This window comes from Pseudoalteromonas sp. NZS100, assembly GCF_015864815.1.
Classification (GTDB): domain Bacteria; phylum Pseudomonadota; class Gammaproteobacteria; order Enterobacterales; family Alteromonadaceae; genus Pseudoalteromonas; species Pseudoalteromonas distincta.
On the sequence record NZ_JADYWM010000002.1, the window covers coordinates 286,010 to 343,680 of the forward strand.

The 57,671-nt window shown below is 38.6% G+C and carries 50 protein-coding genes (2 of these 50 running past the window's edge); 28 read left to right on the top strand and 22 right to left on the bottom strand.

Annotation, left to right across the window (positions count from 1 at the left end; genetic code table 11):
• The 3 genes from I6E69_RS03075 to I6E69_RS03085 form a co-directional block, all read left to right on the top strand.
• Nucleotides 1–140, top strand: the 3' portion of a protein-coding gene (locus I6E69_RS03075; RefSeq protein WP_002959029.1) for an efflux RND transporter permease subunit. It extends 2,995 nt beyond the left edge of the window; 140 of the gene's 3,135 nt are visible here — the last part of the coding sequence; the start codon falls outside the window, past its left edge; its stop codon occupies nucleotides 138–140.
• Nucleotides 137–1,555, top strand: a complete 1,419-nt coding sequence (locus I6E69_RS03080) for an efflux transporter outer membrane subunit (protein WP_154902907.1) — start codon at nucleotides 137–139, stop codon at nucleotides 1,553–1,555. Before I6E69_RS03075 ends, I6E69_RS03080 begins: the two co-directional genes overlap by 4 nt.
• Before the next feature lie 96 nt (nucleotides 1,556–1,651).
• Nucleotides 1,652–2,278 carry a TetR/AcrR family transcriptional regulator gene (locus I6E69_RS03085; RefSeq protein ID WP_002959031.1) on the top strand — a complete coding sequence of 209 codons (627 nt, stop codon included), beginning with the start codon at nucleotides 1,652–1,654 and terminating at the stop codon, nucleotides 2,276–2,278.
• Between the two features lie 66 nt (nucleotides 2,279–2,344).
• Here I6E69_RS03085 and I6E69_RS03090 read toward each other — a convergent pair whose 3' ends face one another.
• The 6 genes from I6E69_RS03090 to I6E69_RS03115 all read right to left on the bottom strand — a co-directional run bounded on the left by I6E69_RS03090 (nucleotide 2,345) and on the right by I6E69_RS03115 (nucleotide 8,013).
• Nucleotides 2,345–3,457 (bottom strand): HupE/UreJ family protein, encoded by a 1,113-nt coding sequence (locus tag I6E69_RS03090; protein WP_197120616.1) that lies wholly within the window; start codon nucleotides 3,455–3,457, stop codon nucleotides 2,345–2,347.
• Nucleotides 3,454–4,479: a hypothetical protein gene (locus tag I6E69_RS03095; RefSeq protein WP_197120617.1), complete on the bottom strand. Its 1,026-nt coding sequence runs from the start codon at nucleotides 4,477–4,479 to the stop codon at nucleotides 3,454–3,456. Before I6E69_RS03095 ends, I6E69_RS03090 begins: the two co-directional genes overlap by 4 nt.
• A gap of 53 nt (nucleotides 4,480–4,532) precedes the next feature.
• Nucleotides 4,533–5,042: an Ig-like domain-containing protein gene (locus I6E69_RS03100; RefSeq protein WP_197120618.1), complete on the bottom strand. Its 510-nt coding sequence runs from the start codon at nucleotides 5,040–5,042 to the stop codon at nucleotides 4,533–4,535.
• Nucleotides 5,043–5,053: 11 nt separating this feature from the next.
• The gene (locus I6E69_RS03105) at nucleotides 5,054–6,646 is read right to left on the bottom strand and encodes a DUF4331 domain-containing protein (RefSeq protein WP_197120619.1); all 1,593 of its coding nucleotides are present in this window, start codon (nucleotides 6,644–6,646) and stop codon (nucleotides 5,054–5,056) included.
• Between the two features lie 156 nt (nucleotides 6,647–6,802).
• Entirely contained in the window at nucleotides 6,803–7,486 is a 684-nt protein-coding gene (locus I6E69_RS03110; protein WP_197120620.1) for an anti-sigma factor, read from the bottom strand.
• The gene (locus tag I6E69_RS03115) at nucleotides 7,483–8,013 is read right to left on the bottom strand and encodes a sigma-70 family RNA polymerase sigma factor (RefSeq protein WP_193227144.1); all 531 of its coding nucleotides are present in this window, start codon (nucleotides 8,011–8,013) and stop codon (nucleotides 7,483–7,485) included. The genes I6E69_RS03110 and I6E69_RS03115 overlap by 4 nt, the downstream gene beginning before the upstream one ends.
• A gap of 348 nt (nucleotides 8,014–8,361) precedes the next feature.
• On the opposite strand from I6E69_RS03115, the gene I6E69_RS03120 reads away from it, so the two are divergent.
• On the top strand, nucleotides 8,362–9,981 hold the full coding sequence (locus tag I6E69_RS03120) for a diacylglycerol kinase family protein (RefSeq protein ID WP_197120621.1): 1,620 nt from the start codon (nucleotides 8,362–8,364) through the stop codon (nucleotides 9,979–9,981).
• 50 nt (nucleotides 9,982–10,031) lie between these two features.
• On the opposite strand, the gene I6E69_RS03125 is transcribed toward I6E69_RS03120, so the two are convergent.
• Both I6E69_RS03125 and I6E69_RS03130 read right to left on the bottom strand, forming a co-directional pair.
• Complete coding sequence (locus I6E69_RS03125) at nucleotides 10,032–10,340, bottom strand: VF530 family DNA-binding protein (protein ID WP_024591820.1); 309 nt, start codon at nucleotides 10,338–10,340, stop codon at nucleotides 10,032–10,034.
• A 54-nt stretch (nucleotides 10,341–10,394) separates the two neighbouring features.
• The gene (locus tag I6E69_RS03130) at nucleotides 10,395–10,697 is read right to left on the bottom strand and encodes a DUF1496 domain-containing protein (RefSeq protein ID WP_076925657.1); all 303 of its coding nucleotides are present in this window, start codon (nucleotides 10,695–10,697) and stop codon (nucleotides 10,395–10,397) included.
• 138 nt (nucleotides 10,698–10,835) lie between these two features.
• Here I6E69_RS03130 and I6E69_RS03135 point away from each other — a divergent pair, with 138 nt between their 5' ends.
• Nucleotides 10,836–11,069, top strand: a complete 234-nt coding sequence (locus I6E69_RS03135) for a TIGR02647 family protein (RefSeq protein WP_007582405.1) — start codon at nucleotides 10,836–10,838, stop codon at nucleotides 11,067–11,069.
• A 13-nt stretch (nucleotides 11,070–11,082) separates the two neighbouring features.
• Here I6E69_RS03135 and maiA read toward each other — a convergent pair whose 3' ends face one another.
• Together maiA and hmgA are read right to left on the bottom strand one after the other, a co-directional pair.
• A complete protein-coding gene (gene maiA, locus I6E69_RS03140; RefSeq protein WP_197120622.1) occupies nucleotides 11,083–11,712 on the bottom strand; it encodes a maleylacetoacetate isomerase in 630 nt (209 codons plus the stop codon).
• Between the two features lie 2 nt (nucleotides 11,713–11,714).
• On the bottom strand, nucleotides 11,715–13,016 hold the full coding sequence (gene hmgA / locus I6E69_RS03145; protein WP_197120623.1) for a homogentisate 1,2-dioxygenase: 1,302 nt from the start codon (nucleotides 13,014–13,016) through the stop codon (nucleotides 11,715–11,717).
• Nucleotides 13,017–13,166: 150 nt separating this feature from the next.
• Here hmgA and I6E69_RS03150 point away from each other — a divergent pair, with 150 nt between their 5' ends.
• Entirely contained in the window at nucleotides 13,167–13,598 is a 432-nt protein-coding gene (locus I6E69_RS03150) for a MarR family winged helix-turn-helix transcriptional regulator (protein ID WP_197120624.1), read from the top strand.
• A gap of 52 nt (nucleotides 13,599–13,650) precedes the next feature.
• Here I6E69_RS03150 and I6E69_RS03155 read toward each other — a convergent pair whose 3' ends face one another.
• The 3 genes from I6E69_RS03155 to I6E69_RS03165 all read right to left on the bottom strand — a co-directional run bounded on the left by I6E69_RS03155 (nucleotide 13,651) and on the right by I6E69_RS03165 (nucleotide 21,245).
• A complete protein-coding gene (locus I6E69_RS03155) occupies nucleotides 13,651–16,791 on the bottom strand; it encodes a TonB-dependent receptor (RefSeq protein ID WP_197120625.1) in 3,141 nt (1,046 codons plus the stop codon).
• A 349-nt stretch (nucleotides 16,792–17,140) separates the two neighbouring features.
• On the bottom strand, nucleotides 17,141–20,347 hold the full coding sequence (locus I6E69_RS03160; protein WP_197120626.1) for a TonB-dependent receptor: 3,207 nt from the start codon (nucleotides 20,345–20,347) through the stop codon (nucleotides 17,141–17,143).
• Nucleotides 20,348–20,390: 43 nt separating this feature from the next.
• A complete protein-coding gene (locus I6E69_RS03165) occupies nucleotides 20,391–21,245 on the bottom strand; it encodes a S1/P1 nuclease (protein ID WP_024594577.1) in 855 nt (284 codons plus the stop codon).
• A gap of 251 nt (nucleotides 21,246–21,496) precedes the next feature.
• Here I6E69_RS03165 and I6E69_RS03170 point away from each other — a divergent pair, with 251 nt between their 5' ends.
• Together I6E69_RS03170 and I6E69_RS03175 are read left to right on the top strand one after the other, a co-directional pair.
• Nucleotides 21,497–22,363 (top strand): hypothetical protein, encoded by an 867-nt coding sequence (locus tag I6E69_RS03170; RefSeq protein ID WP_182712369.1) that lies wholly within the window; start codon nucleotides 21,497–21,499, stop codon nucleotides 22,361–22,363.
• Nucleotides 22,356–23,300, top strand: a complete 945-nt coding sequence (locus I6E69_RS03175; protein ID WP_197120627.1) for a hypothetical protein — start codon at nucleotides 22,356–22,358, stop codon at nucleotides 23,298–23,300. The genes I6E69_RS03170 and I6E69_RS03175 overlap by 8 nt, the downstream gene beginning before the upstream one ends.
• A gap of 29 nt (nucleotides 23,301–23,329) precedes the next feature.
• On the opposite strand, the gene ushA is transcribed toward I6E69_RS03175, so the two are convergent.
• Nucleotides 23,330–24,961 (bottom strand): bifunctional UDP-sugar hydrolase/5'-nucleotidase UshA, encoded by a 1,632-nt coding sequence (ushA, locus tag I6E69_RS03180; protein WP_197120628.1) that lies wholly within the window; start codon nucleotides 24,959–24,961, stop codon nucleotides 23,330–23,332.
• An 87-nt stretch (nucleotides 24,962–25,048) separates the two neighbouring features.
• Nucleotides 25,049–25,234: a hypothetical protein gene (locus I6E69_RS03185; RefSeq protein WP_024594581.1), complete on the bottom strand. Its 186-nt coding sequence runs from the start codon at nucleotides 25,232–25,234 to the stop codon at nucleotides 25,049–25,051.
• A gap of 250 nt (nucleotides 25,235–25,484) precedes the next feature.
• Between I6E69_RS03185 and I6E69_RS03190 the strand changes: the two genes are divergently transcribed.
• Complete coding sequence (locus tag I6E69_RS03190; protein WP_197120629.1) at nucleotides 25,485–26,225, top strand: peptidylprolyl isomerase; 741 nt, start codon at nucleotides 25,485–25,487, stop codon at nucleotides 26,223–26,225.
• A 67-nt stretch (nucleotides 26,226–26,292) separates the two neighbouring features.
• Here the strand turns inward: I6E69_RS03190 and I6E69_RS03195 are convergent, their stop codons facing one another.
• Complete coding sequence (locus tag I6E69_RS03195) at nucleotides 26,293–26,709, bottom strand: MAPEG family protein (RefSeq protein ID WP_149603619.1); 417 nt, start codon at nucleotides 26,707–26,709, stop codon at nucleotides 26,293–26,295.
• Between the two features lie 239 nt (nucleotides 26,710–26,948).
• Here I6E69_RS03195 and I6E69_RS03200 point away from each other — a divergent pair, with 239 nt between their 5' ends.
• On the top strand, nucleotides 26,949–29,831 hold the full coding sequence (locus I6E69_RS03200; protein ID WP_197120630.1) for an insulinase family protein: 2,883 nt from the start codon (nucleotides 26,949–26,951) through the stop codon (nucleotides 29,829–29,831).
• A gap of 248 nt (nucleotides 29,832–30,079) precedes the next feature.
• Here I6E69_RS03200 and I6E69_RS03205 read toward each other — a convergent pair whose 3' ends face one another.
• The 4 genes from I6E69_RS03205 to I6E69_RS03220 all read right to left on the bottom strand — a co-directional run bounded on the left by I6E69_RS03205 (nucleotide 30,080) and on the right by I6E69_RS03220 (nucleotide 35,341).
• A complete protein-coding gene (locus tag I6E69_RS03205) occupies nucleotides 30,080–31,462 on the bottom strand; it encodes a Na+/H+ antiporter NhaC family protein (RefSeq protein ID WP_024604188.1) in 1,383 nt (460 codons plus the stop codon).
• 452 nt (nucleotides 31,463–31,914) lie between these two features.
• Nucleotides 31,915–32,523, bottom strand: a complete 609-nt coding sequence (locus I6E69_RS03210) for a PqiC family protein (RefSeq protein ID WP_024595769.1) — start codon at nucleotides 32,521–32,523, stop codon at nucleotides 31,915–31,917.
• Complete coding sequence (pqiB, locus tag I6E69_RS03215; RefSeq protein WP_002959056.1) at nucleotides 32,523–34,178, bottom strand: intermembrane transport protein PqiB; 1,656 nt, start codon at nucleotides 34,176–34,178, stop codon at nucleotides 32,523–32,525. The genes I6E69_RS03210 and pqiB overlap by 1 nt, the downstream gene beginning before the upstream one ends.
• Nucleotides 34,175–35,341 carry a paraquat-inducible protein A gene (locus I6E69_RS03220; protein ID WP_231619691.1) on the bottom strand — a complete coding sequence of 389 codons (1,167 nt, stop codon included), beginning with the start codon at nucleotides 35,339–35,341 and terminating at the stop codon, nucleotides 34,175–34,177. Before I6E69_RS03220 ends, pqiB begins: the two co-directional genes overlap by 4 nt.
• Before the next feature lie 164 nt (nucleotides 35,342–35,505).
• On the opposite strand from I6E69_RS03220, the gene I6E69_RS03225 reads away from it, so the two are divergent.
• Nucleotides 35,506–36,252, top strand: coding sequence for a transporter substrate-binding domain-containing protein (locus I6E69_RS03225; protein ID WP_197120631.1), 747 nt, complete (start codon nucleotides 35,506–35,508; stop codon nucleotides 36,250–36,252).
• Here the strand turns inward: I6E69_RS03225 and I6E69_RS03230 are convergent.
• Nucleotides 36,241–37,056 (bottom strand): thioesterase family protein, encoded by an 816-nt coding sequence (locus I6E69_RS03230; RefSeq protein WP_197120632.1) that lies wholly within the window; start codon nucleotides 37,054–37,056, stop codon nucleotides 36,241–36,243. The two genes, I6E69_RS03225 and I6E69_RS03230, sit on opposite strands and share 12 nt — an antisense overlap.
• A gap of 241 nt (nucleotides 37,057–37,297) precedes the next feature.
• On the opposite strand from I6E69_RS03230, the gene dnaK reads away from it, so the two are divergent.
• The 12 genes from dnaK to I6E69_RS03285 all read left to right on the top strand — a co-directional run bounded on the left by dnaK (nucleotide 37,298) and on the right by I6E69_RS03285 (nucleotide 50,621).
• Nucleotides 37,298–39,214: a molecular chaperone DnaK gene (gene dnaK / locus I6E69_RS03235; protein WP_002959064.1), complete on the top strand. Its 1,917-nt coding sequence runs from the start codon at nucleotides 37,298–37,300 to the stop codon at nucleotides 39,212–39,214.
• 202 nt (nucleotides 39,215–39,416) lie between these two features.
• Nucleotides 39,417–40,556, top strand: a complete 1,140-nt coding sequence (gene dnaJ, locus I6E69_RS03240; RefSeq protein WP_002959065.1) for a molecular chaperone DnaJ — start codon at nucleotides 39,417–39,419, stop codon at nucleotides 40,554–40,556.
• A gap of 100 nt (nucleotides 40,557–40,656) precedes the next feature.
• Nucleotides 40,657–41,118 carry a Cys-tRNA(Pro) deacylase gene (gene ybaK, locus I6E69_RS03245; RefSeq protein WP_182716874.1) on the top strand — a complete coding sequence of 154 codons (462 nt, stop codon included), beginning with the start codon at nucleotides 40,657–40,659 and terminating at the stop codon, nucleotides 41,116–41,118.
• A 150-nt stretch (nucleotides 41,119–41,268) separates the two neighbouring features.
• Entirely contained in the window at nucleotides 41,269–41,673 is a 405-nt protein-coding gene (locus I6E69_RS03250; protein WP_002959069.1) for a DUF1761 domain-containing protein, read from the top strand.
• 92 nt (nucleotides 41,674–41,765) lie between these two features.
• Nucleotides 41,766–42,134, top strand: a complete 369-nt coding sequence (locus I6E69_RS03255; protein ID WP_024595560.1) for a response regulator — start codon at nucleotides 41,766–41,768, stop codon at nucleotides 42,132–42,134.
• A gap of 305 nt (nucleotides 42,135–42,439) precedes the next feature.
• Nucleotides 42,440–42,691: a hypothetical protein gene (locus I6E69_RS03260; protein ID WP_024595559.1), complete on the top strand. Its 252-nt coding sequence runs from the start codon at nucleotides 42,440–42,442 to the stop codon at nucleotides 42,689–42,691.
• 161 nt (nucleotides 42,692–42,852) lie between these two features.
• The gene (locus I6E69_RS20590; RefSeq protein WP_024595558.1) at nucleotides 42,853–43,116 is read left to right on the top strand and encodes a hypothetical protein; all 264 of its coding nucleotides are present in this window, start codon (nucleotides 42,853–42,855) and stop codon (nucleotides 43,114–43,116) included.
• Nucleotides 43,117–43,306: 190 nt separating this feature from the next.
• The gene (locus I6E69_RS03265) at nucleotides 43,307–45,037 is read left to right on the top strand and encodes an ATP-binding protein (RefSeq protein ID WP_039488491.1); all 1,731 of its coding nucleotides are present in this window, start codon (nucleotides 43,307–43,309) and stop codon (nucleotides 45,035–45,037) included.
• Nucleotides 45,030–46,394 carry a sigma-54 dependent transcriptional regulator gene (locus tag I6E69_RS03270; protein ID WP_039488492.1) on the top strand — a complete coding sequence of 455 codons (1,365 nt, stop codon included), beginning with the start codon at nucleotides 45,030–45,032 and terminating at the stop codon, nucleotides 46,392–46,394. Before I6E69_RS03265 ends, I6E69_RS03270 begins: the two co-directional genes overlap by 8 nt.
• A 176-nt stretch (nucleotides 46,395–46,570) precedes the next feature.
• On the top strand, nucleotides 46,571–47,527 hold the full coding sequence (locus tag I6E69_RS03275; RefSeq protein ID WP_197120633.1) for a porin: 957 nt from the start codon (nucleotides 46,571–46,573) through the stop codon (nucleotides 47,525–47,527).
• A gap of 9 nt (nucleotides 47,528–47,536) precedes the next feature.
• Nucleotides 47,537–49,012: an SLC13 family permease gene (locus tag I6E69_RS03280; RefSeq protein ID WP_197120634.1), complete on the top strand. Its 1,476-nt coding sequence runs from the start codon at nucleotides 47,537–47,539 to the stop codon at nucleotides 49,010–49,012.
• Between the two features lie 190 nt (nucleotides 49,013–49,202).
• Complete coding sequence (locus tag I6E69_RS03285) at nucleotides 49,203–50,621, top strand: coniferyl aldehyde dehydrogenase (protein WP_188085214.1); 1,419 nt, start codon at nucleotides 49,203–49,205, stop codon at nucleotides 50,619–50,621.
• A gap of 136 nt (nucleotides 50,622–50,757) precedes the next feature.
• On the opposite strand, the gene I6E69_RS03290 is transcribed toward I6E69_RS03285, so the two are convergent.
• A complete protein-coding gene (locus I6E69_RS03290) occupies nucleotides 50,758–51,483 on the bottom strand; it encodes a tetratricopeptide repeat protein (RefSeq protein WP_039488497.1) in 726 nt (241 codons plus the stop codon).
• A 782-nt stretch (nucleotides 51,484–52,265) separates the two neighbouring features.
• Between I6E69_RS03290 and I6E69_RS03295 the strand changes: the two genes are divergently transcribed.
• The 5 genes from I6E69_RS03295 to I6E69_RS03315 form a co-directional block, all read left to right on the top strand.
• Entirely contained in the window at nucleotides 52,266–53,129 is an 864-nt protein-coding gene (locus I6E69_RS03295; RefSeq protein ID WP_197120635.1) for a DUF6279 family lipoprotein, read from the top strand.
• Nucleotides 53,130–53,213: 84 nt separating this feature from the next.
• Nucleotides 53,214–54,242, top strand: a complete 1,029-nt coding sequence (locus I6E69_RS03300) for an XdhC family protein (RefSeq protein WP_197120636.1) — start codon at nucleotides 53,214–53,216, stop codon at nucleotides 54,240–54,242.
• Entirely contained in the window at nucleotides 54,236–54,829 is a 594-nt protein-coding gene (locus tag I6E69_RS03305; RefSeq protein ID WP_197120637.1) for a nucleotidyltransferase family protein, read from the top strand. The genes I6E69_RS03300 and I6E69_RS03305 overlap by 7 nt, the downstream gene beginning before the upstream one ends.
• 199 nt (nucleotides 54,830–55,028) lie before the next feature.
• Entirely contained in the window at nucleotides 55,029–55,517 is a 489-nt protein-coding gene (locus I6E69_RS03310; protein ID WP_007582016.1) for a (2Fe-2S)-binding protein, read from the top strand.
• Nucleotides 55,518–55,529: 12 nt separating this feature from the next.
• Nucleotides 55,530–57,671 carry the 5' portion of a xanthine dehydrogenase family protein molybdopterin-binding subunit gene (locus I6E69_RS03315; protein WP_197120638.1) on the top strand. It continues 150 nt past the right edge of the window, so 2,142 of the gene's 2,292 nt are visible here — the first part of the coding sequence; the start codon lies at nucleotides 55,530–55,532; its stop codon lies off the right edge, out of view.

The window sequence follows — 57,671 nt, forward strand, 5'->3', positions numbered from 1 at the left end:
ATGCGTTAGGTATTTCGATTATTGGCGGCACACTTGCATCATCAATATTAGTTGTTGTTTTTGTACCGTTATTCTTTGTGTTAGTGCGCCGTGTATTTCCTGGCAAAGCTAAAGAGACAACGAAGGAGAGCGCAGAATGAGCATTAAAACATTCAGCCTAAGTGCAATTGCTTTATTGGTGCTAAGTGGTTGCCAACTAGCGCCAGAGCAAAAAGATCTTGCTCTACCAGTATCTGATGCTTATGCATCAGATACTGGGCAAAGCGCTGCGCAGCAATTAAATTGGCAGCAGTTTTTTAATGACGAAAAACTACAAACGTTAATTAGTCAAAGCCTTGAGCATAACAAAGACATGCAAATTGCAGTGCTTAATGTGCAGCGTGTGCGTGGTTTATATCAAATTGAAGACTCTGCTTTGTATCCATCCCTTGATTTAAATGCCTCAGGTACGCGCCAACGTTTACCGGCTGACTTATCAGGTACTGGCGATGCAGCTATTAGCTCGCAATACAGTGCAACAGTGGGTATTACCTCTTACGAGTTAGATATTTGGGGCAAAGTACGCAATCAATCAGCGCAAGCACTGCAAAACTTATACTCTACAGAGCTTAGCCAATACAGCACGCAGGTGTCTTTAATTTCAGAGTTGGCAAATGCGTGGCTAAATTATGCAACTGATTTGCAACTGCTAGAGCTTGCAAAAGAAACGCTTACCTCTCAGCAAGAGTCATTATCGCTTACGCAAAAAAGCTTTGATTTAGGTGCGACGTCTTCAATTACCCTTGAGCAGCTTAAAAGCACAGTTGCTACGGCAAAAGTAGACATAGCAACGTACAAACGTTTGCTAAAGCGTGATAAAAGTGCCTTAGATTTATTAGTAGGTAAATCTGTTTCAGCTGATTTACTGCCTAATAAAGACCTGACTAACTTGATCAGTATGCCAGAAGTACCCGTTGGTTTACCGTCTGATCTGCTATCGCAGCGCCCTGATATTAAAGCCGCTGAGCATTTAATGCTTGCTGCAAATGCCAATATTGGTATTGCTCGTGCGGCGTTTTATCCAAGCATTAGCTTAACAGCCAATGCGGGGTCTGCTTCAAGTGACTTAAGTGGCTTGTTTGATTCAGGCTCCGGTACATGGAGTTTTGTGCCGACAATTAGCTTACCTATTTTTAATATGGGACGTAACCAAGCAAATCTTGATGTAGCAAAAGCAGATCAAGAAATTGCAGTGGCAACGTATCAGCAAAAAATTCAAAATGCGTTTCGCGAAGTTGCCGATGCACTTGCTGATAGAGAAGGTTACCAAGAGCAATTAAGTGCCCTTGATATGCTTATAAGTAGTCGACAAATCACGTTTGATTTATCAAAAATGCGTTACGAAAAAGGCGCAGATAGCTACTTGCAAGTACTTGATGCTCAGCGTACATGGTACGGCGCACAACAGCAGTTAATTGCGGGTCAGCAAGCGTATCTTGCGAGTCAAATTAACTTGTACAAAGCGCTTGGTGGCGGATGGAATGTAGCCAGTGAAACAACTCAGGAAGAGAAATAATATTTGCGGCTTTTAAAGCCGCATTACATATTTATATGGCGAGACTATTTATAGCTCTTGCTTTACTGAGTTTATGACTTGGTAGTGGAGTTGAACATGAAGCCTAAAGCAAAAAGGCAAACAGATCCCGCGATAGCACTTGCTAGGCGTGAGCAAATTTTAACAGCTGCTGCAGAGTGTTTTCGCCGTAAAGGTTACCACGGTGCAGGTATGGCAGAAATATCTAAAACGGCAGGGATGAGTGCAGGCCATATTTATAATTACTTTGAAAGCAAAGAAGCGATTATAGAAAGCATTATTGAAAAAGACATGGAAGAAATGTTCTCTATCTTTCAAAAGTTTGAAGATCACCCTGGTGATGTTTTGGCGGCTCTTTTAGATGGTTTAAATATTGGCGTGCAAAGACATATGGATACAGGCTCGTGTGTTATCGATTTAGATATGATGGCAGAAGCGGGTCGTAATATTAAAGTCGCTACTCTTTTGCGTGAAACCGATATTCAAGCAAGAGGGCGCATGAGGCAGCTTTTAACAAGCGAGCGAAGTGCGCTCAAAGACATTGATGAGCGTGAACTTGAAAGCCGAATTAATGTTATTTTTTCGATGATGGCAGGGTTATTACTTAGAAAGTTACTCTACCCTGAGCTAACCGAAGAAACGGTACTCATAGCGCTTCGCCCTGCGATGAAAACATTACTGATGCCATTTGATAAAGCGCAGTAACGCTCAAAATAGATAACTAAAAAGTAAGCTAGCCAATATTTTGGCTAGCTTTTTTATTTATACTATTTAAAAACGCTCGATTGACCACTGAAGTGCAACAATTGCGATAGCAACGGAGCCCATTGGCATTACCCACTTTTTATACCAAGTGTAGTGTCGTACATAAATGAGTATTGGTAAGGCTATCAGTAATATACTAAGTTGACCGATTTCGACGCCTAAATTAAACGCCAATATACTGAGCAGTTGATAGTCGCTCGACAGGCCAAGCTCGCCAAGTACGCTCGCAAATCCCATCCCATGTAGTAAACCAAAAGCAAAAGTAAGCCAACCTAAACGAAGTATCAGCGGCCACACATTATTTAATGCTGCAAATAAAACCGATATAGCAATTCCAAGCTCTACCCAGCGACTATTTGGTGAGACTAAGTTCATAGCGGTGGCGGTAAGCGTAATAGAGTGCGCAAGCGTAAACGCGGTTACTATCCATGCTGTGTGTTTAATAATGTGTTTTTTAGAGCTAATACCTTGCCATGCTTTATCACTGCGTTTTAAAACACAGGTAAGTAACAAAGCGATTAAAAATAAAATATGATCAACACCAATCCAAATATGTAAAACACCCTGGTACACGTATTGATTAAAGGTACTTAAATAACTTGTTTGCTCAAAGCTGAACGTCTGTTGTGCCTCAATGATATTAAATACACGAGATACACCGTTAATATTTACGATGGATTTATGGTTAGCATCAGTTTTGAAAAAAGCGGAATAGGAAAGGGTGATTGCTTCATTATCATCACAGCTAAACTGCAGCGGAATTACCAAATAAGGTTGGTTAAAATGGTTATCTAGCTGATAGATACCTTCACTTTTTAAAGGGCATATTTGCGCGCTTTGCGTGATATTTAAGTTTTCTTTAATGAAGTTATTTATTGAGCTGCGTTTTGCTTTTATTTCTGTCCACGAAATTTGGCCGTTTTTATCTAAATCCAGAGGCACTGCGTGCTCTAAGTCGGCAATATTTATTTGCCAGGTACCCGTGTATAGATTTTTGCTGGTGTCGTTATTGTTCTCGCTATTTAAGGTTATATAACTTGTACTTAGTTGATGGGCAAAGCTGTAAGTTGAAAAAATGCACAGCATTAAAGTGAGTATAAATAGATAAGGCGTTTTCATAGTGTATCTCGTTGCATCGCTTTTGCTTGAATAAGTAATTGCTCATCGGTGCTCATTTTAGCCTGCTGCCAATTAATATGAGCCCAGTAAAGTGCTTTTTCGCGATTTGGTTGTACATCAAGGTAATATTTAGCTAAGTCACTTGCATGAAAAGAATCTTTACGAAGCTCTCGTAGCGTAACTCTTTGCGCCATTGTATTTTGCCATTTTTTATCGCGTTTATTCAGTTTTTTTTCTGCGATTGAAAGTCTTAGCAAAATAGCATCTTCTAAATTGCCTTTATCAGGAAGCAGTACGCTTAATGTATTTAATACTTGTTGTGGTTGGTTTAGAGCAATTTGAATATCGGCCCATAAAACAATTAGGCTCACAGGGGCTTGAACTAAATCTACACTTTGTAAGTGAGACAATGCTTGTTTGTAGTTATTTAAACGATAGCTCATTTCACTTAAAACATGGTTTGTAGCTAGGCTAGTTTGATTATTATTTATAATTTTTACTAATGCTTGGTAGCTGTCTAAAACGCTTTCATGTTGGCTTTGTACATCAAGTACACAGGTGCTAGCAGTAATAGTGCTTACGTGCCCAATTAAAGCGACGCAGTGCTTTTTTGCTTGTGCAAACTTACCTTGAGTCATAAATATATTGGCTAGCAATAAATGGCTATTACTATGCTGTGGCTCTTTAATCAAAACGTTGTTAGCAATATCAATAGCTTCGTTGAAAAGGTGCTCTTTTTGTAAAGCGCGAGCATATAAGTAACCAATTTGAGATGAGGGTGTGTGTTTATATAGCTGGGCTAAACGGGTTTTAAGTAGCCCCTGTAAACGCTCTGTTTGGCCTACATATTGGCTGTTAGTGACTAATGTATTTATTTCCTCAACAGACAGAGAAGCACTAAGCGTTGAATTACTGTTAGCAATAACTGCATCATCTTTTGGGGTAAAAGGCGCAGCGCTTAATGCAAAGGTCGTTAGGCATAAAGTAATAAATGCGACGGACTTAAAAATTGATAAATGCATTATAAATATCCTTTGAAAAAAGCCATCCATGGCCTGTCAGCTTAATTACTTGGTTAGTTACCGTTTGTTGAAATTAATCCATCAACATCGGTATCGGTGTTTGTAAACACCCGACCGTTAACAGTTAACGGCTCTGCATTTGGCGCTTGATTAAATGCATCGGTTGCAAATTGAGCAAAGTCGACTTGTAGTGCGTCAATTGTAATGTTTACTATTGCAGTTACTTGCGAATTAACGCCATCACTTACACCAAACATAAAACTATCTGAACCTGTCACTTCTTTATTTGGTGTATAGGTAAAGTTACCGTCGCTATTAACGGTAACAGTTCCAAGAGTTGGCTCATTTGTTAACGAATAAGTAAGCGAATCGCCATCATTGTCGGTTGCGCTAAGCATATCGGTAATGCTTACCTCAGTTTGTGTAGTTAGCATTGCATCACTTGCGGTAGGCGCTGTGTTTACAACCGGTGTAGGCTGTTTTTTATCGTCATCGCTACTACATGCTCCCAATGTTAATGCACTGAGGAGAACACAAATATGGGTAGTTTTTAAATTACGCATTATTTTACTCCTTATTTAGAGCCAGCAAGCGGTGTTGCAAGGTATGGGAATGATGAGTCCATCATTGTTGCATCAATAGGTGCGCCGTCTGTAAATGGCACTGTGCCTGTATTAGCATCCTCTGGTGCACAAAGTCCTAAATCAGTGTCTTCACCATTTACAGGAATCGGATGACATAAACGACCCATCACAACACGAAGTGCAATATCAACCACATCATCACCCGGGCGACGACCATTTGGGAAGCCGGCTAAATCATTACCCGCTACACCAAATGCAGATTGATCAGCTTGCGCTGTTGCTGCAATGCCTGTATTTAAACGTAGCATTTCTGAAGGTGTTACAGTTGCTTGTTGATTAACGCCTGCAAAACCTGTTAAAAATGCAGTGATTAAATCAGTACGCGGGAAGTTTGTGGGTGCCAGTGTTTCTAAGTTTGCGCCTAGGGTCGTATTAACAGCATCTTTAAATAAAATGTTTAATAACTCTGGTAGTGCTGGGTGAGATACATAATCTAAAAATTGTGCATCATCTTTAGGGTGAGCAGTGGAGAATGTGTCTTTGTCTTTAATGCCAATTACAAGCTCGTTTACAAGCGGGCTACCCAAGCGTGAAACTTGTGTTAAAGCACCACCATTAACGCCATTACTAGCAAATTTAGCATTAGGATTTAATACGCGAGCTTGAGGTAGGCTTGCTGTTGTCCATGAACCTATTACGCCGTTACCTTCACCAACAATACAGCTTTTAGGTATTTCGATAGCAATTGATGTTACGTTTTTATCTGCAAGGTCGTCGTTATCAGCTGATTGTGTTATGCCACCAGGAAAACCACCGCCGTCACCAGCACCTGGGGCGCTATCACCCTCTACAGGTACATAGTTTACTAAATCAAATGTTTTACCTAGGTTAACTACAAATGGGTCTTTACGTTGTCCTACAAAAACTTGTGCCATGCTTTCACAGTTAGGAATTGAAACCTGATACACAAATTGGTCAGCATAAGTTTGATAATCGCTCATTGAACCAAATGTTTTATTGCCCACATAATCAAGCGGTTTAGAAAATGTGCTGGAGTTTGATGCAGTGTTATTTAGTAGCGTTGTTTCGCCAGTACGCTGCGCGCCGCTTATCATGCTTACTGTGTATGATTCGCTAAAATTTACAGCGCTGTTATCTCCGGCAGATACACCGCCTACATTTTTAAGCGGTACAGACACGGTGCGTTGATTACCTTCTGGTCCAACAGTTAATTGCACACCTTGGTTATCATTAGGAAGCATGCTTTTAAAGTTAAACGCAAATGTAATATCTTCAACAGCATCGCCGTCGTTATCTATATGAATGCTGTAGGTTGCATCTGGGTCCATTGAAAAGTAATTAGGACCGCCGTAGGCATCTTGCAGCGGGATGTAATTAGCAATTAATGTTACGTAATCATCACGACCTTGCTCGTAACTATTAAATACATAAAAATCGGTTGAATCTAAAGTCGGGAAACGGCTTATATTTGGCGCTTCTCTGTGGCTAGATGCTTCACTTGGTGCACTTACAAACGTACTACATATTACTACTGCGAGTATTGATGGAGTTAAAGCTTTCATGACTTTGTCCTTTAGTTTTGATTGAAGTCATAGCTAATAACGGGGCGGGATTTAAATTGGATGCAAAAAAGTTAAATTATTTTATTTTTTGTTAAAAAGTTTAAAAGTAGGTTGGCTGCTTTGTGTAAGCAGCCAACTTTGGTCATAATAGTCGGGTTATAAAAGTACCAGCTCTGTGGTGTAAAGCACTTCAGTGGGAGAGCCATTTGGTGAGCCTCCAATAGGCTCTAAGCTTACTGCTAACAATGCGATATCACTTGCGTTAAAGCGGTTATCTTTAAATAATATTTTACTGCCTTGCTTGGGCAGTAAACCCAATGAAATAGGTGCATCTTGACCTTTTAAAATCATCCACAGCTCATAATCTTTATTAGTTTGAGCAACCAATTGGCTGCTAGCTTTAATTGAGAGCCCTTGCTCGCTTACATCAATAAACCACAATGATTGTTTATCTTGATTTTGAACCAAAGCAATTTGCTGAGTTTGCATAACATTGGTACTAGGCTGAATAACCAAAAAGGCTAAAACAATGCATGCGGCAGTTGCCACAAAAGACCATGTACGCCAAATTGAAGGCTTGGTATGTATGACTGTTTTACTTGTTTGTGGTCTGTGTTCAATACGCTGTAGTATATTTACCCATACATCGTCACGTGGCGTTTGCGGTGTAATAGCACTCGCTAAGTTGTTTAGGTTTTGCTCCCACATATTTTTTGCTTCACGTGCTTGATTTGAGCTAAGTAACAGACGCTGAAAACGCTTACGGGCAAGCCCTCTAAGTGTGCCAAGCACGTACTGCCCAGCAAGCGCGTCTAATAGTTCGGGTTTATTATAATTCATAATGTTAAACACCTTTGTAGCTGCATAAGCCCACGCCTGATCCAGCTTTTAACTGTACCTAAAGGCGTTTCTATATGATCCACTAACTCGCTATGACTCAGCCCCTTATAATAAGCTAAGTGAATAGCTTGTTTTTGTTGCGGCTCAAGCTGTTCGATACAATTGACCAGTTTCGTTTCTTCATCGTAATTAACGTCGATACTTTCATTTTCATTTTCATATTCGTCATCGCCTAACGACTGCTCTTTTCGTACTTTGTGATAGCGCAATGAGTCAAGACTTCTGTATCTGACTATACTTATCATCCAACTAAAAACGGTGCCTTTAGAGGCGTTATATTCAGATGCGTTATGCCAAATTTTTATAAAAGCGTCTTGTAGTGCCTCTTCCGCATAAGCTCTGTTAGTGAGCATATTTAAGCTAATAGCAAAAAGTTTGCCGCTAGTTTGTTGATATAAACTTGAGAAAGCATTTTTGTCTCCTTGTGCTGTTGCGCACAAAAGAGGGAGTAAATCATCGTTATCCATAGGGGTCCTGTTTTTCTTATTATCATTGAGTAAACGGTTGAGGGTGTGATTTGGATGCAAAAAATTTAATTGCCTTTTAGATTAGCTGCTTTATACGTTAGTACAAGTAATAACCGATCAGTGTTTAAGATTTAGACGTGTAAGTATAATTTATTCACATGTTTGTAAAAAATGCACAAAGAGCGGTCTGTAGTAGATTTTAGTTTATTAATTACTATAGATATCAATGGCCTATTGTTCGCGTTTGAATTTTAAATGGCATTTATATGGCGTGATATTTGCAAAAGACTACTTAAAGCCGTTTAAATTAAGATTATAAATCGGCATTATTTTCACAAAGGAGAGACTATGTGGGCTGCAATTAGTTATTTACTATTGGCACTACTGCTTATTTTTATTGGTTGGGAAGTGAACTCTGTCTATTTTGCTATTGTTTTTTATTGGACTGCGCTGTCACTTTTATTAGTGAGTACCGCGTATATTTTTAATACAGCAAAAATATTTAGAAAGCGTGAAAATGGGGTGATCCCATTTTATATACGGTGGGCGTTTGTGCCATTTTTATTCGGTGTGCAAATTTATAATGCCTGGTCACGTAAGCGCGATAAAGTGCCGCCCATTCAACAAATAAACGAAAACCTATTTTTAGCTTGCCGATTATTTCCCTCAGATATAGACACATTAAAAGATAACGGGATTACGGCGATTTTAGATGTTACGTGTGAATTCGACGGACTCGAGTGGAGTTCAACACAAGAGAATATTAATTATTTAAACATTCCGGTGCTCGATCATAGTATTCCTACCCATTCTCAGTTAAATCAGGCTATTAATTGGATACATCACCATGTTAAAGAAAACCATCGCGTAGTCGTTCATTGCGCTTTAGGGCGTGGGCGTTCAGTTTTTGTTATGGCGGCTTATTTATTGAGTCAAAATAAAAATGCAGATGTACATGAAGTGCTTGCACAAATAAAAGAAACCCGCGAAACCGCAAATTTAAATAAGCATCAACTTCGCCATTTAGCTAAGCGACATAAAAAAGGCGAATTACTGATTAAAAACAAAGCCGTTTTAATTGCAAACCCTGTATCTGGTACACGATTATGGGAAGAAAAAGAGCACTTAATTGTTGCGCGGCTATCGGACTATTACGATCTGAAAGTACTCACTACTACAAAAGAAGTTAACGGTATTGAGCTGGCTAAACAGGAAATTGCGCAAAAGCCGGATATTATTATCGCATGCGGGGGAGATGGTACGGTGGCCGAAGTTGCAAGCGTACTTGTAAATACACAATGTAAGCTAGGAATCATCCCAATGGGGACTGCAAACGCACTTGCGCATGTATTAATGGGTATAAGCTCTAAGTTTATTCCAGTAGAACAAGCCTGTGACCTAATTATAGATGGTCAAACAAGCACAATAGATACGGCTTATTGTAATAATGAATTAGTACTTTTATTAGCAGGTATTGGTTTTGAGCAATCAATGATTGAAAAAGCAGATAGAGAGTCAAAAAATAAATCGGGACAACTTGCCTATTTAAATGGTTTTTTTGAAGCTTTTGGCGAGCAAAAATCACAGCTACTTAATGTAAAACTCGACGATAATGAGCCCAAAGAAATATGCACAAATAGCTTTATTGTGGCTAACGCTGCGCCTTTTACAACGTTATTGGCTCAAGGTGGTGGGCAGCCAGATCATAGTGACGGGCTTCTTGATGTAAATTGGCTAACACCAAATGACGAAAACTCAACCACAGTATTGAGTATTGCAGAGCTAATGTTTAGCAGCTTAACGCAAACACATTTAGCTATAAACTCACACCATACAAATGCTAAAAGAGTCGAGGTTACAGGCGAAGGTGAGCTTAAATACGTACTTGATGGTGAAATTAAAACTGCTCACAAACTCGTTATTACTATTGAGCCGGCCTCATTAAAAGTGATTTGCAAAGAGCAATAAATCGCGCTAATTACAATCAAAAAAGGAGCTAAATTAGCTCCTTTTTTACATCATTTTTTAATTGATGGCCAAACAAACCCTGTTGTATCCGGCGCTTGAGAAGATGTTTCTCTCGGTGCACTTTTTGGTCTACGAATAGGTTTGTTATTAATAGTGTGAATGTAAAGTGCTTCCACTTTATCGCGAGCCCAAGGCGTTTTACGCAAAAACTTTAAACTCGATTTAATGCTAGGTTGATCAGTAAAACATTTAATTTTTACTTGTTCGCCAAGTGTTCTCCAGCCAAGTCGCTGTTCTAACTCAACAAGTATTTGTTCTAACGTGACCCCATGTAAAGGGTTTTTAGGTTGATTATTCATAGCCATACTACTTATTTAAACTGCGTGCATTGTAGCTCAAATCAGCTTTTAGCGCTAATTCACAGTGATTGTTTTAGGAGCTGTTGGGTAAATAGCGTTACCTTGTTTATCTATTTTAAGCCAAATGAGTTGGCTGTTACTGTGCTGGGGTGTTTTAGCACCGCACAAAAGTGTAAATGAGTGAATTTGTATTAATGCCCCTTCGCTATAGCGTTTGTTGTCGTACCAGCAACTAGACCCTTCGCTTACAAGCTGGTTTGCATCAATAATTGAATGGGTTTTAAGAGTTGTTGCTTCACTGAGTATTGAATACGATAAGCTGCTAAAACAAAAGCATATAACTAAAAAATTACGCATTAGAGGCCTTTAAATAGGGTGGGTTAAAAATAATACATTAAGCTAAAAAACGTGCTAGTGTAAAGTACACAAAGTGATTTTAATTATAAACTTAGTTACACACAGAACAACTTAGATTCAAATAAAAAGGTGCACACAATGCAATTTAATCAAACAATGATCGAAGAATTCACACTATTAGCAAAATTTCCTCGCGACAGTAAAATGCAGGGTATTAAATTACACTCAGACGCAGAACCAAGCTTACTTAGTGCAGCGCAACGTTTATTTGAAAAAGGGATTATAGATAGCCCAGATGGCGGATATTTAACTGATCTGGGCTTAGATTTAATTGAGCATATTACGGTTATTCATAGCGCGCTACAAAGTTAATTACTAAACTAGCTTAATTTGCATCGGGTTGATTTTGCGGTGCAGCATCATTAAATGCAGCTAATTTATTACAATGTTCGTAAGTGGCTGCAATTTTTGGATAAACGTTCATATTTACGTTAAAACGAAGTGCATTAAATACTTGCGGCACTAAACAAATGTCAGCAAGTGTTGGTTGGTTACCAAAACAGTAGTCATCATTTTTGTTTAGCATCAGTTCTATTTTTTCAAAACCAACTTCTATCCAATGTCGATACCACTTATTTTTAGCCTCGTCATTAACACCTAATTCGCTTGATAAATACTTCAGCACGCGTAAATTATTAACAGGATGAATATCACAGGCAATGGCAAAGCTTAAATTTCTTATTTGCGACTTTTGCCACGCAGTCCCTGTAATTAATGGCGATTGCGGATAAGTTTCATCAAGCCATTCCAGTATTGCAAGCGATTGCGCTAAAACACCATCATCGGTTTCAAGTGCAGGTAGTAACCCTTGGGGATTAGTTGCTAAGTATTCCTCCCCAAGCTGCTCCGATTTTAAAAGGTTAACAATAGCAAGTTCATGATCGATTACTTTTAAGTTAAGCGCTATACGCACTCTATAAGCCGCTGATGAGCGAAAGTAGCTGTATAATTTCATAACTAATCCTCTGCACCTGTAAATTGTTTTTTTATAGTACGCCAGCAATCGGTGTAATTTGGTTGGCGTTCTTTACCTTCTAGTGCATATTTTGTCGGTGAAATTATATAGCGCGACTCAAACATAAAGGCCAATGTGTTTTCGTATTTTTGTGGTGTAAGCTCAGCGTTTGAGGCTTTTTCAAATACGTCGGCTTCAGGTCCATGTGGCGACATACAATTGTGTAAACTTGCGCCACCAGGTACAAAACCATGCTCTTTTGCATCATATACACCCTCAATCAAGCCCATAAATTCGCTCATAATGTTACGGTGGTAGTACGGCGGGCGGAATGTATTTTCGGCTACCATCCAACGCGGTGGAAATATCACAAAATCGACATTTGCCATACCCTCAGTAGCCGAAGGAGAGGTTAGCACAGTGAATATAGATGGGTCGGGGTGATCAAAGCTCACTGTATTCATTACATTAAAACGCGATAAGTCGTATTTATAGGGGGAGCTATTACCCGTCCATGCAACAACATCAAAAGGTGAGTGTGTTATTTCACAACTAAATAAATTACCGTTAAATTTAGAAACAAGCTCTAAGTCGCCTTCTTTATCTTCAAAGGCAGCAACGGGATATTGAAAGTCTCTGTCGTTGGCATAACCATTGGCACCAACAGGTCCTCGCTCTGGAAGCTCTAACGCATGGCCGTAATTTTCACAAATATAACCACGGGCTGTATCGTCAATTAAATCAACAGAGAACTTAATTCCTCTGGGAATTACAGCAATTTCACCTGGTTTAATGCTTAACTTACCGCACTCGGTGTGAATTAATAGCTCACCTTGCTGAGGGACAAACAGCATTTCGCCATCGGCATTGCAAAAATAACGACCTTGCATTGACTGATTAGCGACATATACATGAATACCAATACCCGATTGCCCATTAGCACTGCCATTAGCTGCCATAGTTACTAACCCATCAATAAAATCAGTAGGTTGTAAAGGTATATCAATAGGGTTCCAACGTAGCATTGTTGGTGGTGTTATGGCTTCAGTAATTGGGGCTGTTCTTATTAAGCCGTTATCAATTGCTTGATAATCACCTTGCACTACCGATGGACGAAGGCGGTAAAACCAAGTGCGACGATTTGAAGCACGCGGAGCCGTAAATGCAGTCGAACTAAATTGTTCGGTGTATAAATCGTATTTAACCTTTTGCGGGCTAAATTGTCCTATTGGTAATGCACCAGGTAGCGCTTGTGTTTCAAATTCATTACAAAAACCGGTCATATAACTTAATTGTGTCGCCATTACTGACTCCTGTGAGAGGGGTTGGTTTAATATTATTTTTATTTCAGTTAAGATACTCTCAAGTGAGACTAATATCAAATGTGCAACTATGCACCTGCGTAAATATTAATGAACACCAAAGTAAACCTTACAAAACTGGGATAACCAAAAATGAAAATGGATTTAGCAACGTTTTTACCTTATCAATTAACGAATATAGCAACACATGTAAGTAAGGACTTTGCGGAGGTTTATCAAACTAAGTACGGTTTAAATATTCCCCAGTGGCGAATACTTGCTAATTTAGCGCAGTATGGGCAAAGCAACGCAAAGGATTTATGCACACAAGCAAATATGGATAAATCGACAGTGTCGCGCGCGGTAAAAGTACTAATAGATAGAGGCTTAGTGAGAAGTGAATTAAATAAGCAAGACAAACGCGCAGCATTACTTGTGCTGAGCCAAGCAGGTCAAAGCTTATATGAGCAAATAACACCCGATGCACTAAATTGGGAAAAACAATTACTGAGCACTTTAACCAACGAAGAATACGAGGTGCTAGTGAGTATACTTGAAAAGTTAAATAACAAATTAAAGGCATAAAAAAGCCCACCAAAGTGGGCTTTTAAAAGATGTTTTAGGTTACAGTTCTAAATTAGAAAGTGTAACGAAGACCTACACGCATTTGCCATACAGATGCATCTGATTGTACAGATGTATTTGCATTATTTCCGTTAAAGCCTGAGTAAACGTAACGACCTTGATCATCAATTGATGTTTCGATCATGCTAGCACCTACGAAAGGACCTTTCTTAAGTACGCCCCAATCATCGTTTAACAGGTTAGTAAGGTTATCAATTACGAAGAATGCTTCACCTTTGTGACCTTCCATAAAACCAGGAAGCTCTTGAGTTAACTTAAAGTTAAACTTAACAAACCAATCAGAGTTTTCTGCGTTACGACTAGTCGTTTGACCACGTTCTAAGCCATTTGATGCGATAAAATCATTGAATTCATTGATATCAGCAGCACTCATGTCGTAAACAACGTTAGGATCGTTTTCAAGTGGAACATACAGTAATTGGCGGCTGCCATTCCAGTTTTTGTCACCAAAAGCACCATCACTTCCATCAAACGTGTAGCTGTATGGTAAGCCTTTATATGCTTCACCAAATAAGTTAAAGCGAGTAGCAAAACCATCAACAAACTCATGAGTATAACCAAGAGTCATAGTAAAGCGATGTGGAATTTCGTAATCAGATGAAGCAACACCTGGGTTACCTGGATCAGTTAGGGCAATGTTACCGTAGTTTGAACCAGCTACAGAGCTAGTCATTGGGTTAACATCATCAGAATCTGTGTATGCATAACCAAAGTTAACGCTTACACCATTATCAAACATCTTGCTAACCGCTAATGAGATAACAGATGAATCACCGCTATCACCACTTACATTTGTTAGTAAGTATTCGCTTTCACGACCTTCAATTGATTCGTAAATAGGACGACCATCAAACGTAGTTGTACCTGTATCTTGAAGTGCGATGTCACGCATTAATGCAGCGTCTTTCTTCTTCGAATATAAGTAATCAAGAGAGATTACGTACTCGTTTTCAGTTGTGTACGTTGCACCAAGTGAGTATTTCCACTCTGATGGGATTTCAAAGTCTGGGTCAACAGCGTTTGTTTGTGAATCACCTGAGCCGATTACGGTGTTAGCAACTTCATCAAACATGTCTTGTGGTACTTCAAAACCAGGCGTACCGCCATTTACGTTTGGCGTATTGAATAAATCAACCGAGCTACGGTAAGTACCGATGTTTGTAATACCATCGTTAGAGTACGAGTTAGATAACCAAACATTTGGGTTACCACCAGAGAATAAACCAACACCTGCGCGTACTTCTAGCTCGTCTGTTGCATACCACTGGAAGCCAACACGTGGTTGAATTAAATCGATACCGTCAAACGTGCTTTGGTTACTGTAGCCATAACGGTCAGTAAAGTTTTGGTTGAAGTTAGGTACGTCATCACTTGTATATTTGTCATAACGTAGACCAAACGTGATGTTTGCATCTAAATCAGTGAATGAATACTCGTCTTGCACGTAAAATGTATGCTGAGCGTACGAAAAGCTTGCAGCTGCATCGTTAGGATCATTAGTACCGGCAGCATTATTGTAGTAAACAGCGTTTGCGATACCTTGTTCAAATAAATCTACACCAGTTATGCCTGCATCTCGATCGTTGTAAAAACGGTATTCGCCTTCAGTTTGTTGTACGAATAAGTTAAATACATCTAGTTCTTCAAACTCATAACCAGCAGTAATAGTATGTTGGTCAAGGTAATAAGTACCAGCTACTTTAAACGTAGTAGTATCGTAATCTAAATCATTTGATTGGCGTGAGTCATCTGGGCCAATGTAAACTGTACCACCGTTATCAGTACTAATTTGCATTTCACCAAAACTGCTTGCTGCATCTAGTGATTGTACTGTTGCATCTAGCTCAGACTTACCAATACGAACTTCAGTAGAGAAGTCATCTGACCAATCAGAGTAAACAGATGCAATGATTGAAGTGAATTCTGCACTTTGGTCATAAAAGTGGTTAGATAGTGATACACGGCTAGAGCCAGTATCAGACTGTGAAACAGTATTACCATCGTTGTAGTTATAGATTAAGTTTGCACGGTGATCTTCGTTGATGTTCCAATCTAGTTTAACTAAGATTTTTTCATCTTCAACAGGCATACTTGAAGGCATGCCGCCTACATCGTAACCATATACAGTTTGAGCAATGCTTGTGATACGCGAGATATCATCAGCAGTTACACTGCCACTGCTTAAACCATCGTAGTTAAACTGTTGAACGCCTTCAAGTTTTTCATACGAAGTGAATAAAAATAGTTTATCTTCAATTAGTGGAAGACCTACATTGAAGCCGTAACGTTTTTCAGTATAGTTACCGTTATCAACGTCATCACCTTCAATTTTATCACCCTTGAACGAGTCGCTTGTGTAATCGTAGAAAACAGCGCCATGAACATCGTTGCCACCAGATTTGGTTACAGCGTTGATGTTACACGATGTAAAACCACCGTATTGAACGTCAAAAGGTGCAAGTTCAGCTGAAACTTGTTCAATTGAATCAAAAGAGAAAGGGGCGCGAATAGTAGGGTAACCATTTGAGCTTAAGCCGAAGTTATCGTTCATGCGAACGCCGTCTAGCGTTAAGCTGTTATAACGAGGGTTACCACCACCACAGTTAATTGAACCACGGCTGTCATCAATTGTGATACGCGGGTCGATACGAATAATATCTTTTAAATCACGGTTAATAGCTGGAGTATTTTCAAGATCTGTTAGCGTAAATGTAGAAGCTGGACCAGTACCACCAGACATAGAGCTAATTGGTGCGCCAGAAACTACAATTTGTTCCATGCTTGATTGTGACTCAAGAGAAACGTTTACTGGGTAGTCGTTACCAATGTTAAGAATAATGTTATTAAATTCTTGGTCTGCGTATACATCTGAATCTACAACTACTTTATAAGGACCGCCAACACGAAGACCTTTAGCTGTAAAGTAACCAGCGTCATTTACTTCAGTTGTTTTTACTGATCCAGAAGGCACGTGTAAAATTGTTACTTTAGTGCCGGCTGCTGGGTTACCGTTAGGCCCCATTACTTGACCTTTAATTGCAGAGGTCGTTTCGTTAGCCATTGCAGCGCCACTTACACCAACACATGCTGCAATAGCAAGTGAAAGAGCTGTTTTGCGTAATTGAGTTTTCATTTAATTTTCCCGTGTAGTTATTAATTAAATTTTTATATTTTTATTTTAAAATTTTGTAAAATAAACAGTTGAAGTTCATTTATTCAAAATCCGTTACTAGTGTACCTTATTTATTCGTTACAAATAAAATACAACTGCAATATATTTTTAATAAATAGTAATATATTTGTCTATTTGAGTGTTTTTTTGAGCAATAACTCTATATCGGGGTATATATTACGTGGGCTTTATGACAAACATGTGAAATTGTAGGGGTAAAATAAAAAAACCCATTACAAATTTGCAATGGGTCTATTGTAACTTACAAATAACTTAACAAGTCATTTGTATTGTTTTTAAGACTTAAGACTTAAAACTTGTAACTAATACCAACTTTAGCTTGCCAAGCCGATGACGATGAACTGATTTGCGAGTAATTACGCACATCCGCACCGCCAAAGCTGTTGTCTATTTTATATCTGCCTTGATCATCAAGACCACCAAAGTCATAAATAGTTTGGTTAGAGTAACCTAAACGTTTTTCTACACCCCAATCGCTGTTTAGAAGGTTTGCGAAATTATCAATCATTAGATAAACCTCACCAGTGTGACCTTCCGCAAAGCCAGGTATTTCTTGCTTAATGCTAACGTCCATTGTAGTAACCCAAGGTTGAGTTCCTGAGTTACGGCCTAAAATTTCACCACGTTCTGAGATACCAGCACGATTTAGAAGCGTTTCTAATTCATTCCAAGATAAACCAGACTCATCCCAATTTACATTTGGATCATTAGCGCCAGTTGGAATGTAAGCTAGGTAAGCAGAGCTTGAGTAAAAGTCGCGTGTGTCACCTAAGTCACTATCTTGATACATGCCCATAGTGTAGCTAAATGGACGGCCAGAGCGGCGTTCAAAATACACGTTAAACTTAGTAGCATAGCCACTGAAAAATTCAGTGTTATACGCTAGGTTTATTTTAAAGCTGTGCTCTACTTCGTATGAACCACGATCTGCAAAGTCTTCATTGCGGTTACGTGTAATATTGTATTGGTAGTTACTTTGAGCACGAGAAGATGAACCCGATGAGGCCTCAGTTACGTCTTGGTGTGCATAACTTGCAGAAACATACAGGCCATTTTCAAATTCTTTTGCAATGCCGGTAGAGATAATGATTGAACGTCCATCGTCAGATGAATTAGTCATTGCAATGTCAAAGTTATCAGCAAGGTCGCCAGTATAAATACTTTCGTTAATTACACGCTCACCATCAGCAGCAACACCAATTGGGTTTAAAGCAGTGTTATGCCATACAGCTTCGTTTTCTTTTTTATGGTAAGCAATTTCAGCCTGCCATTTGAAGCCTTCTCCAAGTAGTTCTGAGTCAAACTCGTATTCAAAACCAACTTGAGCTCTAATGCTTGATGGAAGCTCAAAATCAGGGTCAACATAGTTTGTGCTACCGGCACCTTGGACTAACGTGTTTTTAATAGCGTCAGGTACTTGCGTAATATCGGCTTGGTTATTGGCGTAATAATCATTAATAGCGCTTTGAGGTGCTTCAACAAATGTAATACCGTCATTTTGGAAAGAGTTATTGTACCAAACGTTTGGAATACCACCTTGGAATCGACCTATACCACCATTAATGGTTAATGCTTCAGTTGCATAATATTTAAAGCCAATACGCGGTAAAATTATATCTAAACCATCAAGATTCTCTTGATTGCTAAAGCCGTAAGTGTTTAAAAAGTTTTCGTTTAAAGTTGGTTTATCGTCTGATGATAAACGCTCATAACGAACGCCAGCTGTTACTTCTAAATCATCACCAACATAAAAAGTGTCTTCGATATAAAGTGCTAATTGGTTACGTGTCGCATCGTATGCAGTGTCATTTGGGTTATTTGTGTACGCGTTACTGTAAGAAAAGTCGTATGTACCTCTAAAGTTACCCACTTCACGGTTTGCAAAACCTTCGAAGTCATCAAATTCCCAAGAACCTAATGAGTTAGATGCAAATAAGTTATATAAATTTAGCGATTCATACTGCATACCAAAGTTAATTTCGTGCTCATCCATTAAGTAAGTGGCATCGAAAGTAAGCGTTAAGTTTTCAGTCGATGAGCTATTTGCATGGCGGAATTCATCTGTACCAAACTCATAAGCTGGACCACGGAAGTACTCTTCAACTTTCACAAAGCCAATATCAGAGTTAGTTAAGCTTCTTGATGATACATCTTTGTAAGCGATACCAATTTCAGTTGAGAAGTTTTCATTCCAGTCTGAATATAATTTTGTCGCAAAATTATTGAATTTAGTAGCGTAAGTATAACGGCTTGACGCTAAGCTTACTGTACTACCGCCAGTGCCGACATTTGTTTCGTCTTTATCGTCTTGCCATTGGTAAGTGAAATCTAAACGATGATCATCATTAATATTCCAACTTAATTTAACAAGCAATGATTCGTTTGTATCTTTAGGGTCACCACCTAGAGAATCGGTTAAGCCGTATTCATTATTTAAAATATTAATAAATTGGTTGTAGCTTTCTTCTGTTACATCATATTCATTCGTTGCACCAGAGCCTTCAAAACCGTAATCTAAATCAAGTTCACTTGTCCATTTGTTGTAGTTAACAAAGTAAAACAAAGTATCGTCGATTAATGGGCCGCCAACATTAAAGCCATAACGTTTCTCAGTTTGAATTGGTTCTACCTGATCAATAACGTATGTACGGTGTCCATCTTCATCTAAAACCGGGCTACCATCAGCATATACTTGAGAAATACTATCTACATCACCTGCAATATCTGGCGTAGATATTTCATAAAAGCCAGAAAATTTAAACTCATTAGTACCTGATTTTGTTACTGCATTAATGGTACCTCCCCCAAAGTTACCTTTAGAAGCTGAGAACGGAGATACATCAACAGAAATTTGCTCAATTGCATCAAGTGCTACAGGTGGTTGCGAAGTAGGGTAGCCACCGTAACTTAAACCAAAGTCATCATTTTGACCAATACCGTCAACAGTTAAGCCGTTGGTACGCGGGTTACTACCTGCAAACGTTAGCTCACCACTACCATTAATGCTGGCGAGTGGATTTAAACGCGCAATATCTTTAATGTCGCGGTTAAAGCTTGGCATGTTCTCAATAGTATCAGAGCCAAATGTACTGCTAGAGCCACCTGATTGTTGAACGATTTTATAACCAGACACTTCAATCTTTTCGATGTTTAGCGGAGCAAGCTGCGAGCTTAAACGATAAGTTTCACCCAGATTTAGATAGATATTTTCAACAGTTGTATCATTAAACTTATCAGAATCGATGATAACCATGTAAGGACCACCTACACGTAAGCCATTAGCGATAAACGTACCACTTTCGTTTGTAGTTAGTTCGCTAATAGTTCCCGTTGGTTGGTGAACTACTTTGATTTTAACGTTTGCAGCACTGCCACCTGAAGGCGTCGTAATTTTACCACGCATTGCAGATGAAGTATCAGCAGCCATTGCGCTTGTAGAAACACCTAGAGCTAAAATTACCGCTCCAGTTAATTTCGAAAGGCGAAGCTTAGTCATAATGTTGATTTCCCGTGTGTAGGTTATATAAATTTAATACTGTTTATTTATCAGTCGTCATTTTTAGTGCCGTATCTAACTCTTTTGCAGAAGGGTCAAATAAGGCGTTTAATAGTCCAGCTAGTCGAATACCCGCTTGTTGTAGGCGTGTTTTTACAATTGGAGTGTTGTTATAAATGTAGCTGTACCCAACTTCGTCGTTGGTGTACTTATAAATTTTTGTTGCTAAATTGTGTGATTCTTCAACCCAAGTTTTAGGTGAGCTTTGTAAATACTCAGCAATTAATTCGCTGTTATTTGTATCAATAAATTGAGCGTATTCAGTAAACGACAAGTTCTCGTTCTCAACTAACTTTGTATCCCAAAGGCTGTGAAGATTTGTTTCTTCGTTAAAAAATGAAACCTTAATACGGTTACCACCTCTGTCTTCACCTCGACCGGCATGAAATGGCTGATGACTGTCGCCTACTAAATGCACTAAAAAACGCAAACTGAACTGTTTAGCATCTAAGGTGCTATTTTTATCAGTGAGTGTTTGCATTGAATAGTGAATGCCTTCTAGGATATTACTTACAGATTCTTTGTTTTTAGTATGATCGTGATTGAAGCTGAAAGATTTTCCTGGGGCTGCGTTAATGTAATGCCAACGAGATGATTTCTTTTGCCAAAAGTCGCCAGGAGCAGAGCGCATTTCATCAGGCCAGGTTGATATTTGCGCAAGTGACTCACCATCTAAATAAGGTTTAATTGCTGCTTTAGTTGTTTCGCTTATATGAGATTGTGCAATCTGCCCTACAATACGGTGGCCATTTTGACCCCAAGCGTGTGAGTTAGTGCTTGTGAATATCGCACTAATCAAAAGCGCAGAAGATATCGAGTACTTTATATTGTTATGCATTAAAACTTCCTAAATGAATATTTCATGGGGTTGCTATAAGCTAATGCGGTCAATTGTCCTCATTTTTAACGTTGATAGAAAGGACTTATTAAAATTCATAGTTTCTTATTCAATTGCGTTAAAAATCAGTATCTTATATTTAACAGGTAAAATTACTTGTTGTAATAGGTAAGCGAAATTGTTCAAATACACTATATCGTCTATTTTTGGGTGGCATTGCTTTGAATTATAAAAATATTGTGTTGCACAAAATGTTAATTGTTACATTTTTGTTTCTATTATTGGTTGTTACGTGGGTTTGCGGTCAAGTTAGTGTATACAATGATGATTTACATTTTCCGGTTATGATCGAAACCTCAACAGAGTGTCAAACAACTGCTACAAGTAATAAAGGCCAATTAATTGTTTTTACACAATCAAAAAAAATAGCCAAGTTATTAACACAAAAGTTATGCTCTGATAACGTAGTAGCTAAGCAATATGGCTCGGTAAAAGGGTATTGGGGATATAGAACGGCAGATAGCTTTGAGTTTGTTGGTAAAGGAATTGCTGACCTAATCTTGGCTAAAAGTAATATTATGGCTGCATTTAAAGCGGAGTCGACCTATAACTACCAACCCGTAGTTGGTTTTTCTGACTACACGGCTTTTTTTATATCTTCTAAAGAAAAACCTCGAATTACTAAACAATATTTTTTAGATAAACGCATAGGTTTGCTTGATTATCCTACCAGCCGATCAGGGCATATTTTACCAAAGCAAATGTTTAAAGAACTGGATATAAATTTAGCTAATTTGAAAATCACTTATGCTAGTTCTCATAACGAATTACGCGATTTACTCGCCGACGGAAAAGTAGATATTATTGCTTCGTTTTGGAAAGAGAGTGACGAAAAACGTTTTTCAAAAAACTATATTACGCCTTTGAGTAATAATATTACTGGAACAAGATGGTATTTAAAAATGCAGCAAAACAATACTGATTTATTATGTGCAGTACAGGCAAATTTGCTTGATATGTCTAAAGATCAAAGTTTGCATTATTATCAAAATGCACAATCGTTTTGGAGTTGTGGTACTAGCTCAGTAAACTTAAAAGAGGAAGTTAGTGATGAGTAAATATAAACAACTACTTGTTTTACTATGCTTATTTTTAACTTTATCTTCTGTGTTTTACATTTCTGTAATTCAAAAAAGCCAGCAAGTAACTAAACAAAAAATAACGCAGATAGAAAGGCAAATTGCACTCGACTTACCATTACTTGATTTATCAAATGAACTGCTAAAGCATTCGGGGAATAAAGATGCGGTTAATAGCTACATTAAAACCTTAAATAGCTACATTAATATGAGTGGGCTTAAAGTTGTTGCTATTGCACCAAAAGGCGAAATGCTAGCACCTGTAAACTTACACCAAATAACACGTAGTTTGAGCACTAATAACGGACCTGTATTAGTTGTATTTAACGTTCAGCAAACCCACTTTACATTAAGCCATTTTATTTACTATTTTATATTTTTAGTATTAAGTGTGTTGATTAGTTTTTGGGTAAAGTTTGCGTTTATTAAACAAAGTAATAAGCAGTTTAATAATGCACAGCATCAGTCAATTACAGAGTCTACGCCGCTGATGCTTATAGTTGATCTTAACGATAAAACACTATCAAGTAGTTGTAATGCAGAGCAAAAATTGGGTTTAGCCAATAAGCCATTATGCTTTTATTTAGCACTTGTAGAGTATTGTACAAATAACGATGATGTAGCGCTTAGTCATAATAAAGATGTACCAGAGGAGCTTCTAGAGCTCGCTAACAAGTATTTTTATAGGTTGGTAGAGCTTGGTCATACGGTTAGAAAAAGGCCTAATTTTAATAATAGCCTAGAAAAAACCTTGAGTGAGATACGTGCGGCATTAGATGAAGTACTTAGTGAGTGTCCTGAAGAAAAAGAGTTATATTACCCACCTAAAGCCTATGGAGAAGGCTCTCGTTCTCGTTTGCATAGTTATGGGCTGGTAAATATTAAAAAAGGTAACATTGAAATAAGAGGAAAGTAACTAGATTACTTTCCTCTTATTCTTAGAGGTTATTTAGGGGTAAATTCAGCCGCTTTGAGAGGGCTATTTTTTGATATAAAATCTTGAAGTGCTTTAGCATCTGTTTCGTCTGTACTTACAAAGCCTTTTTTATTTGTAAGCGTAGGATAACCATCACCGCCTGATGCGTTATAGCTATTTAGACTCATTCTGTATGTTTTATTTTTATTAAGCGGTTCGCCATTGATCAAAACATTAACCAACTGGTTATTTTTACGCTCAAACGATATTTTATGGTATTGCAAATAAGCACCAGCATCCGGTGGGAAGCTCGTTACTGTATTTAAGTAATCCCATAAATCACTGCCTTGCCAATCCATATAAGTAATGCGGTTTTTAAAAGGATGTACTTTTAAAATATCTTTATAGCTTACTTTACCAGCCTCTATTGAGCTGCGAATACCACCGCCACTTATTAATCCAAAGTCTGCATTTACTACATCCATTTGAGCTTGAATAATTACACGTGCAAGGTTTGTTTGTTGGTAACGAACTTTGTTTCTGTCACCTTCTAAGCGAGCATCTACTTCACCAATGGTACCTTCAATTTGTTTAGCGCCTTTAGCTTGGTATACCGCTAAATAAGATTCAAGTTTAGGGTCTGGTTTAATGTACTCGTTTGCTAATACTGCTTTAGTAGAGCCATCAGCTTGAACTTTATCTACATACAAATTAACAGGCATGAGTTTGTAGTCTAGTAACGTTAATTTTCCGTTTTCAAGCTTAAACTCAGCTTTACCAACATACTTACCCCATTCATGGGCTTGCATAATGTAAGTACCGTTTTGCTGGTCTGGTTTACAGGCAAGGCCAGGTTGAAAGTTATCGTCATTTACATTTGTATCACTCATACACACAGGCTCTTGTGAGTGACCGCCAATGATCATATCAAGTGTGTTTGCTGGAAGTGAGCGAGCAAGTGTTACATCACCTGGTGCATTAATGCCAAAGCTAGCATCAACATAATGACCCATATGAGTCAGCGCAATGGTAATGTCAGGGTTGTACTTAGCTTTTATTTCTTTAGCTAGTTTTGCGGTAACATCAACAGGGTCTTTAAACTCTAAGTGGCCAATATACTGAGGATTACCAATTTTAGCTGTGTCTGTTGTTGTTAATCCAATAACAGCAATAGTTAAGCCATTTTTTTTGAATATTTTATAGCTATCAAACGCATGTTCGCCTGATTCTTTTTCAAATATATTGGCTGATAGAAAAGGAAAGTTCACCCATTTTTGCTGTTGCTTCAAAACATCAATAGGGTTATCGAATTCGTGATTACCTAATGCCATTGCATCATAACCAATCAGCGACATACCTTTAAAGTCAGGTTCTGCTTTTTGTAAATCTGACTCAGGAATACCGGTATTAATGTCACCACCAGAGAGAAGTAAAACGGCATGACCTTGCTTTTGGGCGTCATTACGTAAAGAGTCAATTAACGTTTTGCGAGCGGCCATACCGTATTCGCCTTTTTCGTTTTGCCAAAAACGGCCGTGATTATCATTAGTATGAAGAACAGTTAAATATTCAGTAGGAGTACTGTTAGAGGTTGATTCAGGAGCAGGAGATGTGCATCCAAGTACACTAAAAATAATCGAAAATAAAATAATTATACGCATAAAATACCTATGGATTAAGGTCTACTTAATTTATCAAGCGGGTAGTTTAAACTAGTTTTATGCTAAAAAAACGTACTTATTGACATTTTATTTAGAAGGTACAGTTAATCGATTCGTGGCGGCACTTTCGCGACGCTTTAACTCTGCATCCGCATATTCCCGCTTAGTATGGTTTATACCTACCATCCAAGTTAAAAAGCTCGCCGGTAGTTTTGTGTATGGTTCACCTTTGTGTAAACCAAAGTCGCAAATTGTTTGTTTAGTGTGTGGCATTGTTAGATCCTGTTGTTTGTGTTTTTTTAAGGTAACAAATAAGTGACCACACTTTTAAGATGATTTAATTTTAAATAGTTAGATTTATATAGCAAAGAAGAATATAAATAATGGCATATGTAATTAATTTGTTATCAACACGGTCTTAATTGTATCAACTCACACTTTAGAATCGATTTTAGTCGCCGATGGCATTAATGTGTTAACGCATTAACTAATTATTTAAAAAATATAACAACAGGAATAAAACATGAAAAAACTTTTACTTGGCTCAGCACTTGCTGCAGCAAGTTTTACAAGCACCGCTACTATAGTTGAAATGAACACGAGCCAAGGTGTCATAGAGATTAACCTATTTGATCAACAAACCCCCAAAACAGTCGCAAATTTTTTAAGTTACGTTCAAGACGATTCATATAACGAAACAGTAATTCACCGCTCTGTTAGTAACTTTGTTATTCAAGGTGGTGGATTTACATTCTCTGATTCGCTAGATGCGATTACTACAAAGCCTGCTGTAGAAAATGAGCCCGTTTTTTCTAATGTTAAGGGCACCATTGCGATGGCTAAATTATCGGGTGATGCTAATAGCGCAACAAGTCAGTGGTTTTTTAATATTACAGACAATAGTGCAGCACTTGATACGCAAAATGGTGGCTTTACTGTGTTTGGACAAATTACTGCAGCAAGCCAATCAACGTTAGATAAAATTGCAGCGTTAGTACACTGTGGTGAAACACCCGTGGTTGATATTACTGCCGAGCAATGTGCAAGTACTGATGTAACAATTAGTAGTGCTAACTTAGTGACTATTCAAAATGTGGCGGTAATGGATGATGATCCTAATTCAGCAGCAGGCCTTACTGTTACTGAAAATACGTTAATTGATTCTGACACATCAATAGATTCTAGTAGCAGTTCTGGCGGCGGGTTAATTTGGCTTTTAGGTGCTTTTTTACTTGCGGTACCTCGTTTAAAACGTGCTAAATAATTAAAATTAACGGTAATGTGGACGGCGTAAACCAGCCGTCCACATTACTATTATTAAACTTTGCTATTTAAAATAGTACTCGCCAAACCATTGCTAGCCAAATTGAAAACACACAAACACAACCCAGTAAAAACACGTTAAAACGTGCGCGTACGTTGTTTTCACCTAAATGAATAACGCTATGCACAATACGTGTTGCTACAAATAAACAGGCCAGTATTGCCACAAGTGTACTGGCGCTATTTAGTTGCAGTGCAAGTAAACATCCCGCGTAAAAAAGCACAGGTATTTCAAACTGATTTGAAAAGTTTCTATCTGCCACCCTAATAGTGTCGCCAGCCTTATCTAATTGCATTGTTTTAAAATCACTTAAATCTAGTTGTTTGTTTTTAGCTGCGGCAAAGCGCCTTTTACCCATAATGAGCATGACAACCAGTGAAAGCGTAACTTGTGCAAACATGGCAAGTATGATGATTTTTTCCATTGTTTTTCCTTATTATTATTTAGAATTTGCGTATTTTTTGATATTGAATGATTTTTAATCTCGCAAGGTTGGCAGACTCCCAACTAATATCCGATTATGAAGACATTTTTCACAATGTGTTACACAAAATAGCGTTATTTTGTAGAAAGTTATTAATTGAAAATGTTAGTTTAGCTTAACTATATTGCTTTGAATTGGCGCACGCTATTTTGCGCAATACTTTTTAATGGAAAACAAAAATGAAAAAGATTATTGGTTTTAGTGCTATCGCACTTGCAGTTTTAAGTGGTTGTTCAAATACGGCTTCGGTTTCAGTGGCGCCTCAGGCCTCTTTACTATCAGATACGTTAGTCGTTAGTCCTAACGATAACCGTGAATATAAAACACTTAAGCTGGCAAACGACATTGAAGTAATTTTAGTGTCTGATCCTGGTGCTGAAAAATCTGCAGCGGCACTAAGCGTTGGTGTTGGTTTACTGCACGACCCAATGTCGCAACAAGGTATGGCGCATTATTTAGAGCACATGCTGTTTTTAGGCACAGATCGCTACCCAGATACAAAAGGGTATTCTGATTTTATGACCAAAAATGGTGGCGCGCACAATGCTTACACGTGGCTCGATATTACTAATTACATGTTTAAAATTAATAACGACGCGTTTGATGAAGGGCTAGATCGTTTTGCCGATTTTTTCAAAGCGCCAAAGCTATACCCAGAATACACAGACAAAGAAAAAAATGCAGTGAACGCAGAGTGGTCAATGCGCCGCGAAATGGACTTTTTTGGACAATTTAAACTCGCGCGTAAAATGATGGGCGATCACCCAGCTAATCGCTTTTTAATTGGTAACCTAGAAACGCTTGGCGATAAAGAAAACAGTTCACTTCATAAAGAAACGGTTGATTTTTATAATAAATACTACTCTTCAAATATTATGAAAGTTGCGCTTATTTCTAATTTACCTATTGCTGAAATGGAGCAAAAAGCGCAAAAATACTTTGCTGACATAAAAAATAAAAATATCGAAAAACCAACAGTGACTGCAAAACTTGATTTTGATAACGCTGGCGGAAAACGCGTGTTTTATGCACCAAATGAAGATGTAAAACAGCTGCAACTTGATTTCACCATTGCTAATAATAATAGCGAATTTGCACTTAAACCAAACCGATTTGTAGCGTATTTACTAAGTAATGAAATGCCGGGCAGCCCAGCGCAACTTCTTCGTGATAAAGGATGGGTGTCTCAGCTTTCAGCTTCAGCTGCACCAAATCAATATGGCAACTACGGTTCGTTAAATGTAAATGTAGAACTTACTGATGAAGGCATGAAAAATCGTGACGAAATAGTTGCGACTATTATGCAGTACATCGATTTAATTAAAAAAGAAGGCGTTGATAGCAAGTACTTCAACGAAATTCGTACTTCCCTTAATAACCAGTTTAAGTTTTTAGAAAAAGGTGATGAGTTTAATTATGTAAGCTCGCTTACGCAAAGCATGCAAGATTATCCGTTAAATCACGCTATTAATGCACCTTATTATTATGCAAAGTTTGACGCTGACGCTGTAAACAATGTACTTGAGCAGTTAAATGCCGACACCCTTCGTATTTGGTATGTATCGCAGCAAGAAGAGACAGACTCGCAACTACACTTTTACGACGGCAAATACCGCATTAGTGATATTAGCGATGATGAAATTGCCAGCTGGAAAAAACCAAGCGAATTTAAGTTAGCACTACCAACTGTAAACAATTTATTGCCTGAAAATTTTGCAATAAAAACGCAAGCATTTAAAGAGCAAAAACACCCTGAACTTGCTTACGATAAAAATGGTGTAAAAGTATGGCGCCAAGCAAGTCAAAAATTTGCAGAGCAGCCAAAAGGGCTTGTTGAAGTTTATATAAATACTCAACCCGGTTTGAACGATATTAAAGCAGAAGTCCTTTATTCTGTCTGGGCTGATTTATATAATATTCAACAAAGTCAGTTAAGTACCGAAGCAGCAATCGCCGGTATGAGCGTAAGCTTAGCACCGAGTAATGGTCTTGTTTTATCTATGAGTGGTTTTACAGATAAGCAAGATGTATTGCTTAAACAAGCTTTAACCGGGTTAAAAGCCGATGAAACAGCACAAGCATTTAGCCAAGCTGTAGATCGTTTTAAACGTAATTTACTAAACCAACAAAAGCAGTTTCCGTATGCACAAGCATTTGGCGAGTATTCAAAACTAACGCGTACTGGTGGGTTTGATACAGATGCCCTTATTAAAGCCGCTGACTCACTGAGTGTTGCCGACTTAGCACAATTAAAAACAGCTACGTTTGCACAAAACGATTTACGTGTATTTAGTTACGGTAACTACGATCAGCAAGATATTGACGCGATAGCACAAGAGTTAAGTGCAACATTACCAAGTAATCATAAGCGCAGTGAATTTGCACGAAGCAAAGCGTGGTTGCCACAACCTGGTGAAACGCTGGTATTGCAAAAAGATATTGATGTAGCCGATGTAGCGGTGGTTGATATGACCGTTCATCCTGTTGCGGGTTACAAACAAAAAGCAGAAGCAGCTGTATTACAAAGCCACTTTAGAACAGTTGCGTTTGATAAAATGCGTACTGAGGAGCAACTTGCATACGCAGTAGGTGCGTTAGCTCGCCCAATTGAAGATTACTCAGCAATTGGTTTATATATTCAAACACCGGTTAAAGGACCAAAAGAAATACAAGCTCGTTTTGATAAGTTTAAAAAAGAATACGCAGTTGAACTCGATAACATGAGCGAAGAGACTTTTGAGCAGCTTAAAAACTCTACCCTTGTATCACTTAAAGAGCAGCCTAAAAATTTAAGTGACGAAATGAGCCCACTTATAAACGATTGGTACCGTGAAAACTTTACCTTTGATTCTAAGCAAAAGCTGATTGATGAAGTTGAAAAAGTAACGCTTGTAGATATAAAAGACTACTACAAGCAAACAATGCTTAACCCTAATGCTGCACGTTTAAATGTGCAATTACGCGGGACTAAGTTTATAGAAAGTGACTTTGCCGATTTACCTAATCAAACTAAAATCACAACGCTTGATGCCTATTACAATGGTATTAAACTACAAAAATAAGCTTTATTTATGTAGCTAAAAATAAACCCCAATGTATTACTACATTGGGGTTTATTATTTATCTCACTATATTTACTAATAATACCAATTCGCTTAATTAAGTGATCTATTTTGAGGATGGAAAAACGTGTTGATAGCTAGGCAAAAAATTCGCTATTTAGTTGTTCTAAATGAAAATTTTTTAACGCAGGTAGCGACTCGTTTAGCCCCGCAAAATGATTAAGTATTATTGCGGATTGGTATAATATTTAAGCCATTATCAAAAAGCCTATAACAGCTAATGCCGCAGCAATTAGCGTGTAAGGCAATTGTGTAACGGCATGGCTCATTAAATTACAACCAGATCCTTGCGCTGCGAGCACCGTTGAATCTGAGTAAAAACACGCTTGGCTACCAAAAGAAGAAGCCGATAATAGCGCACCAATGACCAATGGTATGTTTGCATCAACCGCATTTGCCAGTGGCATAACAATCGGAATTGATACCGCAAAAATACCCCAACTCGACCCTGTTGCAAACGCTAAAATAGCCATTGAAATAAATACCACGGCTGGTAAATATGCAGCGGTCATATAAGGGCTTAAGCTGCCAATAACAAACTGAGGCAAACCAATTAAGTCGCATACGTCTTTGAATATAAACGCCGCTATAACAGTACCAATCGCGGGGATCATACTTTTAAAGCCATCAAGCATGCGTTCAATCATTTCACTTACGCTCATTAATTTTTGTAGAGCATAAAACGGGAGAGTGACCGCCATTGTTGCTAATAAGCCTTTGTATACGTCTATTTCAAAGTAAACAGTAAATGCAACCAGTAAAATAATCGGCACCAAAAAGTTACGTAATTTACCTTTAGGATCAGCATCTTCAAAGTTCTCTTCTACGGCTTTTACTGCATATTCATCCGCTGTTTGAACGTCATTGTACTGGGCAGGGTCGACTTGAGCTTGCTCAATTTGTGCCATTTGCTCTGCTTTTTTCATTGGACCAATCGCAGGAATAATACCCAGCACAACAAGTAAAACAACAAGCACTGCAAACCACGCATAAAACATATACGGTATGGCTTGGATATAAACTGCAATCCCTTTGCCTTCTTCAGCAATACCGTTATCTACGAGTAAGCCACCAAAAAAAACCGCCCAGGTAGATAAAGGGACAAGTACACAAATTGGTGCAGCAGTAGAGTCTACAACATAGGCAAGCATCTCACGGCTCACTTTAAATTTATCGGTAATGCGTTTCATGGTTTCACCCACGGTAAGCGCATTTAAGTAGTCATCAATAAAAATAACTACACCCAAACAAAAGGTCATAAACAAAGATGAACGCTTACCTTTAGTGTATTTAAGGGCTAACTTGCCAAAAGCCGATGCGCCACCTGTGCGCACTAATAGCGCGATTAAAGCGCCGAAGCCACCACATACAAGTATTAGCCAGCCGATGGTTTCGTCTGTCATCACTTTTAGCGATGTACTCGCAAAGTTAGTAAGTACTTGTGCAGGATCGGCGATAACTAAACCAACTAAAGCACCAATAAGTAAAGATAAAATAGGGCGGCGTAATACAACAGCCAATACAACCACCACCAACGGTGGCAGTAAACTTAACGCAGAAGGTTCAAGCATTTTAGTATTCACAAAATTAAAAGCATGTATAAAAATTACAATAATATTAATTTTTAAACTGCTTATACAAAAACAAAGAAGATGATAAGTTTGTTGTTAAATCATCTTCCAAGTCACTGCTTTTGTACGCGAGGGAGGGACACATAAACAGTTATGTTAAATAGCGGCTTAAGTGAATTGGCGCCAGACGGTGCAAGGAGTGCAAACCGCTATTGTTGTGCCTGTAAAAACATCGGCGCAAAAATAATCCGCTTTTTAATTTCAGTCAACAAAAAAATACATGTTTGATAAAATTTTATTAGAGGTGGTTTAATAGAGTGCTTTGTAGCGTTAATTCCTTGATGTAAAGAGATGCCATTCATCAACTTAAAAAATTATTGAAGAAGCAGCAAAAAGTAAGATTCGACGGTAATTGATGACAAAACCGCCGTGATTATATTGTCACTTAACGATTAAAGTCTTGCTTGTTCTATTTGTTTTGCAACATTTAGGTTTATATTTAGCCATGTTGCTTCAAGTGTCGAAACCAGGCCGTCATAGCCATCATCATCAATAGGGACCAATTGCGAAAAATTATTAATACTTATAAGGCGTCGGCCTGTTTCAGGGTGTGTGTAATATAAACGCCAAAGCCCAGAAATATCAGCGTTACCTTGCATATCGCCATTAAAGTGGTGAATTTCGTATTCAAGCTCATAAAACGTTTGTTGATCAAGTTCAGTAATGACCGGTAAGCCCTTTATTACCATCCAATTTGGCATAGCATTAAAAAGTGTTTGCTGGGCTGTTGCAGTAAGCATTACATCCGGCGATTCGCCCCATAGGTTGTAATTTGCAGCATGAATTTGGTTGCTATCTATTTTCATCGCAATGCCCAAATTATTTAAAGCGCCTCTAAGTACAACAGTTTGTATTCTTAGTTGCGCATCTGTATCTGCAACGTTTCGAGACGAAGCACCTATAGGCTGCTCAAACTGGTAATACTGTGTCGCAGTTTGTATTGATGAACTACAACCTGCCAATAGTAATAATAAACTTGCAGTTAAAAATAACGATTTCATTATTGCTTCCTTGGTTTTGGATCTGCTGGTAATGATTTATCAAAAATTAGCATATTAGGTTGCTCGTTTAATCCGCGAGTTAGAGGCTGTAGGCCCTCACTTAAACGTTTAAACTCTTTTAATGTTTGCTGTATTTGATGATGAAGTTCAGAACCGGCTTGGTAACTGGCCATGGTTTTATCAAATTGGCGCATAGTGACTTCAAACTGCTCCATGCTTTTTGTCATCTTTTCGAAATTACGGTTAAAGTCGCCAGGTAAGTTTTGTGTATCTTTTTGGCTTAGCAGCTCTCGCATTTCATTAGCAAGCGCTCGGTAATCGGTAAATGTAGCTTGCATTTGTGCCAAGCTATCTTCAACTTTTAAGTTATTTACCTTATTAAGTACGTCAGAGACTTGGTCTGCTAATACAGTTATACCGCTAGAAATACTCGGAAAAACATCATACTGCACAAGTTTACCTAGGTGTGCTTCTGGCGCGTCGGGGTATATATCAAAATCTACATACACAGCACCCGTTAATAAATTACCAGGCTTTAACGAGGCGCGCATACCACTTTCAATCCAGCCTTTTAAACTACCTTGCCAATACTCTTTTGCTGAAGCACTGTCATGATACAAGCGTCCGTATTCCACTTTTATAAGCACTGGAACCGCCGTATTATGGTTTCTAAAGTGGGCAGGTTTACCGTCAATAATTACATTGGCAGGGGTTTCAACAACAGTACCTACACGCATACCTCTGTATTCGACAGGTGCACCTGTGCGTAGTCCTCGAACTGATTGTTCAAATTCAATTAGGTAGTAATCAAAATCATAAAAGCGCTCTTCTAACGCCTCTTTATAGCTTTGGCTTAATGAAAAGCTATGCCCATCTTGTGCTATTTCACCCGGGGCCTGTTGTTCAGGTAAACCAACCGAAATACCGCCTTTTAATAGTTTACTCAAAGAGCCCGTATTAATATTGATGCCATCGGCAGATAGGTCAATTTCAATTCCTGCGTTCACCCAAAAAATAGAGTTCATGGTGATCAGATTTTGATAAGGGGCTTTAATAAATACGCCGTACTTCATTGCTTGGTTTTCCCAATCAAAAGTGGCGGTTTCTATTTGCCCTATTTTATAATTTTTGAAGAATATACCGGTGCTTACATCAAGTACTTCAGCGTTGTAACTCATTAATTTAAAACGGCCACCTTTCACATCTTTACCAATGAGGGCGGGTTCATCTTGTAACTTAAAACGCTCTTTTAGTTCTTTACTTTCACCGGGTGAAAACTCTAAATATACACCAGACAATAACGTACTCATCCCGCTAATACCTGTTTCATCAATGCGTGGTTTCACGACCCAAATTTTAGCATCGTCAGTCAGTAGCTCGTTGTAATTTTTATCTATTTGCGCGCGAGCAATTACGCTGTCTTGCGTGTCGGATAGCCTAACATGATCAATTTGGCCTATTTTTACACTGCGCACTTTTATTTCAGTCTTACCTGCAATAATACCTTCGGCTTGTGGCATTTCGATAAAAATAGTAGGGCCTTTATTAGCTTGGTATTGGTATAACATCCACATGCCCACTAACAGCGCAATTGCCGGAATGATCCAGATAGCGGAAATTTTCGGTTCTTTTGTTATTTCAGCGGTTTCGGTCATGCTTTGTTCTCTGATTTTTTGTTTTTAGGGGAATCCCACAATAAGCGTGGGTCAAAGGCATGGGCAGCCATCATTTGGCATATTACCATAACTGTAAAAAATACAATGCCTAATCCTGGCGTTACTGACATTAAATTACCCAGTTGAACTAAGGCCACTAAAATAGCAACCACGAATACATCTATCATCGACCATTTACCAATAAACTCGGTCAGTTGATAAATTCGGGTGTAACTTTTTGTATGTTTATTGGCAGGCCTTGTAACCATAAAGCATAAAAAGCTCAATACAAATGCCTTAGCAAGCGGTACAACCACACTGGCTAAAAATATAATAGCGGCAATAGGGTAGGAGCCACTGTTCCAAAGAGTAATAACACCACCAATTAAAGTTGAAGGGGATTCATCCCCAAGGCTAGTGGTGTGCATAATAGGTAAAACATTAGCCGGAATATAACAAACAACAGAAGTAATTAGCCAAGCTGCTGCTTTTTGTACGCTATAAGGGTTTCTTACGTGTGTTTTTGTATGGCAACGCTGGCAAATATTACCGGTACATAGTTGATGGCACACATGGCAGGCTTTAATATTTTCATCTATTGCACGTTTAGCATGCTCTGCGCCTTCGAGTACTTTTACAGGCTTTATTTGAGCCCATAAGCGTGGGCGATTTAAGTGAACAAGCGCAGCTATGTATAAAATAACAAACCCCACATAAGCCCAAAAACTCGTGCCGAAGCTAATATCAGCCAGCGACATGATTTTTACCATACTAACAAGTACGCCAATTAAAAATATTTCCGACATAATCCAAGGCTCTAACGCCAAAGTGAACTTTAGTAGTCGCCTTGCAATGCTCTCTGGTAATGCTTTTAAAAGCCCAAGATGCAAAGGAATTAAAATAAGAAGCAAACCCATGGGCAGGGCAATAATGCTCAAATCAATAAATAAGCCAAGTAGCTCACTATCATAATTAAACAAAATTCGAGCCGCGTCGGGCAGTGTAATAGTTTGAGTTATACCGCTACTACTAAATGAAATAAAAGGGTAAAACATACTGCTGAGCAGCATTAATAGTGCGCTAAAGCTTAGTGCAACTATGCGACTGTCGTGATTAACATCGGCTTCGCAAAGTTTATGGTGACAATGTGGGCATATCGCCATTTGTTTTGCGATTATGCGAGGTATATCTATGATCAGATCACAACAGGGGCAGACAGTTTGCAATTTAATACCAAGCAAGAAGAATATTTCTTCAATTTTGCTATATTTAATACATTAATACAACGCGTTCTGCTATCAAGCTGCTCGTTATATAAAGGAAGCGTGTGAAATATTATTTATACTGCATATTAATGTGGCTCTTTATTTGTTCGCAAAATGCTGTGGCTATTAATAAAGAACGAGAAGTAATTATCGCCGCGAGCGCATCAATTCCGCCCTATGTTTTTGCAAAAACAGACTCGGGTATACACCTAGGTTTAATCAAAGCCGCGTTAAATGCTAATGGATTTGCCAATATTAATGTGCAATATATGTCGAATAAACGCGCTGAGCATCAATTGCATAATAAAGGAGTAGATATACTTTTAAATTATGCAGGAAGAAGTAGTCCTGGTATTTACCCAAGTAAACCGGTACTTAGTTATGAAAATGTAGCCATTACACTCAAGCGGAATAAATATAATATTGATGAAATAGAAGGCATGTTTAATAAAAACGTTCTTGCTTTTCAAAATGCAACTGCATATCTGCCTTCTATATTTAAAAGTAATGTTAAACACTTTAGCTCATATCAAGAGGTTATTAATCAAAAAGCGCAAGTAGATAAGCTGTTAAAAGGTTGGGTGGATGTAATTGTGTTAGATAAGCGCATTTTTTACTATTACTACAATCAACATAAATCACCCGAAGCTGTGCAAATTTACACTTTATTTCCAAAAGCAGAGCGACCTGCTTATTTTAATAACTTCTCTTTAGCTACTGAGTTTGATATTGGTTTGGCGCTCATCAAGCAAAACGGTACTTATAAAAGAATTGTTGATGAAGGCCAAACCCATTCATTAATCAAATAACGCCACTGTTTGACGTGTAAGCGCTATTAGCTCACCGGATTGTGACCATATACAGCCATCTTCTAAACCGTAACCATCTTTTGAATGATGAGTGATTGCTTCAAAGCCAAGCCATTCGCCAGGTGATAAGTTTGGCTCTTGTACAAACTCTAAATACCACGACATGCTACTAGCTGGAGCGGGTTGTTTAAACATTTGTAATAACGTAGGTGGCCATGCATCTGTTAATGCAATTACATGCGCTTCTGTTATTTGCTCTGGGGTGTGCTTAAAGCGCATCCAGCCCCCTAAGTGAGAAGTTTCTGCGCTGCTAAATGGCATGGCACCTTGTTGAGGGCATAAATCAACATGTTGAAAAAATTCAGGCATCTGGCCTTTAATAAAAGGTAGAGTTTGGCGCTCGTCTACCGGAATTAACCCTAAAGACTTTGAAACAGGCACATTTACACCCGACTCTCTACTTTTAGCAAAACACGCTTGTACAATTACACACACTTGTTCATTTTGAATCGCTTTGGCGAGTACCTGTGTGCTGCTTTTACCTTGTCGTAATATTTCTACCGATAACGAAAAAGGAGTATCAGCTAGTAATGGCCCTACAAAATTTGTACTGAGTGAGAGTAGGCGACGATCATTAGATACTTTTCCTCTGATAGCTTGATACAACAGTGCGGCTGAGAGCCCACCAAAAGCAGTTCTGCCTTGGCACCAGTTTTCTGGAAATTGCATTGTGCTAGTTAATTGTTCGGTATTGTCTGAACTTCCAATTTTTGCAGCTTGGAGAAGTAATTGTTCAAAATGCATGAAGATGTCCTTTTATAGTGCGATTTAATAAATTTATAACACAACCAAACTAGTCAGACCAGTAATTAAAAACGTCTCTGGCGGTGTAAAAATCACCATTCCTTACAATTATTAGGGTTATTTTGTAAATAAATCACAAAAAATGGATTTTTTTTCATTTTTACAGTTGAAATAAGTTTGGCGCATCCCTATTTACTATGTCATCGAACGTATTAACGAATATTGAAGTTGGAGAAGTTTCATGGGTAAAATTATTGGAATCGATTTAGGTACTACAAACTCTTGTGTTGCAGTACTTGATGGTGGCAAAGCACGTGTTATTGAAAACGCGGAAGGCGATCGCACAACCCCGTCTATTATTGCTTACACGCAAGACGGCGAAACATTAGTAGGTCAATCTGCTAAGCGTCAAGCGGTTACTAACCCGACAAACACATTATTTGCAATCAAGCGTTTAATTGGTCGTCGTTTTGAAGACGAAGAAGTACAACGCGATATCGGCATCATGCCGTTTAAAATCATCAAAGCTGATAACGGCGATGCATGGGTAGAAGCGGGTGGCGAAAAACGCGCTGCACCACAAATTTCTGCTGAAGTACTGAAAAAAATGAAGAAAACGGCAGAGGACTTCTTAGGTGAAGAAGTAACTGAAGCTGTAATCACAGTACCTGCATACTTTAACGATTCACAACGTCAAGCAACGAAAGATGCTGGTCGTATTGCGGGTCTTGAAGTTAAACGTATTATCAATGAGCCAACTGCTGCGGCACTTGCTTACGGTATGGATAAAAACCGTGGCGAAAACATCGTTGCAGTATATGACTTAGGTGGCGGTACTTTCGATTTATCAATCATTGAAATTGATGAAGTTGAAGGCGAGCACACTTTTGAAGTACTTGCTACAAACGGTGATACTCACTTAGGTGGTGAAGATTTCGATAACCGTGTAATCAACTACTTAGTAGCTGAATTCAAGAAAGATCAAGGTTTAGACTTAAAAACTGATCCTCTTGCAATGCAACGTGTTAAAGAAGCTGCTGAAAAAGCAAAAATTGAACTGTCATCTGCACAATCAACAGAAGTAAACCTTCCGTATGTAACTGCTGATGCATCTGGTCCTAAGCACATGAACGTGAAACTAACACGTGCTAAGCTTGAATCACTAGTTGAAGATTTAGTAACTAAATCTCTAGAGCCACTTAAACGTGCACTTGCTGATGCTGATTTATCAGTAAGCGACATCAACGATATTATTCTTGTTGGTGGCCAAACACGTATGCCTTTAGTACAAAAAACAGTTGCTGATTTCTTCGGTAAAGAACCACGTAAAGACGTAAACCCTGATGAAGCCGTTGCAGTAGGCGCAGCGATTCAAGGTGGTGTACTTGCTGGTGACGTTAAAGATGTACTATTACTAGATGTTTCTCCATTATCTCTAGGTATTGAGACAATGGGCTCAGTAATGACTGCATTAATTGAGAAAAACACGACGATTCCTACTAAGAAATCGCAAACATTCTCAACAGCTGAAGATAACCAATCTGCTGTAACAATTCACGTGTTACAAGGTGAGCGTAAACGTTCAAGCGACAATAAATCTCTAGGTCAATTTAACCTAGAAGGTATTCGCCCAGCACAACGTGGTACACCGCAAATCGAAGTAACATTCGATGTTGATGCCGATGGTATCTTACATGTATCTGCGAAAGATAAAGATACAGGTAAAGAGCAAAAAATCACAATTCAAGCATCTTCAGGCTTAAGCGATGAAGAAGTTGAAAAAATGGTTCGTGATGCAGAAGCACATGCTGAAGACGATAAAAAGTTTGAAGAACTTGTAGCTGCTCGTAACCAAGCTGATGCTCTAGTACACGGTACTCGTAAGCAAATTGAAGAAGCTGGCGATGCATTACCAAGCGAAGACAAAGAAGCGATTGAAGCGGCTGTTGTAGATTTAGAAGCTGCTATTAAGAGCGACAACAAAGAAGAGATTGAAGCTAAAACTCAAGCTCTTGCTGAAAAGTCTCAAAAACTAATGGAAATTGCACAAGCGAAAGCACAGCAAGGTTCAGCAGATGCAGGCGAGCAACAGCAATCAGCTAAGCAAGACGACGACGTTGTTGATGCAGAGTTCGAAGAAGTGAAAGACGACAAGTAATTGTTGCTAACGCTTCTCGCTAGCCAAAAACACTTAACTCAATCGAGTGTTTAGGTTAGGATGAACAATTGAGGCGCGCGAGCAATAGCTTGTCGCGCCTTTTGCATGTATTTAAGGTTTAAAAATTCAATGATAAATCGATGCGATTTATCGGTTTATCCAGCAGCTCACGCTGCAAACAGAAAAGAGTAGTGTGATAGATATGTCAAAACGCGATTATTACGAAGCCCTCGGCGTAAGCAAAGATGCGAGTGAGCGAGACATAAAAAAAGCGTATAAACGCTTAGCGATGAAATATCATCCAGATCGTACCGCAGGCGATAAAGAGCTTGAAACTAAATTTAAAGAAGTTAAAGAAGCTTACGAGATTTTAACTGATCCTCAAAAACGCCAAATGTATGACCAGCATGGTCACGCGGCATTTGAGCAAGGCGGTGGCGGTGGTCATGGCGGCTTTGGTGGCGGTCATGGAGATTTTGGTGATGTATTTGGTGACGTATTTGGCGATATTTTTGGTGGCGGCGGTGGTCGACGTCAATCTCGTCAACAACGTGGTTCTGACTTACGTTACAACATGGACTTGAGCTTAGAAGAAGCGGTTCGTGGTAAAGAAGTTGAAATTAAAGTACCAACATGGGTGGGTTGTGAGCCGTGTGATGGTAGTGGTGCTAAAGCAGGTTCTAAGCCTAAAACATGTACTACGTGTCATGGTGCTGGCCAAGTACAAATGCGCCAAGGTTTCTTTGCTGTTCAGCAAACGTGTCCAACGTGTCAGGGACAAGGTCAGATTATTTCAGACCCTTGTAACAAATGTCATGGTCAGGGCCGCGTAGAAAAAACTAAAACGCTTTCAGTTAAAATTCCAGCTGGCGTTGATACAGGAGACCGTATCCGCTTAACTGGTGAAGGTGAAGCCGGAATGCACGGCGCGCCATCTGGCGACTTGTACGTGCAAGTATCTGTTCGCGAACATGAAATATTTGTACGTGAAGCAAATAATTTATACTGTGAAGTACCAATTAGCTTTACAACAGCAGGTCTTGGTGGCGAAATTCAGGTGCCAACACTTGATGGTCGTGCAAAACTTAAAATACCTTCTGAAACGCAAACGGGCAAAATGTTCCGTATGCGTGGCAAAGGCGTTAAGTCTGTTCGAAGTGGTGCCCAAGGCGATCTAATTTGTAAGGTAGTAATCGAAACGCCAGTTAATCTTAACGAGCGCCAACGTGAACTACTGCAAGAGTTAGATGAAAGTATGGGTACAGACAGCTCGAAAAATCGTCCTAAAGAGCAAGGCTTTTTTGACGGTGTTAAAAAGTTTTTTGATGATTTAACCAAGTAAATTTAAATTATTATTAATAATGAAACGGCGCTTTTTAGCGTCGTTTTTTTTGCTTTAAATTTTATTTTTGTTACTGTTAAAAAAAACACGATTAAATAGTATGACCCCAGCAATCGAATTACTTAAAAAACAAAAAATCCCCTTTGAAGTACTCAGTTACGATCACGATGCAGGTAATAGTCAATATGGGCTTGAAGCTGTTGAAAAGTTAAATTTAGATAGCGCCCAAGTATATAAAACCCTCGTTCTGGAAACGCATGAAAGGCAGCTAATTGTTGCTGTTACTCCAGTGTCGCAACAAGTTAACTTAAAACAGTTAGCAAAATTATGTGGTGCCAAAAAAGTAGCCATGGCTGCCCCGCAAAAAGTTCAAGCTAGCACTGGTTATATTTTAGGTGGAGTAAGTCCACTTGGGCAAAAAAAACGCTTAGCTACGTTTATTCATAGTAGTGCTTCACTTTTTGATACTATTTATGTGAGCGCCGGAAAGCGAGGTTTAGAAATCGCACTCTCCCCAACTAATTTAGCGGCGTTAACTAGCGCTAAATTTGGCGATTTATAGCCTTTATTTTTAAAATTACTCTCTATAAAGGCAATTAACTCAAGTTAAGCAATTTGCTCAATACCTTATTTGTAACTACATTGAGAGTATCTTTATACCGTTAATATTTAATACCAAACGGTATTACACATTTTGTATACGGCTGTTTGTATGAACCTTTTAGATGTAGATTATTTTGCAATACTGGTGGCTGCACTGTCTTCTTTTATGCTTGGCGGCATATGGTACTCAAAAGCACTCTTTAAAAACGCTTGGCTAGAAAGTATTGGCTTAACTGACCTTGATTTACAATCAGCCAATCCTAAGTTGATATTTGGCGGCAGCTTCTTTTTAGTATTTATAGCGGCTTTAATGTTGTCTCTATTTTTAGGTAAAGACGCAAGCTTAGTTGAGTGTATAGGAACAGGCTTTGTGATCGGCTTTTTTTGGATCAGTAGTTCACTAGGGTTAAGTTATATATTTGAGCAACGCCCTTTAAAGCTATTTTTAATTAACGGGAGTTACTGTATTTTACAGTTTTCGTTAATGGGGCTTATTTTAGGTATTTGGCCGTAAGGGTTGAGTAGCCGTTAATACCCGGTTTGATTCTTACCTGAGAGTAGAGTAGGTTTATATAATCGTATTTACATGATTTGGTAGCGGTATTAATGAAAATATTAGTAGTTGATGATATGCCGCTCATGCGTCATGTTTTAATTAATATGCTAAGAAAGTTGGAGTATTGCAATATCGTTGAAGCTACTGATGGATTACAAGCTTTGGCTTTATTACGTGACCAGCATTTCGATTTGGTTATTACAGATCTTCATATGCCAAAAATGGATGGCGTTGATTTACTCACAAACATTCGAAAAGACAGAGCCCTTGCTGATATTCCTGTGTTGATGGTTACCTGTGAGGATAGTACAGATAAAGTTAAGCAAGTTATTGCAGCTAAAGTATCGGGATTTATAATCAAACCTTTTAATATGAATGTACTATCATCTCAATTAAACCGCTTCTTTTTCAAAGATTAGGTTATATTTTTCATCATCATTAAATTATTATGAGCTCACTTTAATAATCATACCGCGTAAAAATTTTACAACCCAGTGGTCACCTTTATCTACCTAATACCAATAAGCAATAATACCTAATCATTTTGCGAGGCTAAATGTGTCGCTCCCTGTGTTAAAAAATTCTCATTTAGAACAGTTAAATAGCGAACTTTCGCCTAGCTATCAACACGTTTTTCTACCCTCTAAATAGATCACTTAATTAAACGAATTGCTATAAACTGGTATCATAAAGAATAATTTTTTATATAGTACAGCAGGACTTAATGGCAAAACCCAATAAAAAAGGCCCTACTAAAACGGTCGATATTTTTTGCTCTGCTTGTAAAGCTTCCTTATTTAAGTATCGAAAAGGAGGCAAAGGAGCATTAGTTAAGTGTTTTAAAGAGCGTATTAGTCAAGACTTTACACAAGAGCCCTGTATTTGCCCTAACTGTAGTCGGCCTTTTGCCCGAGAAGCGATTATTCGTGGTGCGCCTGCCTATAAAATAATTGGTGGCAAAGTAACTTTTAAATAATTCAGATACAGTAAAATTTCTTCATACGGACATATGGCCTTGTTAGAATTTACCATATTGATAGAATCGCTCGGTTTGCTGTTTCAATGAATGAAAAAATACCCTCCCCACGGATCGGGCCAGTTTATTGGGTTATTTAAAAATGGATAAAGGATAGTTTCGTGATAGCACTCTTATTTGACATCATAGGTATGACAGGTACTTTTTTAGTAGTTGGTTCATTTTTCTTACTGCAGCTAGGAAAAACGTCTCCATCTAGCCTAACGTATAATATGATGAATTTAACAGGGGCGATTTTGTTGTTAATTAGCCTTTGCTATAACTTTAATTTAGCGAGCTTTGTGATAGAAATATTTTGGATAGCGGCTTCATTAATTGGTTTATACAAATACCTAAAAAACAGATCAGCTTTAGCTACAAATTAATAACGTATTAATTTTGTTCTAAACCTTAAACACTGCAAGCACAACTGTTTGCGGTGTTTTTTGTTTTTAGGACTAAATTTAATTAACAAGTATAATTAAATTCATTTGTTAACAAAAAGTTTATATCCCTGCCTCATATAAGTCGTTACACTAGCGACCTTAAATTTTTAGGCTATTTCTCGGGTAGGCCATGTTTACGTTTTCTAAAAAAATAATTACAGTATGTATATTATTAGTATTAATTTTGGTTGTTACATTTTGGGTAGGCCGCGCTCACGATATTGAAAAAGCAACAGCTCAAGCGCAGCGTCAGGTTACTCAATTAAATAATTACATTGATACTGAACTCGCTCGTTTTTCGGCTATTCCCCAGCTACTTACTTATAATCAGTTAATGATTGAATTTGCAAACGGCGACCAAGCCCATTACAACGCTATAAATAACTACTTAGCTGATATACAACAAGCCAGTGGTGCATCAGATATATTTGTACTGAATGCCCAAGGAGCAGTAACGGCAAGTAGTAACTGGCAAGCCGACTACACATTTTTAGGCAGTAACTTTGCCTTTAGACCTTACTTTAAGCGTGCATTTGCAGGTGAAAAAGTGGCCTACTTTGCACTAGGTATGCGTTCAAAAGAGCGTGGCATTTATTTTTCGCAGGCTGTTTATCACGACAACAAAGCGGTTGGTGTTGTTGTATTAAAAGTGAATGTAAGCAAATTTGAAAACGACAGAGAGCTTTTAAATACATCTAAAGGTAGCCATTTTTATTTAGAGCTTAGTGATAATGTAATTGCGATGTCTGATATGCAAACATGGCGTTTAAATAGCTTCAGCGAGTTTGATATAACAAAGCGACGTAATATAAAATTACGCCGTGCTTATTTAGATCATCAACCTGTATATATTAAGCAATTTCAATATAAGAGCCAGGGTATTTCGCATTTTAAAATTAATAAAAACCTCTATGTGAGTGCGACAAAACCACTGCGTTACTTTAGTGCACATATGAACGTACTTGTTGATATTACAAAAGTAAATTCAGCTCAATTAATACGCTTGTTTTGGGCATTTAGTATTTATGCTTTAGTTATGATTGTTGGTTATAGCTTACTTGCTCGTTTTGCGGGTTATAAAAAGCTCGTTTACTCTAGGCATAGTCTTGAGCAAAAAGTGATTGAGCGCACACAAGAGCTTGAGAAAACGCAAGTTGCATTAGTTCAATCAGCAAAACTTGCAACAATTGGGCAGTTAAGCGCAGGTATTAATCACGAAATAAACCAGCCCCTTAGCGCTATGAATACATACCTAGCAAGCGCCAAACGTTTACTCGCTAAGCAAAATTACACCGCACTTGGCGAAAGCATAACGGTAATTGAGGGGCTTGTAGGTCGCGTACACAAAATAGTGGGGCAGCTAAAACATTTTAGCAAACCATCACAAACTCAATTAAGGCCTTATCCGTTAGCTGGTTTATTAAATAACGCCTTGATGATTGCCAGCTCACAACTAAAGCAAGATAACGTACACGTAGAGCAGCCTAATTTAGATAGTGGGTTAATAGTGTGGGTTGATTCACTTAAATTTGAGCAAGTGTTGGTTAACTTAATAACTAACGCGAGCCAAGCTATGAATGGCGCAATAATACGTAAATTAAGTTTTAATGTTGAGTGCTTTGATAACCGAGTAAAACTCTCAATTTTAGATACAGGGCCTGGAATAGAGCAACATGCTTTTGGTAATATTTTCGAACCTTTTTATAGTACTAAAGAGAGTAACGGCTTAGGCCTTGGGTTATCTATTTCAAAACAAATCATTGACTCGTTTAATGGCTCTTTAAGTGCGCACAATCGACTGCAAGGCGGGGCTGAGTTTATAATCAGTCTATCAAGCACGCAGGATAAAACCGATGATTGAAAACTCACCGTGTAAGCACATCATTGTAGTTGATGATGAAGCGATGATCAGAGATTCATTAAAACAATTACTTACTCTCGAAGGCTATACAGTTGAGTGCTTTAATGATGCAAGTACGGCTCTAACAAAGCTTAATCGACGTTTTATGGGCGTTGTACTGAGTGACATAAATATGCCTGCAATGGATGGGCTTACTTTACTTGAGCAAGTCACGGCATTTGATAGTGAACTGCCGGTTATATTTTTAACAGGGTACGCCGATGTAACTATTGCTGTTAAAGCTATGCAATTAGGCGCGTATGACTTATTTGAAAAACCAGTAAACGAAACATTACTTGATTGCATAGCAAGAGCATGCGACAAGCGTAGCTTAGTGATTCAAAATCGTGCACTAAAACTTGCTGTACAAAAAACCTCAGCGCCGGGTGTACGAATACTGGGTGATACTCCTAAAATGCAAGATATGATGCATTTACTCAATACGGTTATTGATACCCCTGCTGATGTAATGATTGAAGGTGAAACTGGCACGGGTAAAGAGCTTGTAGCGCGTTACTTACACGATCAAAGTATTCGCTCAGCAAGTAATTTTGTGGCTATAAATTGCGGCGCGGTGCCTGAGCAGTTGATAGAAAGTGAGTTATTTGGTGCTGCAAGTGGTGCCTATACCGGAGCAACTCACACTCGTAAGGGAAAGTTTGAATTTGCACAAGGTGGTACAGTTTTTTTAGATGAAATAGAAAGTACCCCAATGTCGTTGCAGGTTAAATTATTACGCGTATTAGAGGAGCGAAAAGTAACTCCAGTAGGTGATAATAAAGCAATTGAATTAGATATACGCATTGTAGCTGCCACTAAAGTAGATTTACTTTCACTTGTTGAAAAAGGTGAATTTAGAGCAGATTTATATTATCGGCTAAGTTTGGTAAAAGTAGATATACCCCCACTTAGAGCTCGAAAAGCAGATATAGTATTACTGTTTAAGCACTTTAGCTCTATTGCAGCAACACGCTATCACAAGCCGCCAGCACCTCTTAATAGCGAAATACAACAGCGACTCTTAGCGTACGACTGGCCTGGTAATGTAAGGGAGCTTAGAAACCAAGCTGAGCGCGCGGTTTTATTAGGAGTAGAACTTGCTTTTAGTGTTAGCAAAACGCAGGCTAAAGGTGAGCTTTCTCCCGATTTAAGCTTATCTGAAAAAGTTGCTTTTTATGAGCAGTCATTAATAGAAGAAGCCCTAGAGCGTAACCATGGCAGTATTAAAAATACGATGGATACACTGCAAATCGCTCGTAAAACCCTTTACGATAAAATGAGTAAATACAATTTAAACCGTGATATGTTTATTGACTAAATTGTGTGGTTTATGTGACAACTTCGTTTTTATGGTGTGTGGGAAACCGCACATTTATTCTATTTTTTATACGCAATACCCATTAACCATCTGAAATATAGAAGTATTTTACCATTGGCAGTAAAGTTGCCTTATTAGGTCTGACAACAAGTAGATTCTAATAATTAGGACACATAATGATAAAGTTTACACACTCTACTATTTTACTCACCTCAATAAGTAGCTTAGCTTTTTACTCGTACACGGCTTGTGCTACTGAATATGATGTTTATGGTAAAGCCGAAGTGCAAATTGCTAATACAGATACGGGTATTATGCGTTACGCAGAAGAAGGCACGCAGATTGAAGCGCCATTTTCGCGTATAGGCATTCAAGGGCAACACAAATTAAATGAATATTTAAACGTTGTTTTTAAATACGAAGTGCAAGTAAAAGGCTTTGAGCAAGATGACACCGAAGAGCCATTTAGTGCAAGGAATACTTATCTTGGTTTAAAAGGTCAATTTGGCGAGCTTGTAGTGGGAAGAAATGATACTCGCTTTAAATACTCTGAGGGCAAAGTTGATAACTTTAATGAAACCCAAGGTGACATATCCCAAGCTATTGCAGGACAAGATAGACTTGGTGATACGCTAACATACACTTCTAATTATTGGCATAATACGCAATTTTCGTTTACTTATGCTCCAAAAGACGACAATAAAGATAACGAAGCTGGATTTGCAGCAACCTTTATTTATGGTGATCGTAGCTTAAAAAACACCTCATATTACTTATCATTAAGCCATGTTGATTCTCTCAATAATATTAATGCGAGCCGAATAGCAGCAGCCTATAAATTTGAACAATTACAGCTTGGTGCACTGTATCAGCATTCTGAATCAACAGATGGTATAAAATCAGGTAACGGTTATGTGTTAAGTGCAAGCTATACGCTTGATAAATGGGTACCTAAATTACAGTTTGCTAAAGATGACTCTTTACTTCGTCAAACTTCTGAGGCAACACAATGGACTACGGGCCTTGACTATGTATTTGATAAGCAAACAACTGCTTACCTTTTATACACCGACCTTAATTTAGAAGAACAAGACGACAGCAGTGTTGCGCTTGGTCTTAAATACAAATTTTAGAGGCCTGCCATGACAGATAATATACTCACGCAAAAACCAGATAAGAAAAGACATTTCCAATGGCTTTTTTTGATACTAGGCCCTGTAGTAATGCTATTGACATGTTTACTCGATCCACCAACGGGTATGTCTGTAGCGGCATTTAAAACCGCAGGTTTAGCATTTTGGATGGCATCGTGGTGGGTGAGCGAAGTAGTACCAATTCCAGCAACTGCTTTGTTACCTTTGGTAATTTCACCCCTGGCTGATATAGCAGCAATTAAAAGCGTCGCTGCCCCGTACGCACATCCATTGATATTTTTATTTTTAGGTGGTTTTTTAATTTCTATTGCTATGGAGCGTTGGGGGTTACATAAACGTATTGCACTAAGCACCATGTTATATGCGGGTAAAAAGCCAAGCTTGCAAATTTTAGCAATGATGCTGGTAACCGCATTTTTGTCGATGTGGATGTCTAATACCGCAACAGCTGTAATGATGCTGCCTATTGCGCTTTCAATTACTAATTTAGTTAAGCAATCAGACCCGAGTAATGAAGGTTTTGGTAAGGCTTTACTGTTATCAATCGCTTATGGTGCAAGTATTGGTGGTATTGCTACCTTAATCGGTACTCCGCCTAATGCTTTAATGGCTGCTTACTTGTCAGATAGTTACCAAATAGAAATTGGCTTTGCGCAATGGATGATTGTAGGCGTACCACTGTCTTTAAGTATGCTAATTATTAGCTGGGTTTGGCTTACTAAATTTGCGTATAAAGTAGATGCTAATGTTAAAAACGATCAAAAAATTGATACAAAAGCGGTGTTTTCAACACAGTTAAAAAACCTAGGTATAATGCAGCGCGCCGAAAAAGGCGTATTGTTTGTATTTGTGCTTGCTGCACTGTGTTGGATGTTTAGACCTTTATTAGGTGACATAACAGGTCTTAATATTTCAGATACTACTATTGCAATTGCAGCGGCATTGCTGTTGTTTGTAATGCCAGCGAATAAAGGCAAAGATGAGCGTATCCTTGATTGGGAAAGCGCAGCTAAAGTGCCGTGGGGCGTTTTATTATTATTTGGTGGCGGGCTTACACTTGCATCTCAAATTAAATCGTCAGGTCTTGCCGAGTTTATTGCTCACCTAATTGAAGGCGCTAGCACTATTCCACTTGTTATGAGTGTACTTGTTGTTGTGGCATTAATTACGTTTTTAACTGAGATCACAAGCAATACAGCAACTGCAGCTGGCTTTCTTCCTTTGTTAGGGCCCGTTGCAGAGTCTATAACAGGCTCACCATTGGTTTGGGTTATTCCTGCAGCTATAGCGTGTAGTTGTGCGTTTATGATGCCGGTAGCGACACCACCAAATGCTATTGTGTTTGGCTCAGGGCAAATTCAAATGCGCGACATGATAAGAGCGGGTTTTGTGCTAAACATTGTGGCTATTGTATTAATTACGCTGGTTACAATGACGATTGCAGCCCAAGTATTTGGTTTTTAAAGCTGTACTAAATTAGTTCCAACCAACCTATGCCAGAGTAGTTTTGTTTATACTTACAATTTTAAACAAAGCTACTCTTTATGCTTATATATATTGCTTAAGAAGCTCTTTTTTAGATAATTAGTGTTATTGCTCGAAAAACAGAACAAGGTTATAGTCGTTAATAACTTTAAAAATTGAGTAACCTATTTTGAGCACTGAGACATCACAGGCAATGCCTTTAATTCCCCAGTTTGATGAATTGCAAAAAAGCTTTCTCGAAACGCCTTACTTGCCAATTGATAAACGTCTCGTTTTATTGAAAAAACTCCGTGTACGTATTGTTGAACTTGAGCAAGAGCTAGTAGATGCAGCTTCAAAAGACTTTGGTTACAGAACCGCTTTCGATACATTACTAGGCGATATATTACCTACAGTGCAAACACTCGCGCACATTATTAAAAAATTGCCAAAATGGGCAAAGCCAAGTAATCGCTCTGTGGGTTTAAGCTTGTGGCCTTCAAAAGTAAGTGTTAATTATCAGCCCAAAGGTGTGGTAGGTATTATTGCACCGTGGAATTACCCCATTCAGTTAGCGTTAGTACCTGTGCTTACCGCCATAGCTGCCGGTAATAGAGTGATGCTTAAATTAAGCGAATTCACACCTCATACAAACGCCGTTATCGAAAAAATCTTTAAAGATGATCTGCAAGCTCATTGTAAAATAATACTAGGGGCGAGTGATGTTGCGGCACAGTTTTCATCACTGCCATTTGCTCATTTATTATTTACGGGTTCTACGAACGTAGGTAAATTAGTAATGGCGTCAGCGAGTCGTAACTTAACGCCGGTAACGCTTGAACTCGGTGGTAAATCGCCAGTTATTATTACGCAAAATGCCGATATTAAAAAAGCGGCACAAGCCTTACTGTTTGGCAAAATGGCCAATGCCGGGCAAATATGCGTTGCACCCGACTACGTATTTGTACCCAAAGAGCTTGAGCATCAGCTTATTCAGCAATTATGCGAGTTGTATAAAAAGCATTTTAAAGACGGTGTTGAAGGTAAAAACTTAACTTCTATCATTAGCGATGCGCATTATAAACGTTTGGCAACCTACTTAGAGCAAGCCCAAGAACTGGGTGCCAACATTATTAAGCCACTTGAGCAAAACCAGCAAGACGAAGAAAAGCACCGTATGGGGCTGCATTTAGTAACTCAAGTAACTGACGAAATGCAGCTTATGCAAGATGAGTTATTTGGTCCAATACTACCAATAATGAGTTATGAAAAGCTCGACAGCGCAATTGACTATATTAAAGCTCATCACCACCCATTAGCGCTTTATATTTTAGGCCAAGATAAGCACGCTCAAGAATACATTATGAAGCAAACAATCAGTGGCACTGTGGCAATAAACGACACATTAGTGCAAGTAACTGCTGATGATGCTCCTTTTGGTGGTGTAGGGCATTCAGGAATGGGGCATTATCATGGCATAGAAGGGTTTTTAACGTTTAGCCATGCTAAAAATACGTTAGTATCGGGCTCGTTTAACCCTCGCATTGTTTTGCTACTAAAACAAAGCAAACTTATTATTAAGCTTCTAAAGTGGCTTTACATAAAATAATAGGGTGCTGATTTGGTAAAGTTGAATAGGTTTTAACTTGCTAATCAAGATATATTAAAAAGGCTGAATTACATAACGTAATTCAGCCTTTTTTAGATTAGTTTAAAGCTACGGTCTTAGACTTTAAAATAAGACTTTAAAATAAGCGACCTTCGCCAGCATAGGTACCCACTTGTATTTTTGCATAAATGGCATCGGCTTTTTCTTTAGCTTCTTCAATTTCTTTAGGCAGCATTTTACGCTCATCAAGTTTACGGCTATGACTCGCTTGCATATTGCCGTTGTACTCAGCGATAGTATTCCAAATATATGACTTTTCTAAATCTTTTGGCATACCTAGTCCTTCAAAATACATGAGGGCTAAATTAAATTGCGCTAAAGAGTAATTGTTTGCAGCTGCTTTTTCGTACCAGTTACGTGCCGCTTCATAGTCTCGTGTAACACCCACGCCATTAGCGTACATTACGCCCAAATTAAATTGAGCTGCAGGTAAATTCTTCTTAGCTGCTTTTTCAAATAAGGTAACTGCCATTTGATGATCAAGTTTAACGCCTTTACCTTCATCGTATAAAACAGCTAGAGCAAACATCGAATCAGCATGGTTCTTTTTAACGCCTTGTTGATAAAGTGCAGCTGCTTTGCGGTAATCGCGTGTTACACCGTATCCACCTTCGTATAATTTGGCTAGTTCGTAAATTCCTGGCGCAAAACCTTTATCTGCTAGGTATTGGAATTCTTTTAGGGCGACTGCAAATTCACCTTCGTTAGCTGCTCTTATGCCATCTTCTAATGTTGCATGAGCGAAAGGGCTGGCAAGTAAAACGCCAGCAAGAATGAGTGCTTTTAAATTAAACTGTGACATATTAATGTCTCCAATTAGTAATAGTTTCGATAGATTTTAGGGCCAGTACATTTTTTAGATTAAACATCCACTGCTATTTAGGCTCGCGCTTGAGGCGGTTTGCTCTTTGCTGCTCGGTTTTTTAATGAGCTTACTAAGTTACAAACTTCGCGCGGCGATTAAATAGCGCCTAGATAGAACAAATTTTAATCCTAAAAGGTCAACAGGCCATAGTTAAATGCTAATTTATTAAATTTTTGCACTATTTGCACATTATAAACGTTTAATACCCAATACATTTATGTAAAGACTAAATCGGTTACTATAAATAGATGCAAAAAAGGGTGTCTACTGTTATGTTTTACGCCAGCTTTAGTGTAAACGCAAGGCGGTACCTTATAAGATCGTGCGTATAAAATGTAAATAACAGCGCGGTGGACTTTCAAGGTAAGTAAATGAGTTTAAGAAGTGTAAGATACAGATTTTATAGAAAATTTAAAGATATAAAAAAAGCCCGTTAGGGCTTTTTTGAGTCATATTAACCGTCACTAATATGAGCAATGTAGCAAGTAAATGTGATATTTGGTGTTATTACTTGGGTCGAGTAAGTAATACCACGAAGCGGCACGTTCTTCTTTTAATGTGTCAGCATCCTTGCTGAATATCCTTCCATAGGCACTGAGGTCGGTACACTTTGTTTCTGATAATGATTATTAGTTAGATTAGTGCGCAAGTCAATATTTAAATGATAATTATTATCAAATAAGATTTTCATGATTATAAAATTTAAAATAAGGAAAGTGATGCTTAATAATCTTAAAGCTAAAAAAGTGATAAATGCATGCTTTGCTATCAGCATGGTATTTTTGTGTAGCTGTTCAGCCTCATTCACTTATAACAACTTGAGCTGGCTTTCGTCATTTTGGGTAGATGATTATATTGATTTAAATAAAACACAAAATAAGCAGCTCAAACAGATTATTAACACGACCCAAGCCTGGCACAGAAGTACGCAGCTGCCTGCCTACAAACAAGATATTCAAAACATTAAGTCACTTTTTAACAGCACGCTAAGCACCGAGCAGTTAAAAAAACAGGTGGTTTTTGCTAAAAAGCATTGGCAAAACCTACTTGAATACGCGCACATGCCTTTAGCTGAGCTTGGGGCAACCTTATCAAGTGAGCAAAGAGAAGAGCTTTTAAACAATATTCAAATAAAAATTAACGACGAACGTGAAGAGTTTGACGAACAAACCCCGCTTGAGCGAAAAAGTGAGCGTTTGGAAGAGCAATTTGAATACTACGAGCAGTGGATCGGCAAGCTTAATAAACAACAAAAAGCGCTGATTAAATCAACTAATGAGCAACATCAAGACTCTGGAATGTTGTGGTTGGAATACAAACAAACCCGTTTGAATGCAGCCAAACAGGTATTTACAAATGCTGAAATAACAAAAAAAGAATTTATAAATCAGTTGAGTACAGTTATTAAAGAGCGCGAACTATATATGAGCGACGCACTATTGAAAAGCAATGAAGCAAACTTAGATTTATATATAAATTTACTCTACGAATTAAACTCAACCTTAAATGATAAACAACGCCAAAGCGTTAATGATCAATTTGATGAGTTAATTGAGACCTTAAACGATATAATAGAAAACTAAATTGTGCGTGAATTATTAAGTTTTAAATTAGCTGTTTAGGCTGATTTGTTTTTAAACGCAAAAATGCTTTTTAAAGGGCAATATATGGTTACAGATTTGAAAAGTATCTTAAACACTTGGTATCCCAACAGGGACAACCAAGAATGGGTTTTAGCTACTTTGTACAAAATTGAAGGCTCTAGCTACAGAAAGCTAGGTGCTATGATGCTTATTTCGAGCCTAGGCGAGCGCTTAGGGATGCTTTCGGGTGGCTGTTTAGAAGCTGACATACAGCGCCATGCTAAACAAGTAATGAGTACTTTAAGCAGTAAAACCATTAGTTATGATGCCACCGATGAAGACGATTTAACATTTCAACTTGGCATTGGTTGTGGAGGTATAGTACATATTTTACTGCAGCCTATTCATAAGGCTAATGACTATTTACAGTTAGAGCTTGTATCTAAAGCACTTAATGAGAATAAACCAGGGCGATATCTTCAACAAGTAAGCCCCATTTTGCCAGCCGGTAGTGGTGTATTTACGCAAAATGATGAGTTGCATGGTTTATCAATGAACCGCAAAGCGCAGTTGGTAGAATTACAAGGCGCTACGTGTTTGCAAACCTCTACTTATCCACCGCCCCATCTATTAATAGTAGGTGGTGGCGCAGATGCAGTTCCGGTTTATACATTTGCCAAACAACTTGGTTGGAGTGTAACGGTATGGGATACACGCGCGGCTAATGCAAAAAGACAATATTTTAAAAATGCAGATGCTATTTTGCGCATCACACCGAATGAGTTAAAAGAATATTGTATAACCCATAAAGTTGATGCGGCTATTCTAATGGCTCACAGCGTTGAACTTGACGCCAGTACGTTGGCTCAATTTAAAGATGTTCCGTTTAAATATATAGGATTATTGGGTCCGAAGCACAGACGTGAACAAGTTTTAGAGCACGCAAATACGCGTGTTTCACAAATTAAGTCTCCTGTTTTTGGGCCTGTCGGTTTAAATTTAGGGGGCGACTCGCCAGAGAGTATTGCACTATCGCTGATCAGCGAAATACATGCAGTGCTGTGTGATAAAGATGCCCAATCACTAAGTCATTGGGGGCAAGAGCCGTGCTAATTGCAAAAGTTGTTTTAGCCGCAGGGCAATCATCTCGCTTTAACGGCTGTAAATTAACAGCTGATATTGGCTTTGGCAAAACAATGATTGAGCATGCTGTAAATACACTTCAAGAACTTGATGACACGCCGGTGTATGTAGTTACCGGGGCATGGCATAAAGAAGTAGTACAAGCACTGGCAGGTTATAAAAACATAGAGCTCATTGAGAACAAGCAATGGAGCCAAGGCTTAGGTCATTCAATCGCGACAGCTTCTCAAACTGTGTTTAAAAATAAGTCCTTTGATGGGATTTTATTTATGCTTGCGGATCAGGTTGAGCTAAAAGTAGCGCACTTTAGTGAGCTAGTTACTGGTTTTACACGTAATCCATCGCGCTGGTGCGCAAACTATGGCGAGCGTTTAGGTGTACCCGCTATATTCCCAGCGGTTGATTTATCTCAGCTTGCAAGCTTAACTTCAGATAGAGGTGCGCAGCAATTACTGCGTTCCAACAGTGAGGTCGTCAATACAATTAGTTTAAGTAGTGCGAGTGTAGATATAGATACTCAAAAGCAGCTAAGTAATTTTATAGCTAAAAATGAGTGAAAAAGTATTAGTAGGGCAAAATAAGTTTTAGCTGCGCTAACGCTTTAGTGCAGTGGTTATGGTATTTAGCTGTTAATGTAGCTGATGCGGTAACTATATGTGTTATGGATTAGTAGTTACAACAATCTTAACTGTTATAACCTGCGTTTAAATTAAACAATTTAAACGCAGGTTATAAAGCTTAATCAAGGGGCAAGCTATGGTGACGTTTACAATTAATGGCAAGGTGGTTGAATCACACGCAAGTGAAGATACACCATTGTTATGGGTTATTCGTGATGAAATTGGATTAAAAGGTACGAAGTTTGGTTGCGGTATTGCAATGTGTGGTGCGTGTACGGTGCATTTAGATGGGCAAGCAACTCGCTCATGTGTTTTACCAATTGGCGCAATTGCAGGAAAAAACATTACCACAATTGAAGGACTTAATAACGAACACCCACTTCAAAAAGCATGGGTTGAAGAGCAAGTACCACAGTGCGGTTACTGTCAGTCGGGGCAAATAATGCAAGCTGCTACATTACTGGCAGCTAATCCAAGTCCTTCAGATGAAGAAATAGTAAGCCATATGAATGGTAACTACTGTCGCTGTATGGCTTATAAACGTATTAAAACTGCTATTCAACGCGCTGCAGATGAGTCACAAAGTGTAGTAAATATATTTGATCCAAATGCACAAGACGCTTAACTGGAGCCGATAATGAAAAAATTATTTCAAAAAAATAGCGAAACCGTTAATTTAAATCGTCGCTCGTTTATGATCGGCACTGCTAGCGCAGGCTTAGTCATGGCGTTTGCCCCAGCGTTATTTTCGGGTTCGGTCAGTGCAAAAGAATCAATTGCGCAACAGGCTTTCTCACCCACTATTTGGTGGACTATGAGCACCGACGGCGCCGTAGAAGTAAGTATTGCAAAAGCTGAAATGGGTCAACATATTGGTACTGCTCTTGCGCGCATTGTGGCTGATGAGCTTGAATGTGATTGGGATAAAGTATCAATTACCTACGTAGATACCCATGAAAAATGGGGCTTTATGGTAACGGGTGGTTCGTGGTCTGTATTTCAAAGCTTCAAGCCATTATCTCAAGCCGGCGCTGCGGGTCGAATTGCATTAATAGAAGCCGGAGCTAAAATGCTCGGCGTGCCTGCAGACAAATGTCGTGCTGAAAAGGGCTATATTATTGCAGGCGAAAAATCGGTTAGTTATGCTGACATAGTTAAAAAAGGCGAGTTTAATCGTACATTTACCAGTGATGAAGTTGCAAACCTTCCACTAAAACCTGCTAATAAACGTCATTTAACTGGGCTTAAACAAGACTTTAAAGCGCTTGATATACCAGCCAAAACAAATGGTACAGCAGTATATGGGATAGATGTAGAAGTTGAAGGCATGCTGTACGCGCGTCCAGTTATTCCACCAACTCGTTATGGCAGCACAGTAACAAACGTTGACGATAGTGCAGCAAAAGCAATTAAAGGTTACAAAGGCTATGAAATTTTAAATGACCCTAGTAACACAGTGCAAGGCTGGGTTGTTGTATTAGCTGATAGTTACCCAAGTGCCATTAAAGCAGTAGATGCTTTAAACGTGAGTTACAAAAAGGGTGAGTCGGCAAATATATCTGAAGCTGATATTCAAAAAGAAGGTAAGCGATTATGCGAGCAACGCGACTCGGGTACTTTGTTTGTTGATGAAGGCGATATAAAGAAAACCCAAGCAGACGCTAGTGAGTCGTTAGAATCAATGTATACCACAGCGACAGCGAGTCATTATCAGCTAGAGCCATTAAATGCGGTTGCAGAGTTTAAAGACGGAAATTGGATTATTCATACCGGTAACCAGTGGCAGTCACTTACGTTACCAGCGCTTGCTAAAGCACTCGATATAGAACAAAACAAAGTAATTATCCGTCCTTACTATTTAGGTGGTGGTTTTGGTCGTCGATTATTTGGTGATTGGACTGTACCTGCGGCTCTAACTGCAAAAGCAGTAGGTAAACCAGTAAAACTGGTATTTACACGAGCAGACGATAGTTTATTCGATCAGTCTCGCTCTGCATCTGCTGCAAAAATGACGGCGTCGTTTGATAAAAATGGTACCTTCACAGGAATGGAACATGCATTTGCCGCTGGTTGGCCTACTAAAGCTATGGCACCAGGGTTTTTATCACCGGGTGTTGATGGCAAAGGTAAATTTGATGCATTTTCGGCATCAGGCGCTGATCATTGGTACAGCATGAGCAGTCATCGTGCTCGCGCTATTAATAACGAAGTTGCACAAAGCACCTTTAATCCAGGTTGGTTACGTTCAGTAGGGCCAGGTTGGATTGCATGGAGTCTTGAGTCGTTTATTGATGAAATTGCCCATAAGCAAGGCAAAGATCCTGTTCAATTTAGAATTGAAATGTTAGATGGTAAAGGCAAGCAAGCGGGTAAAGCACCTGAGAGCGTTGGCGGAGCACTGCGCTTACGTAATGTGCTTAAAACGGTGTCTGACAAAGTAGCTTCTGTAAAATTAGCGAAAGACGAAGGCATTGGTTTTTCTGTAAGCTCAGGGCAAGAACGTACCATGCCAGCATGGCTTGCAACCGCAGCGCATGTTCACGTTAACCGTGATAGTGGTAAAATAACTCTTAAAAAGCTTTATGTTGTTGTAGATGCGGGCTTAATAGTTCACCCAGATGGCGCACTGGCGCAAATTGAAGGGTCGTTACTATGGGGCAGCAGCCTTGCATTGCATGAATCAAATACGTATAAAGATGGGCAAGTATCTGCGACTAACTTTAATACTTATTTACCGCTAAGAATGCAAGATGTGCCAGATATGGACATCGAGTTTTTA

What these genes read in the sequence shown, in the direction of transcription:
- I6E69_RS03190 (WP_197120629.1), top strand. Translation starts at nt 25,485, where the DNA reads ATGAAAAAACTTTTACTTGGCTCAGCACTTGCTGCAGCAAGTTTTACA.
- I6E69_RS03300 (WP_197120636.1), top strand. Translation starts at nt 53,214, where the DNA reads ATGGTTACAGATTTGAAAAGTATCTTAAACACTTGGTATCCCAACAGG.
- I6E69_RS03200 (WP_197120630.1), top strand. Translation starts at nt 26,949, where the DNA reads ATGAAAAAGATTATTGGTTTTAGTGCTATCGCACTTGCAGTTTTAAGT.
- I6E69_RS03230 (WP_197120632.1), bottom strand. Translation starts at nt 37,056, where the DNA reads ATGCATTTTGAACAATTACTTCTCCAAGCTGCAAAAATTGGAAGTTCA.
- I6E69_RS03130 (WP_076925657.1), bottom strand. Translation starts at nt 10,697, where the DNA reads ATGCGTAATTTTTTAGTTATATGCTTTTGTTTTAGCAGCTTATCGTAT.
- dnaK (WP_002959064.1), top strand. Translation starts at nt 37,298, where the DNA reads ATGGGTAAAATTATTGGAATCGATTTAGGTACTACAAACTCTTGTGTT.
- I6E69_RS03080 (WP_154902907.1), top strand. Translation starts at nt 137, where the DNA reads ATGAGCATTAAAACATTCAGCCTAAGTGCAATTGCTTTATTGGTGCTA.
- I6E69_RS03275 (WP_197120633.1), top strand. Translation starts at nt 46,571, where the DNA reads ATGATAAAGTTTACACACTCTACTATTTTACTCACCTCAATAAGTAGC.
- maiA (WP_197120622.1), bottom strand. Translation starts at nt 11,712, where the DNA reads ATGAAATTATACAGCTACTTTCGCTCATCAGCGGCTTATAGAGTGCGT.
- I6E69_RS03205 (WP_024604188.1), bottom strand. Translation starts at nt 31,462, where the DNA reads ATGCTTGAACCTTCTGCGTTAAGTTTACTGCCACCGTTGGTGGTGGTT.
- I6E69_RS03265 (WP_039488491.1), top strand. Translation starts at nt 43,307, where the DNA reads ATGTTTACGTTTTCTAAAAAAATAATTACAGTATGTATATTATTAGTA.
- ushA (WP_197120628.1), bottom strand. Translation starts at nt 24,961, where the DNA reads ATGCGTATAATTATTTTATTTTCGATTATTTTTAGTGTACTTGGATGC.
- I6E69_RS03185 (WP_024594581.1), bottom strand. Translation starts at nt 25,234, where the DNA reads ATGCCACACACTAAACAAACAATTTGCGACTTTGGTTTACACAAAGGT.
- I6E69_RS03150 (WP_197120624.1), top strand. Translation starts at nt 13,167, where the DNA reads ATGAAAATGGATTTAGCAACGTTTTTACCTTATCAATTAACGAATATA.
- I6E69_RS03290 (WP_039488497.1), bottom strand. Translation starts at nt 51,483, where the DNA reads ATGTCACAGTTTAATTTAAAAGCACTCATTCTTGCTGGCGTTTTACTT.
- I6E69_RS03255 (WP_024595560.1), top strand. Translation starts at nt 41,766, where the DNA reads ATGAAAATATTAGTAGTTGATGATATGCCGCTCATGCGTCATGTTTTA.
- I6E69_RS03220 (WP_231619691.1), bottom strand. Translation starts at nt 35,341, where the DNA reads ATGGCGATATGCCCACATTGTCACCATAAACTTTGCGAAGCCGATGTT.
- I6E69_RS03095 (WP_197120617.1), bottom strand. Translation starts at nt 4,479, where the DNA reads ATGCATTTATCAATTTTTAAGTCCGTCGCATTTATTACTTTATGCCTA.
- I6E69_RS03105 (WP_197120619.1), bottom strand. Translation starts at nt 6,646, where the DNA reads ATGAAAGCTTTAACTCCATCAATACTCGCAGTAGTAATATGTAGTACG.
- I6E69_RS03090 (WP_197120616.1), bottom strand. Translation starts at nt 3,457, where the DNA reads ATGAAAACGCCTTATCTATTTATACTCACTTTAATGCTGTGCATTTTT.
- I6E69_RS03260 (WP_024595559.1), top strand. Translation starts at nt 42,440, where the DNA reads ATGGCAAAACCCAATAAAAAAGGCCCTACTAAAACGGTCGATATTTTT.
- I6E69_RS03295 (WP_197120635.1), top strand. Translation starts at nt 52,266, where the DNA reads ATGCTTAATAATCTTAAAGCTAAAAAAGTGATAAATGCATGCTTTGCT.
- I6E69_RS03100 (WP_197120618.1), bottom strand. Translation starts at nt 5,042, where the DNA reads ATGCGTAATTTAAAAACTACCCATATTTGTGTTCTCCTCAGTGCATTA.
- I6E69_RS03270 (WP_039488492.1), top strand. Translation starts at nt 45,030, where the DNA reads ATGATTGAAAACTCACCGTGTAAGCACATCATTGTAGTTGATGATGAA.
- I6E69_RS03135 (WP_007582405.1), top strand. Translation starts at nt 10,836, where the DNA reads ATGCAATTTAATCAAACAATGATCGAAGAATTCACACTATTAGCAAAA.
- I6E69_RS03155 (WP_197120625.1), bottom strand. Translation starts at nt 16,791, where the DNA reads ATGAAAACTCAATTACGCAAAACAGCTCTTTCACTTGCTATTGCAGCA.
- I6E69_RS03110 (WP_197120620.1), bottom strand. Translation starts at nt 7,486, where the DNA reads ATGAATTATAATAAACCCGAACTATTAGACGCGCTTGCTGGGCAGTAC.
- hmgA (WP_197120623.1), bottom strand. Translation starts at nt 13,016, where the DNA reads ATGGCGACACAATTAAGTTATATGACCGGTTTTTGTAATGAATTTGAA.
- I6E69_RS03170 (WP_182712369.1), top strand. Translation starts at nt 21,497, where the DNA reads ATGTTAATTGTTACATTTTTGTTTCTATTATTGGTTGTTACGTGGGTT.
- I6E69_RS03210 (WP_024595769.1), bottom strand. Translation starts at nt 32,523, where the DNA reads ATGAAATCGTTATTTTTAACTGCAAGTTTATTATTACTATTGGCAGGT.
- I6E69_RS03125 (WP_024591820.1), bottom strand. Translation starts at nt 10,340, where the DNA reads ATGAATAATCAACCTAAAAACCCTTTACATGGGGTCACGTTAGAACAA.
- I6E69_RS03280 (WP_197120634.1), top strand. Translation starts at nt 47,537, where the DNA reads ATGACAGATAATATACTCACGCAAAAACCAGATAAGAAAAGACATTTC.
- I6E69_RS03115 (WP_193227144.1), bottom strand. Translation starts at nt 8,013, where the DNA reads ATGGATAACGATGATTTACTCCCTCTTTTGTGCGCAACAGCACAAGGA.
- I6E69_RS03085 (WP_002959031.1), top strand. Translation starts at nt 1,652, where the DNA reads ATGAAGCCTAAAGCAAAAAGGCAAACAGATCCCGCGATAGCACTTGCT.
- I6E69_RS03160 (WP_197120626.1), bottom strand. Translation starts at nt 20,347, where the DNA reads ATGACTAAGCTTCGCCTTTCGAAATTAACTGGAGCGGTAATTTTAGCT.
- I6E69_RS03165 (WP_024594577.1), bottom strand. Translation starts at nt 21,245, where the DNA reads ATGCATAACAATATAAAGTACTCGATATCTTCTGCGCTTTTGATTAGT.
- I6E69_RS03195 (WP_149603619.1), bottom strand. Translation starts at nt 26,709, where the DNA reads ATGGAAAAAATCATCATACTTGCCATGTTTGCACAAGTTACGCTTTCA.
- I6E69_RS03175 (WP_197120627.1), top strand. Translation starts at nt 22,356, where the DNA reads ATGAGTAAATATAAACAACTACTTGTTTTACTATGCTTATTTTTAACT.
- ybaK (WP_182716874.1), top strand. Translation starts at nt 40,657, where the DNA reads ATGACCCCAGCAATCGAATTACTTAAAAAACAAAAAATCCCCTTTGAA.
- I6E69_RS03120 (WP_197120621.1), top strand. Translation starts at nt 8,362, where the DNA reads ATGTGGGCTGCAATTAGTTATTTACTATTGGCACTACTGCTTATTTTT.
- dnaJ (WP_002959065.1), top strand. Translation starts at nt 39,417, where the DNA reads ATGTCAAAACGCGATTATTACGAAGCCCTCGGCGTAAGCAAAGATGCG.
- I6E69_RS03310 (WP_007582016.1), top strand. Translation starts at nt 55,029, where the DNA reads ATGGTGACGTTTACAATTAATGGCAAGGTGGTTGAATCACACGCAAGT.
- pqiB (WP_002959056.1), bottom strand. Translation starts at nt 34,178, where the DNA reads ATGACCGAAACCGCTGAAATAACAAAAGAACCGAAAATTTCCGCTATC.
- I6E69_RS03250 (WP_002959069.1), top strand. Translation starts at nt 41,269, where the DNA reads ATGAACCTTTTAGATGTAGATTATTTTGCAATACTGGTGGCTGCACTG.